This window comes from Streptomyces sp. NPDC006326 (genome assembly GCF_040612915.1).
Lineage (GTDB): Bacteria > Actinomycetota > Actinomycetes > Streptomycetales > Streptomycetaceae > Streptomyces.
The window spans coordinates 114474-169878 of sequence record NZ_JBEXRC010000001.1; the positions used below are offsets into that span (position 1 = coordinate 114474).

The following is a 55405-nucleotide window of genomic DNA, read 5'->3' on the forward strand; positions in this document are numbered from 1 at the left end:
GGTGCGGTCCCTGGCCCTGGAGCACGGGGCCACCCGGTACTTCGCGCACCGCAGGGAATCCCCGGAGAAGCTGCGCGCGCTGAGCGAGGCGACCGGGCTGGAGATCGTCCGCCCGGACCTCCCGCTGGAGCTGGTCGCCCGGCGCGGACCCGTCGGCCGGACCATCGTCAGCTTCCCGTCCACGGTCGTCCACACGCTGCCGTACGCCCTGACCGGAACCGGTGTGACCGTCGCCGTATACGACGTGGACCCGGCCTGGCTCACCGGCTCCGCCTCGCCGCGCGCCCGCACGTTCCTCGCCGGGGTCACGGCGACCGCCCGTGATGTGCGCAGACTCCCTGCCCGGACGGCCCCCGCGGCCGGATGAGCGCGCGAGTTTACCCCCCGGCGCATCCGGTCATGCGTCCAGAGGTCTGGTTTTTTTCCCCTAACGGCATGAACTTTTGGTGATCTCCAGCCAGTTGGCCCATCTGTGCGCCTACCCTTCAACGGGTGAACCAGTTGATGTCCCGCGAGTCCCAGACCGTCCTGCCCGGCACGCCCGACCGGCCCGAGCTGCCCGGCAAGCTTCCGGATCATCTGCGTGCCGAACTGATCGCCTTCCGCCGGGACTTGCACATGCACCCCGAACTAGGACACCAGGAGTTCCGCACCACAGCGGCGATCAAGGCCCGGCTGGAGCAAGCCGGCCTGCGGCCGCAGGTGCTGAAGTCCGGGACCGGGCTGATCTGTGACGTGGGCACCTGGGACGGGGACCGGCCGATGCTGGCCCTGCGCGCGGACATCGACGCCCTGCCGATCCCGGACGCCAAGACCCACGTGGCGTACCGCTCCACCTTCCCGGACCGCGCCCACGCCTGCGGCCACGACGTGCACACCGCCGTCGTCCTCGGCGCCGGCCTGGTGCTCGCCGAGCTCGACCGCCAGGGCCTGCTGCCCCGGCCCGTACGGCTGCTCTTCCAGCCCGCCGAGGAGGTCCTGCCCGGCGGGGCCACCGACGCCATCGAGTCCGGGGTGCTCGACGGCGTCGGCAAGATCCTGGCGGTGCACTGCGACCCGCGGGTCGACGCGGGGCGGATCGGTCTGCGGCCCGGCCCCATCACCTCGGCCTGCGACCGCCTGGAGGTCACCCTGGAGGGCCCCGGCGGCCACACCGCCCGGCCGCACCTGACCACCGACCTGGTCACGGCCGCCGCCCGGGTCGCCGTCGACCTGCCGGCCGTCCTGTCGCGCCGGATGGACGCCCGCTCCGGCATGTCGGTCACCTGGGGCCGCATCGAGTCGGGGCACGCCTGCAACGTGATCCCGATGCACGCCGAGCTGTCCGGAACCATCCGGTGCCTGGACCTGAACGCCTGGCACGAGGCCCCCGACCAGATCCACGCGGCGATCGACGAGATCGCCTCCGTGTACCGGGCCAAGTCGGAGATCACCTACGTGCGCGGGGTGCCCCCGGTGGTGAACGACCCCCTCGTCACCGAGCTGCTGCGGGAGGCCATGGTCTCCCGCCTCGGTCCGGAGTCCGTCGAGGACACCGAGCAGAGCCTGGGCGGCGAGGACTTCTCCTGGTACCTGGAGCACGTCCCGGGGGCCATGGCCCGGCTGGGGGTCCGCACCCCCGGCGACGGTGCCAAGCGCGACCTGCACCGGGGCGACTTCGACGTCGACGAGTCCGCCATCGCCGTCGGCGTGGAGTTCTTCACGGCCGCCGCCCTGCTCGACGGGCGGCGCACGAGGCCGATCGGGTAGGAATCCGGTACAACATCTGAGCGGCGCGCGTCGCACCTGTCCAGCCCTTGGTACACAAGGGCTGGACGCATGAGCAGTTACTGATCGGTCACTGTCCGGTTCGCGACGATCCGATAACGACTCATGAACGGGCCTTTAACTGACATCTACGCGCGTTACGATCGCCGCGAAACCAGCGCCGGTCGTGGCGCTTCGGTCAGGTTTTGAAGGAGCCTCCCCTTGCGCCGGATCACCAGGATCGCCACCGTGGGCATCGCGTCCGCGGCGCTGGCCCTCTCGGCCACCGCCTGTGGCGGTAAGAAGTCGTCCGACTCCTCCGCGTCGTCGTCGGAATCGTCGGGCCAGAAGTCCGCAGCCATCGCCTACGACATCGGCGGCCGTGGCGACCAGTCCTTCAACGACGCCGCGTTCGCGGGTCTGGAGAAGGCCGAGAAGGACCTGAAGATCAAGGGCGCCGAGGCCGAGCCCACCGAGGGCGAGAGCGAGGCCGACAAGGTCCAGCGCCTCACCGAGCTCGCGCGCAAGGGCAACAACCCGGTCATCGGTGTCGGCTTCGCCTACGCGCCGGCCATCAAGAAGGTCGCCGAGAAGTTCCCGAAGACCACCTTCGGTCTCATCGACGACACCTCGGTGACGGGTCCGAACATCGCGAACCTGGTCTTCAACGAGGAGCAGGGCTCCTACCTGGCCGGCGTCGCCGCCGCCAAGACCTCCAAGACCGGCACGGTCGGCTTCATCGGCGGTGTCGAGGTTCCGCTGATCAAGAAGTTCGAGGCGGGCTTCACCCAGGGCGTCAAGGACACCAACCCGAACGCCAAGGTGCTGTCGGCCTACCTGACCCAGCCGCCGGACTTCTCCGGTTTCGCCAAGCCCGACCTCGGCAAGGCCGCCGCCAAGGGCCAGCTCGACAGCGGCGCCGACGTGGTCTACGCCGCCGCCGGTCTCGCCGGCTCGGGTGCGATCGAGGCCACCGCCGCCGCCGGCAAGTGGGCCATCGGCGTCGACTCCGACCAGTACAACCAGGCCGGTCTGTCGAAGTACAAGGACCACATCCTGACCTCGGTCACCAAGGACGTCCCGGACGCGGTCTACAACCTGATCAAGTCGGTCGAGGACGGCAAGCCGCAGACCGGTGAGATCCGCTACGGCCTCGACAAGGACGGCGTCGGCCTGGCCGACTCCAACCCCGAGTACAAGAAGATGGCCGAGGTCATCGCCGCGGTCGACAAGGCGAAGGCCGACATCATCGCCAAGAAGATCACGGTCAAGACCGCGCCGTAAGGCCGTCACTGACATGCAGTAGTGGTCTCCGGGGTCCGGGAAGCGGTCTCTACCGCTCCCGGGCCCCGAGCCGCGTTCTACGGTGTGGCTTGTGGCCAGTTGGCCGCAAGTTTTCACTACTGACAGTGCTACGCGCGTAGAGGCATCGTGGACGCGATACCTTCTCCAACCGCCCTGTCTCCCCTGCCTTCCGGCTTTTCCAGCTCCTTCCGCGCCAAGGAGAGTGCGTCATCAACGCGTCCAGCCCGCCCCCCGCAGTAGAACTGCACGGCATCACCAAGCGCTTCCCCGGCGTCGTCGCCAACAAGGACATCGCCATCACCGTCCGCAAGGGCACGGTCCACGCCCTGATCGGTGAGAACGGTGCCGGCAAGTCGACCCTGATGAAGATCCTCTACGGCATGCAGAAGCCGGACGAGGGCACCATCGCCATCGACGGGGAGCAGGTCACCTTCGCCAACCCCGGCGAGGCCATCGCCCGCGGCATCGGCATGGTGCACCAGCACTTCATGCTCGCCGACAACCTCACCGTCCTGGAGAACGTCGTCCTCGGCGGCGAGAAGCTCTACGGCATCGGTGCCAAGGCGCGCAAGAAGATCCAGGAGATCTCCGACGCGTACGGCCTGGGCGTGCGCCCGGACGCCCTCGTCGAGGACCTCGGCGTCGCCGACCGCCAGCGCGTGGAGATCCTCAAGGTCCTCTACCGCGGCGCCCGCACCCTCATCCTCGACGAGCCCACCGCGGTGCTCGTGCCGCAGGAGGTGGACGCGCTCTTCGACAACCTGCGCGAGCTCAAGGCGGAGGGCCTGACGGTCATCTTCATCTCGCACAAGCTGGGCGAGGTGCTGAAGGTCGCCGACGACATCACCGTCATCCGCCGCGGCACCACCGTCGGCACCGCCGACCCGCAGACCGCGACGACCAAGCAGCTCGCCGAGCTGATGGTCGGCAGCGAGCTGCCCACCCCGGAGACCCGCGAGTCGACGGTCACGGACGTCCCGATGCTGAAGGTCCAGGACCTGCGCCTGACCGCCACCGACCCGGACGGCGTCGTCCGCGAGGTGCTCGCCGGCATCGACTTCACCATCCACAAGGGCGAGGTCCTCGGCATCGCCGGTGTCGAGGGCAACGGCCAGACGGAGCTCATCGAGGCCCTCATGGGCATGAGCCTCCCGGACGGCGGCGTCATCAGCCTGGACGGCCGGGACATCTCCACCGCGCCGACGCGCAAGCGCCGCGAGGGCGGCATCGGCTACATCCCCGAGGACCGCCACCGCCACGCCCTGCTGCTGGAGTCCCCGCTCTGGGAGAACCGCATCCTCGGCCACGTCACCGAGGCACCCAACTCCAAGCGCGGCATCCTCGACCCGAAGGCCGCCCGCAAGGACACCGAGCGGATCGTGCGCGAGTACGACGTCCGCACCCCCGGCATCGAGGTCACGGCGGCCTCCCTCTCCGGCGGCAACCAGCAGAAGCTGATCGTCGGCCGCGAGATGAGCCACAACCCGAAGTTCCTCATCGCCGCCCACCCCACCCGCGGTGTGGACGTCGGTGCGCAGGCGCAGATCTGGGACGCCATCCGCGAGGCCCGCCGCGAGGGCCTGGCCGTACTCCTCATCTCCGCCGACCTGGACGAGCTGATCGGCCTGTCCGACACCCTGCGCGTGATCTACCGCGGCCGCCTGGTCGCGGACGCCGACCCGGCGACCATCACGCCCGAGGAACTCGGCACCGCCATGACGGGTGCCGCCCGCGGACACCTGGAAGCCACCGACAACCCTTCCGCCGCTGCCGACGGTGACACGACGGAGGACGAGGCCCGATGAAGAAATTCGACAAGGACCGGCTGCTCCTCGCGGTAGCCGGCCCCGCGCTCGCACTGCTCAGCGCCTTCGTGCTGACCATGATCGTGCTGGCCGCTTCGGGCGTGGACCCGATCGAGCCGCTGCGCATCATGATCGACCAGGCCGGTTACGAGGACATCCAGGTCCTGATCGTCAACCAGGCCGGCATCTACTTCCTGGCAGCCCTGGCCGTCGCCATCGGCTTCCGGATGAACCTCTTCAACATCGGCGTCGACGGCCAGTACCGCCTCGCGGCGATGGTGTCCGCCGTGGTCGGTGCGTCGGTCTCGCTGCCCGGTCCGCTGCACATCCTGCTGATCGTGGTCGTGGCCATGGCGACCGGTGCCTTCTGGTCCGGTATCGCGGGCATCCTCAAGGCGCGCCGCGGCGTGAGCGAGGTCGTCTCCACGATCATGCTCAACGCCATCGCGACCTCGCTGATCGCCTGGCTGATCCTGCCGAAGAACCTCGGCGTCCAGCCGGCCGGCTCGAACGACCTCACCACCGGTGACATCCCGGAGTCCGGCTGGTTCCCGGCCCTGTCCCTGCCTGGTGGCGACATCTACGGCTTCACCTTCGTGGCCTTCGCGCTCGGCATCGTCTACTGGTTCGTGCTGAACCGGACCCGCTTCGGCTTCGACCTGCGCGCCTCCGGCGCCAGCGAGTCCGCCGCCCAGGCCTCCGGTGTCGAGCCCAAGAAGATGATCATGACCGCGATGCTCATCTCCGGCGCGGTCGCCGGTCTGACCGGCATGCCGCTGCTGCTCGGCGAGTCCCACACGTACAACCTGTCCTTCCCCCTGGGCATCGGCTTCACCGGTATCACCGTCGCCCTGCTCGGCCGCAACAACCCGCTCGGCATCCTCTTCTCGGCCTTCCTGCTCGCCTTCATCAAGCAGACCTCCGCCGGTCTCGACCAGAACGGCTACGCCCAGGAGATCGGCACGATCATGCAGGGCCTGATCGTGATCGCCGTCGTCGTCAGCTACGAGCTCGTCCGCCGCTACGGCATCCGCCGCCAGCAGCAGAAGGTCGGCCAAGAGCTGGCCGCCGGGCACGCCCTCAAGACCGACAACAAGGAGGTCGCGGCGTGAGCACCAGCACCGTTTCCGCGACGAGCGCCGCGCCCAAGAAGGACGGCGGCCGACGCAAGCTCACCCTGCCCTGGATCCTGCTGATCATCGCGGGCGGCCTCGCCCTGATCTCGCTGGTCCGGGTCGTCTCCGGCGCCGACGACCTGACGTCCGTCGGCCAGGTCTCCGGCGCCCTCCAGCTCGCCGTGCCGATCGGGCTCGCCGGCCTCGGCGGCCTGTGGGCCGAGCGCGCGGGCGTGGTCAACATCGGCCTCGAAGGCATGATGATCCTGGGCACCTGGTTCGGTGCCTGGGCCGGCTACCAGTGGGGTCCGTGGACCGGTGTCGTCATGGGCATCGTCGGCGGCGCCCTCGGCGGCCTGCTGCACGCGATCATCACCGTGACGTTCAACGTCAACCACATCGTCTCCGGTGTGGCCGTCAACATCCTGGCCGTGGGCTTCACCCAGTACCTGTCGAACTACACCTTCGACAAGGCGCCGGGCGGCTCCTCCAAGCAGTCCCCGCGCATCGAGCCGATCACGGAGATCACCGTGCCGGGGCTGTCGGACTCGCTCGCCACGCTCCAGGGCAAGCACTGGTTCCTGGTCTCGGACGTCGCCGGCGTGCTCGGCGGCCTGGTCACCAACCTGTCGCTGTTGACCGTCCTGGCCGTGCTGCTGGTCCCGTTCACCTGGTGGGCCCTGTGGCGGACCGCCTTCGGTCTGCGCCTGCGCTCCTGCGGTGAGAACCCGACCGCCGCCGAGTCCCTCGGCGTCAACGTCTACAAGTACAAGTACATCGCCGTGATCGTCTCCGGCGCGATGGCCGGCCTCGGCGGCGCGTTCCTCGCGATCGTCTCCACCGGCATCTACCAGGAGGGCCAGACCGGCGGCCGCGGTTACATCGGTCTCGCCGCGATGATCTTCGGCAACTGGATGCCGGGCGGCATGGCCCTCGGCTCGGGCCTCTTCGGCTTCACCTACAGCCTCCGCCTGCGCGGTGGCGCCGAGAACGTCCACGCGATGCTGCTGCTCCTCGCGATCCTGCTCGTGCTCGTCCTCGTCTGGCAGCTGTACAAGAAGAAGTACCTCCAGGCCGGCATCGCCGCGGCCTGCTCGGTGGGCCTCTTCCTCTGGTACGCGCTGACCGACGCCGTCCCGAGCCAGTTCGTCGACGCCGCCCCGTACGTCACGACGCTGCTGGTGCTCGCCCTGTCGGCGCAGCGGCTGCGGATGCCCAAGGCCGACGGTCTGCCCTACCGCAAGGGCCAGGGCAAGTGACCAGCGTGGACTGGGAGGCCCTGCGGGCCGCCGCCCGGGACGCCATGTCCCGGGCGTACGCCCCGTACTCCGGCTTCCCGGTCGGTGTCGCCGCCCTCGTGGACGACGGCCGCACCGTGGTCGGCTGCAACGTCGAGAACGCGAGTTACGGCCTCGGCCTGTGCGCCGAGTGCGGGCTGGTCTCCTCCCTCCAGGCCACGGGCGGCGGCCGCCTGACGCACTTCACGTGCGTGGACGGCAAGGGCGAGATCCTCGTCCCGTGCGGACGCTGCCGCCAGCTGCTCTTCGAGTTCGGCGGCCCCGAGCTCCAGGTGGAGACACCCGAGGGCGTCATGCCGCTCTCGGCGATGCTGCCGCAGGCCTTCGGGCCCGACCACCTGAGATAGCCGTACCGACGGCCCTTCGCCCCCTCCCGGGGCGGAGGGCCGTCGCCCTTCCGTCTTTCCCCTTACCTCTATGCGCGTAGAAGGAAGCACCACATGGACGTCATCTCCGTCATCCGTACCAAGCGGGACCGCGGCGAGCTGAGCCCCGAGCAGATCGACTGGGTCATCGACGCCTACACCCGCGGGATCGTCGCCGACGAGCAGATGTCGGCCCTGGCGATGGCCATCCTGCTCAACGGCATGAACCGGGCCGAGATCGCGCGGTGGACCGCCGCGATGATCGCCTCGGGCGAGCGGATGAACTTCGACTCCCTGTCCCGCCCGACCGCCGACAAGCACTCCACCGGCGGCGTGGGCGACAAGATCACCCTGCCGCTGGCCCCGCTCGTAGCCGCCTGCGGCGCGGCCGTGCCGCAGCTGTCCGGCCGGGGCCTCGGCCACACCGGCGGCACCCTCGACAAGCTGGAGTCCATCCCGGGCTGGCGCGCGCTGCTGTCCAACGAGGAGATGCTGCACGTCCTGGACACCACGGGCGCGGTCATCTGCGCGGCCGGCGACGGCCTCGCGCCCGCCGACAAGAAGCTGTACGCCCTGCGCGACGTGACGGGCACGGTCGAGGCCATTCCGCTGATCGCCTCCTCGATCATGTCGAAGAAGATCGCCGAGGGCACGGGCTCGCTCGTCCTGGACGTCAAGGTCGGCAGCGGCGCATTCATGAAGAACATCGAGGACGCGCGCGAGCTCGCCCGGACCATGGTGGGCCTGGGCACCGACTCGGGCGTCAAGACGGTGGCCCTGCTCACCGACATGTCCACGCCGCTCGGCCTGACCGCGGGCAACGCGCTCGAAGTCCGCGAGTCGGTGGAGGTCCTGGCGGGCGGCGGCCCCGCGGACGTGGTCGAGCTGACGATCGCGCTGGCCAAGGAGATGCTGGACGCGGCGGGCATCAAGGACGCCGACCCCGCGAAGGCCCTGGCGGACGGCTCCGCGATGGACGTGTGGCGCCGGATGATCTCCGCCCAGGGCGGCGACCCCGACGCGGCCCTGCCGGTGGCCCGCGAGCAGCACGTGATCACCGCCCCGGCTTCGGGCGTCCTGACCCGGCTCGACGCGTACGCGGTGGGAGTGGGCGCCTGGCGCCTCGGCGCGGGCCGCGCCCGCAAGGAAGACCCGGTCCAGGCGGGCGCGGGCATCGAGCTCCACGCGAAGCCGGGCGACACGGTGACCGCGGGCCAGCCGCTGATGACCCTCCACACGGACACCCCGGAGAAGTTCGAGTACGCCCTGGCCGCGCTGGAGGGCTCGTACGACACCGCCCCGGCGGGCACGGCCTTCTCCGCCACGCCGATCGTGCTGGACCGCATCGCCTGACCTGCGGCTTCCCTTCCGGGTGAACGGGACCGGTGGACCCCTGCCGGTCCCGTTCGGCATGCTGGGATCGGTGCCAACAGCTTGAGGAGCACACCATGAGCGCACTCACGGTCCAGCACGAGCCGGTCAGCGGCGACAGCTGGGAGGGTCTCGTCCGTCTCTGGGAAGGGACGGACGCGCCGGAGGGCTGCAAGGTGGAGATCATCGAGGGGATCGTCACCGTGGCACCACCGCCCGTCAACCACCACAACGCCATCGCCGTCAAGGTCCAACGGGCCGTCATGACGGTGCTTCCGGAAACCTTGGAGGTCTACCAGACCCTCAACGTGGCGATCCCGTCACGCGACGGCCTGTACATCCCGGACCTGGTGGTCGTACCTGAAGAGGCTGTCCTCGAAGGGGGTGCCTTCGTCCCGGCCGCCATCGCGGAACTGGCGGTCGAAGTGACATCGAAGTCGAACGCCTCCAACGACCGCGTCGCCAAGCTCGCGGGATACGCCCAAGCCGCCGTCCCGCTTTACCTGCTGATCGACGCCTTTGCCACTGGTGGCCCCACCATCACCCTGTACGGCGAGCCGAAGGGCGGGCTGTACCGGGTGCTCCAGGCAGGCAAGTTCGGCGAGACCTTCCATCTCCCCGCGCCCTTCGACCTCAAGCTGGACACCTCCGCCTTCCCGACGCCCTGACCGATGAGTTCCGGGGCCCGGTGGGGTCCACCGTCATGTGGACACCGCAGACCCCGACCTCCTGACCGTCCCCGGGCCCGTTCTGCTGCCCGGGGAAGCAGCCGCGCTCCGGGAGCGCATCGGCGTGCTCGCCCGGGACGGACCCCGCGAGGTGCTGTGCGACGTGAGCGCGCTGACGCGGCCCGGACTCGGGACCGTCGACGCGCTCGCCCGGCTGGCCCTCGCCGCCCGGCGGCACGGCATCCGCCTCCGGCTCACCGGCGCCACGCCCGGGCTGCGGGGCCTACTGGACCTCGTAGGACTCGTCGAGCTCCTCGGGGAGGCCGAAGAGGGGGAACCAGCGGGCGGTGTCCAGGAAGGCGTTGAGCCCGACGATCCGCCCCTCTGAGACCTCCAGCACCTGGAGCGCCCACGGGACGTGCCCCGGCTTGCCGTCCTCCCGCGGCCGGTACTGGCCGAAGGCCGGCAGGCCGTTCGCCGTGGTCGGGACCAGGCGCGAGCCCTTGCAGCCGATGCCCTGGTTCAGGTGCCAGGCCGCGATGTCCGCGGGGCCCTGCAGCCACAGGTCGAACGGCGGCATCGACAGCACCGCGTCCTCGTGCAGCAGCGTGGTCAGGCGCGCGATGTCGTACGCCTCGAAGGCGGACAGGTACTGCTCCAGCAGCTTCGCCTGGTCCGCGTCCAGCGGGTCCGCCGGCTCGCTCTCCCGGATGTGCCGGCCGGCCAGCGTGGCCCGGGCCCGCTGGAGGGCGCTGTTCACCGAGGCCACCGTCGTCTCCAGCAGCGACGCGACCTCGTCCGCCTTCCAGGCCAGCACCTCCCGCAGGATCAGCACCGCCCGCTGCTTCGCCGGCAGGTGCTGCAGGGCCGCGACGAACGCCAGCCGTACGGATTCCTTCGCCAGCGCCATCTCCGCCGGGTCCGCAGTCTGCGGGACCACCCGCGCGTCCGGCACCGGCTCCAGCCAGGTCACCTCGGGCCGCTCGTTCAGCACGGCCGAGGCCTGGTGCTGCGGGGCGCTCAGGTCCATCGGGCGGGCCCGCTTGTTCCCGGCACTCAGCTGGTCCAGGCAGACGTTCGTGGCGATCCGGTACAGCCACGACCGCAGCGAGGAGCGGCCCTCGAACTTCTCGTGGGCGCGCCAGGCGCGGACGTACGTGTCCTGCACCGCGTCCTCGGCGTCGAAGGACGAGCCGAGCATGCGGTAGCAGTAGCCGGTGAGCTCGACCCGGTAGCGGTCCATCGCCGCATCGAGGTCCGGCTCCGGTGGCGTCGTCGCGAGCTCGCTCATGGCTGTCGTTCCCCCAGGTCGGTCCGATACCTCGGAAACTACCCGAGGGGTCCGACAACGGCAGCCGGAAGCCCTTACGTGCCGGGCTTGCGGCCGTAGACGTAGACGTCGTCGCCGTTGCCGAGCAGGTTCCAGTACGCCTTGGCGTCGGCCGGCCTCATGTTCACGCAGCCGCCCGAGCCCGGCGGGTTCCACATGCTCTTCGTGGTGGAGTGGAAGGCGATGCCCCCGTCGAAGAACTGCGCGTAGGGCATTGCCACGTCGTAGAGCGTCGACCAGTGGTCGATGCTGCGGTAATAGATCTTCTGCAGGCCCGTCCGGGTCTCGGTGCCGTCCTTGCCGGTGCGCACCGGGACCGGGCCGTAGCGCAGGGCGGCGCCGTCCTGGACCCAGCTGAGCTGGCGGGTCAGGTCCACGCAGGCGATCCGCCCGAGGTTCACCGGGCAGCTGCCGTCCCGGTTGGGGGCGGAGCCCGCTGCCCGCTGGGCCAGCATCGTGCTCATCGTCTGCCAGGTCAGCGGCCCGGCGTAGCCGGCGGTCGGGGTGATGCCGTGCGCGGCCTGGAACGACCGGATGGCACTGCAGTCGGCCGCCGACTGCCTCCCGTCGGCCGGCCGCCCCAGGAACTGCTCGACCTGCCGCTGGTACGGCCCGGTGGTCAGGTTGCAGGAGGCGGCCCGTGCCGTCCCGCCCCCGACGGCCACCAGCGGCGCCGCCAACGCCAGTGCCGCGCAGGCCAGTGCCGCCCCGTGTCGCTTCGTACGCACCCGCATGGATGTCATGTCGGCCTCCCGCCCCACTTCTTCCCGGCGGGGAGGCGCAACGCGCCGGAGCCCGGCGCGGGTTGGCCTCCGGGCTCCGTAATTCACCTCGTACCGATGCCGTACGGGCGGTACGCGCGCGGCCGTATCAGCGTGCGGCGGCCAGCGCGGTGTGGCGCCGCTCGGCGCGGGCCGCGCGGGAGCCGTACAGGGTGATCGACACGACGCCGAGGACCGCCAGCAGGGCGATGCCCACGGTGGCCGCCCAGCCCGCCCCGTGGTAGGCCAGGGCCCCGAGCGTGCCGCCCGCGCTGGAGCCGAGGTAGTACGCCGACTGGTACAGCGCCGAGGCCTGCGCGCGGGCCGTCTTCGCCGTGCGGCTGACCGCCGCGGACGCCACCGCGTGCCCCGCGAAGAAGCCCGCGGTGATCAGCACCAGCCCGAGCAGGATCGCGGGCAGCCGGTCCGACAGTGAGAGCAGCAGCCCCAGGGCCGTCGTGGTCACCGCCAGGTACAGTGCGCCGCGCCGCCCGGCCCGGGCCACCAGCTGCCCGGCCGCCGCCGAGGAGACCGTACCCACCAGGTAGATCAGGAAGATCGACCCGACCACGCCCTGCCCGAGCGAGAACGGCTCCTCCACCAGCCGGTAGCCGATCACGGTGTAGACGGCGCCGAACACCGTCATGAACAGCGCGCCGATCCCGTACAGCCGCAGCAGCAGCGGATCGCGCAGGTGGCCGGCGACCGCGGAGGCGACCGCGCGCGGCGCCGCCCCGGCCGGGCGGAAGAACCGGGCCCGGGGCAGCAGGACCAGGAAGGCCACCGCGCAGAGCAGCGCCATGGCGCCGACGGCCGCGAGCCCGCCCCGCCAGCCCCACGCCTGCGCGGCCCAGCCGGTGACCAGGCGGCCGCTCATGCCGCCGATGGAATTGCCGGCCACGAACAGGCCGATCGCGCCCACCAGCGCCTTCGCCTCGACCTCCTCCGCCAGGTACGCCATCGCGGAGGCCGGGATGCCGGCGATCGCCGCGCCCTGCACGGCGCGCAGCGCCACCAGCCACTCCAGGCCCGGGGCGAACGGCACGAGCAGTCCCACGCCGACGGCCACGACCATGGACACCGTCATCATCCGGGTCCGGCCGAACCGCTCGGACAGCGCGCTCAGCGGCAGTACGAACAGGGCGAGCGCGCCCGTGGCCGCGGACACCGTCCAGCTGGCCTGACCCGCCGTCACGCCGAAGCCGTCCGAGATCGCGGGCAGCAGCGCCTGGGTGGAGTAGAGGAGGGCGAAGGTGGCCAGTCCGGCGGCGAAGAGCGCCAGGCTCATCCGGCGGTAGCCGGGGCGGCCGGGGGCGCGGGGCGCCGGGGCTGCGGCGGGGTGCGGGGACGACGCGATGGAGGCACCCGGGATGACAGGTGCCCCGGTATGAACGGGAGGCATGCAACGACCGTAGACCCGGCCCGTTTCATGCGTCCAATGCACAGATTCGCGATAATCGATCCACTGCCGCATCAGCACAGCTCAGAGGGGCGCATGTCAACGAACCGTTACGAAGAAGACATGGCGGTGACAACTCTGCTGGCCCCGCGCCTGGCCTACTTCGCGGCCGTCGCCCGTCACGAGCACGTCACCCGCGCCGCCCACGAGCTGGGCGTCCCGCAGTCCACCCTCTCGCGCGCCATGGTCCGCCTCGAAGAGGACCTCGGCGTCACGCTGTTCGCCCGCAAGGGCCGTACGGTCGCGCTCACCACGGCCGGCCGGACCTTCCTGGCCTCGGCCGAACAGGCCCTCGCCGAGATCGCCCGGGCCGCCGGATCCGTTCAGCAGGACGCCGACCCCGCCTACGGCAAAGTGGCGTTCGGCTTCCTGCACACCCTCGGCCCCGAGACCGTACCCGGCCTGATCCGCGCCTTCCGCGCCGACCACCCGCGCGTGCGCTTCTCCCTGGTCCAGAACTACGGCGAGGCCATGCTGGAGCGGCTGCGCGCCGGCGAACTCGACCTCTGCCTGACCTCGCCCCTGCCCGACGCGCCCGACCTCGTCGCCCGCCGCCTCGACGAGCAGCGGCTGCGCCTGGTCGTCCCCGACGACCACCGCCTCGCGACCCGCAAGCGCATCCGCCTCGCCGAGGCCGCCGAGGAAACCTTCGTCACCCTGGAGCCCGGCTACGGCCTGCGCCGCATCACCGACGACCTGTGCGCGGAAGCCGGGTTCACCCCCCGCGTGGCCTTCGAGGGCGAGGAGGCCGAGACCCTGCGCGGGCTGGTCGCGGCCGGACTCGGCGTGGCCCTGCTGCCCCCGCCCGCCGTGCCCCGCCCCGGGGTGGTCGAGCTGACGGTGACCGCGCCGCGCGCGGTCCGCGAGATCGGCGTGGCCTGGCTCGACGGACACCCCGACACCCCGCCCGTCGCCGCGTTCAAGCGCTTCCTGCTGTCCCGGCGCGGCCGGCTGATCCCCGAACTGGCCGGCGGGCCCGGTCAGGACCCGGCCTTGTCCTCCGGAACCGGTACCGGAGCGGCGGCGGAGAGCAAGTAGCCCGCCTGGAACCGCGACTTGGCGCCCACCGCCCGCATGATCTCCGCGATGTGGCGCTGGCAGGTCCGCTCCGACATGCCCAGCCGGCGGGCGATCACCTTGTCCTCCAGCCCCTCCGACAGCAGCCGTACGATCGTCTGGCGCAGCTCGTCGGAGAGCGAGCGCGCCGCGTCCGGGCTCACCGTCGTCGGGAAGGGCTCCGCTCCCAGCCAGGACCGCTCGAAGGCGGACGTCATGAAGTGCACGACGCTCGGCTCGCGCACCACCAGCGCCGCTCCGGTGCGGTCCGGCACCTCCATCAGGCCCGTGTGCGCATCGAAGATCAGCATCCGCATCAGCCCGTCGCCCAGCGTGCGCACCTGCGCCCCGAGGGCCGTCACCCGTTCCACGTAGGCCGCCGTCGGCCGCGAATACCGCGCCGTGTGCTGGTAGATGGTGCGCATCCGCACCCCGCGGGCCAGCAGTGACTCGTCCCGCCCGATCGCCTCCTGGAGCGATTCCAGCGGCCGGCCCCCGCCCGGCTGCGAGGTCAGCAGCTCCCGCTCGCACGCCGCCGCGAGCTCCGCGATCAGCCCCCGCACCGCCCCCAGGTCGGTGACCAGCTCCAACTGCTCCGCGCTGCCGCGCCGCCGGTGCGCCGCCCCCGCCTCGTACGCCGGGACCAGCGCCTCCAGCCGCCCGCGCAGCCGGTCCATCTCGTCGTGGGTCTCCCGGACGAGCAGCGCCAGCGGTGCCAGCGCGCGGGCCGCCGCCGCCCTCGGCGCCACCGCGCACCACCGCTCCGGCCCGCTGCCGGGGGCCCGCTGGAGCAGGTGGGCGGCGGCCAGCTCGGTGATCGCCGCACCCGCCCCGGCTCCGAGGGCCGCGGTGGCCTCCGCCGCGGCGAACGAGTGCCGCTCGACGGCGTACGCGTACAGCCGCCGGGCGGCGGGGCTCAGATCGCCTCCGTACGTGGGCTCGACTGCGTCGGCTGGCATGGGCATATTCGTCCCGGCTTGCGGATGTTTGTAAACCCCTCGTGTTCCCGCAAGGCGGCAAGACGACGCCCGAACCGGCGGTTACGGCACATGCCGGACCGGCACAGTGGAGGCACCGGTGCAGGGGAACGCCGGTACGGGGGAGCGCCCAGCCGGGCAGGCGCGCACCGTGGTGGTCACGCCGGTCCATCGGCGCCGTCCGACCGTGAGGGGGCGGAGCGGCAGGCACGGACGGACCGGCGCGACCACCGCAGCGCCCCGCCGGTGCCGGACCAGGCGCCGCGGGCCCGGCCGGATCCGGAAGACAGGCCCTAGCCGCCCGAGGCCTTCGCGTAGTTCCCGAAGCCGGTCCAGTCGACGGCGACGCACGGCTCGTCCCCCAGCACCCACGCGTCGTGCCCGGGCGAGACCTGCATGAAGTCGCCGGGGCCGTACTCCTCGCTCTCCCCGTCGTCCATGACCACCTTCATCCGGCCGCTCACCACGTAGCTGGTGTGGGCGGACTGGCAGCTGTCCGTCCCGGCCAGCGGCTTGATGTGCTCCGACCAGCGCCACCCCGGCTCGAACACGGCGCGGCCCACGGGCCCGCCTTCCGCCTGGATCAGGTCCAGCCTGCCCTTGCCGTCCGTGAACGGACGGGTCTCGTCGGCGCTGTCGAAGCTCCTGCGCACCATCGGCGCCATGGCGGTACCTCCCGGAAAGAGGGCTCCCCGAGTCCACTCCTCACCTTACGCTCGGGGCCCCCGCCCCTCACCCCCTCAGCGAACGCCCGAAACCGGAGGCCAGCGGCATCCGCAGACCCAGCGGCGGAGGGGCCGCCAGCGCATCGGTGACCGGTCGCGAATACCGGCCCGTGACCATCGCGCCGAGCACGAAGTCCACGGCCAGCGCCACGACTTCCGCCTGGTGCTCCCGTAACCGGTGCCCGTCGGAGTGCACCTCGAACCGGCACGTCGCCCGGTTCGCCTTCTTCGCCTGCGCCGCCAGCCGAAACGATGCCTCGGGGTCGCTGTGGGCGTCGTTCGTGCCGTGCACGATCAGCACCTGCCGCCCCGAGAGCTGCTTGACCGGTTCGGGCGAGCCGTCCGCCGCCGCCCCGCCCAGCGAAGGGGCGAGCGCCAGGACCGAGTTGACGGCGTCGTGACCCGCCGCCCGCAGCGCCGCCCGGCCGCCCGCGTCGTAGCCGGCCAGGCACACCGGTACGTCCCCGTACCTGCGCACCACCTCGTCCGCCGCCCACCGGGCGTCCTCCTCGCGGTCGGCCCCGCGGCCGTGGAGAACGGCGTGTGCGACCAGGCCCTGCGGCCGGCCCGCCCGGGCGAGGGCCCGGGTGAGCGCACGCAGCGGGCCGGGGGGCCATCTGGAGGCGCCGGGGAGCAGCAGGACCGCCCCGTTGACCGTCGTGTCCGTCGAGACCGGGCCGTTCACGCCGGCCGCCCGCCCCAGGCGGGCCCCGCGCGCCGGCGGCGCATGCTGTGCCATGGCGGAACAGTCTCAGACCGACAGGTGTACGCCACCCGTCCGTACGGTCTCTGTTACATATCGACCCCCGCCGCCGACGCGGTGCTCTACGCGCGTAGGAGTTAGAGTGCGCAGATGACGAGCGAGACCCCCAACCTGCCCACCCCGGATCAGATCCGCCGCTCCCCGAAGGTGCTGCTCCACGACCACCTCGACGGTGGACTGCGCCCCGGGACCATCATCGAGCTGGCCCGCGAGGCCGGCTACGAGAACCTGCCCGAGACCGATGCCGACAAGCTCGGCATCTGGTTCCGCGAGGCCGCCGACTCCGGCTCCCTCCCGCGCTACCTGGAGACGTTCGCGCACACCTGCGCCGTCATGCAGACGAAGGCCGCACTGTTCCGCGTCGCCGCCGAGTGCGCCGAGGACCTGGCCGAGGACGGCGTGGTGTACGCGGAGATCCGCTACGCCCCCGAGCAGCACCTCGAAGCCGGGCTGACCCTCGAAGAGGTCGTCGAGGCCGTCAACGAGGGCTTCCGCGAGGGCGAGCGCCGCGCGAAGGCCAACGGCCACCGCATCCGCATCGGCGCCCTCCTCACCGCGATGCGCCACGCCGCCCGCGCCCTGGAGATCGCGGAGCTCGCCAACCGCTACCGCGACAACGGCGTGGTCGGCTTCGACATCGCCGGCGCCGAGGCCGGGTTCCCTCCCACCCGCCACCTCGACGCGTTCGAGTACCTCAAGCGCGAGAACAACCACTTCACCATCCACGCGGGCGAGGCCTTCGGTCTGCCGTCGATCTGGCAGGCGCTCCAGTGGTGCGGCGCCGACCGCCTGGGCCACGGCGTGAAGATCATCGACGACATCGAGGTCGCCGCGGACGGCTCCGTGACGCTGGGCCGCCTGGCCTCGTACGTCCGGGACAAGCGCATCCCCCTGGAGATGTGCCCCACCTCGAACCTGCAGACCGGAGCGGCCGCCTCCTACGCCGAGCACCCCATCGGCCTGCTGCGCAAGCTGCACTTCCGGCTGACGGTCAACACCGACAACCGCCTGATGAGCGGCACCAGCATGAGCCGCGAGTTCGAGCACCTGGTCGGCACCTTCGGCTACACGCTCGACGACATGCAGTGGTTCACCGTCAATGCGATGAAGTCGGCGTTCATTCCTTTCGATGAACGACTGGCCATGATCAACGACGTGATCAAGCCGGGTTATGCCGAGCTGAAGTCGGAATGGCTGTTCCGGCAGACCGCTTCGACCAGCGGCTCCGTATCGGCCTAGGCCACGGCCTGACAGACGGAAAGCGTCCGGGAAGAACAATTCCCGGACGCTTTCTCATATTTACGGATGTTTGCGGGCCGGGGTTTGAAGTGACTAGTTTGCGGAGCCGCTCAGTTCCCCTTCGCAAGGACTAATCTTCATGAAGAAGTCAGCTGCCAAGACTCTCGGTGTCGCCGCCCTCGGTGCCGCCTTCGCCGCCGTCGCCGCCGGCACCGCATCCGCCGCCGTCCCCGCCGTCGGTCTCTCCGACGCGCTGGGCACGGTCACCGGTGCCGCGCAGGGGCTCACGAGCCAGCAGCAGGTGAGCTCCGGGGAAGGCCAGCAGTCCAGCGACCCGGCCGCCCCGATCGGCGAGCTCGCCAACGCGATCGGCCCCACCCTCGGCGGCCTGCCCATCGGTGGCGCCCTCGGCGGCTGATCCGCGCCGGATTCGTACGCGCGCACGCGTGGCGCACGCCGGTTCGACCGGGTGTGTGCCACGTCGTGCCGTGTGCCACGATCACCGTCAACCGCCCGCCGACGGCGGGGGAGAGAGGTCATCGGTCATGCGCCTGAAGGCACGCGCCACGGTCACGGCGGCCGCCGCCGCACTGCTGCCCGCCCTCCTCCTGGGGGCCGTGGGCTGCAGCAAGGGCGCCCCGTCCGACAAGGCGCCGGACCCCAAGGACTCCGCCCCCCTGAGCTCCCCGCCGGCCTCTTCCACGGGTCCGGCCGCGCCCAAGGCCGCCGCGAGCAGGCTGGAGCGGTCCGCGCTGGAGCAGGGCGACGTACCCGGGTACCAGATCTCGGCGCAGGGCAAGAACCCCAACGCCCCCGACGGACAGCCGCAGGCCGACCGCAAGGCCTGCCAGCCGCTGGCCGACATCATGGGCGACAAACCCGACCCGGCCGCGCAGGAGACCGTCAACCGGGGCGTCGGCTCACAGAAGCAGGTCGGACTCGCCGTCTCCGCCTCCGTCAGCTCCTACGCCGAGCGCGACGCCAGGAGCCTGATCACCCGCCTCAAGGACGCGGTCGCCGCGTGCGGGACGGGCTTCACCGCCACCGTCGGGAAACAGAGCGGCAGCTACCGCGAGGTGCGGCCCGCCGAATACCGGACGTCCGGCGACGAGAGCGTCAGCTGGACCACGACCGCCGCCGCCCAGGGCGTCTCCGCGGAAGTCCACCTCGTCGTGGTGCGCCAGGGCTCCACCGTCGTGCGGCTGATGGCCCTCAACGTGGCCGCCGGCCGGCAGAAGGCGCAGGTACCGCACGAGGTGGCGGACAAGCAGCTGGAAAAGGTGCGCGCCGCGCGCTGATCACCACGCGGTGGAAGCCGACTTCTCGTTCGGCAACAGCACCCACAGCGCCAGATAGATCAGGAACTGCGGGCCGGGCAGCAGACACGAAACGACGAAGATGAGCCTCATCGTGTTCGCGGAAATACCGAACCGCCGCGCCAGTCCGGCACAGACGCCGCCGATCCAGCGGCCGTCACGGGGGCGAACAAGGGCGCTCATGGATTCTCCTCTGGGGCCGTCGCGGGACCTTTTCCCGCGATGCCTCAATACTCCCGTGGAACCGCGGACAACACCTCGGTCCACGGTCCGAGCCCGACCCTGGTAATTCTCGGGGTGGACCCCTGAGACCGCCGCGCGTGCAGGGACCGCCGCAGCCGCGCCCGCAGCACCGGTACGACGGCCACGTGCGCCAGCACCACCCCGGCCGTGTTCAGCAGGACCGAGTCCACGTCGACGACCTGCCCGGGAACGCCGCTCTGCATCATCTCGATGCCGATCGAGACCAGCACGCCCGCGGCGGCGGTCCGCACCAGCGAGGACCACGCGGCCAGCGGCGACGGCGCCAGCGTTCCGCTGACCAGCGGCAGGAGCACCCCCAGCGGGGCGAGCAGCGCGAGCGCCTCCCCGATCCGCCGGGCGGCCCCCAGCGGCCCGTACGCCAGATCGGCCCTGATCCCCTCCAGCGGGGTCAGATTGGCGGCCGCCGCCCAGGGCACGTCCAGCGGACGCAGAGTGAGCCAGCCGACGAGGAGCAGATGAGCGACCAGCAGGCCCCCGCCCAGGAGCCGGAGCCGGAGGTGTATGGCGGTGGCGGCGCAGTGGCCGACCTCTTGACGCTGCACACCTGCGAGGACGCAGCTCCCGGTGGCCGTGGTTCCGGCCGGTTCGGGTGACCGACCGAAAAGACGGCGGCGCCCCGGCCCCTCGGAGCCCGTGCCCGCGCTCTCACGCACGGTGACGGCGCCGCGGGCTCAGCGGGTCGCCCAGAGCACGATCAGCAGCACCGCACCCGCCACGGCCGGCGCGATGATCTCGTACGACCAGTGCACGCTCGCACTGCCCTGGGCGCCCGTACGGGAGGCGCCGCGCTCGGCCAGCTCGCGCAGCTCGTCCACCACCCGGTCCGCATGGGCCCGCCGCGGCTCCGCGGCCGCGCCCGGCTGCTCCGGGGCGGCCAGCCCCTTGCCGGTGAGCCCGCCGCGGCGGCTGTACTGCTGCCGACTGGCCTTCTTGCGCTCGCGCAGCGAGACGGGGACCGACCAGAGCTGGTACTTCGACCCCTCGGCCAGCACCTCCGCGGAGTACCCGGCGCGCACGGCGTCCACCGCGGCCCAGGGCAGTTCGATCACCCGGAACGGGTTCCGTACGCGCATCCGGTCGTCGTTGGCGAAGACCGCCGGGCGGATGGTGAACGCCACCGTCAGCGGAACCAGGAAGAGGGCGATCGCCAGCGCGAACCACGGGGTGTTGCCCGTGCCCCGCACCACCGCGTCCCCGCACAGCCATGCGATGAGCGCGAGCAGCAGCACTCCGGTGACGATGGCCATGGGGGAGCGGTAGACCCGGTCGTCGTACACCGGCTCGTCGGTGGGCTGCTGGCTGCTCATGCGCCCGATTGTGCCTCACGCCGTCTCAGCCCACGAGATCGGCGTACACGATGATGTTGTCGGGGCGGTGGCCGTCGGTGAGCTCCCCGCCGCAGGTGATCAGCCGCAGCTCCGGGCGCGCGGTGTTCCCGTACACCTTGGCCGTCGGGAAGCTCTTCTTGTCGACCTGCTCCAGCTCGCGCACGCCGAAGACGGCGGTGGTGCCGTCCGCCCGGGTGACGGTGATCCGGTCACCGGTGCGGATGCGGGAGACGTTGCGCAGGACGGCCGGCCCGCGCGCCGTGTCGAAGTGCCCGATCAGCACGGCGGGTCCGGTCTCGCCGGGCGTGACGGCCTTGGTGTACCAGCCGATCTTGTCGCCGTCGGCTACGGAGGGCACCTCGACCGTGCCGTCGGCGGCCAGGCCCAGCTTCAGCAGCGGGCCCGCGTCCACGCCCGCCGCGGGGATCCGCACCCGTACCGGCTCGGAGGCGGGCAGCGCGGTGACGGCGCCCGTCGACGCCGTCGCGGCGGCGGACGCCGGGTCGGGCGCGGGCGCCGCGGCGGGCGCGGCGATGTGCGGCGGGGGCGTGGGCGCGGCAGGGGCGCCGCCGCAGCCGGTCAGGGCGGCGAGGGCGAGCGGACCGAGCAGGGCGGTGGCGAGCAGGGGGCGGACGGGACGGGCCATGGGGCGCTCCGGGAAACGGGCCCGGCGGGCCACCGTGGAGGCGGCCCGCCGGAAGGAGGAAACGGGGAGGAACAGGGGAGGGGTGGGGCGGGTGGTGCTCAGGCGCCGTTGCGGGCGCGGCGGAGCGGACCACCAGGGCCGCACCGAGCGCGCCGAGGATCGCGACGAGACCGGCGCCGGCGGCCACGGTGGTGCTGTTGTCGGTGTCCTCGGCGGCGAGCTCCGCGCCGGCCGCGACTCCGCCCTTGGGGACGACCACCGTCTGCGCGCCCGTCTGCGGCTTCACGTCGGCGGCCTGCTTGACCGGGGCCGGGGCCGGGGCCTTGGCGGTCGGCTGGGCGGAGGGCTTGGCCGAGGGCCCGGCCGAAGGACCGGTGGACGGCTTGGTGGAGGGGGTGGTGGCGGGGACGGCCTCCGGCAGCAGGTAGAAGTCCGAAGCCCCCTCGCCCTGCCGGTGGACGTTGAGCCCGTAGCGGCCCGCGTCGGTGAGCTTGTACTCGGTGCCGTCGATCACCGCGACGCGGTGGGAGAGGTCCAGCTTCGCGAGGACGTGGCCCGCCCAGCCGTCGGCCGGCTTCCAGTTCTCGGAGACGGCGCGGATCCAGACCTCCGGGCCCTCGGCGTCGTTGCGCAGCACCGCGATCCGGTCCTTGCCGACCAGCACGACCTCGCCGTCGTAGCGGTCCTTGCCCGACGCGGCCGCGGAGACCGTCGTCACCGCCGAGACCGGGCCGGCGGCCTGCGGGGCCGGCGCGGCGAGCGCCGTAGCGGCCGGCGCGAGCAGGGCCCCGGCGAGGGCGGCGGTGACGATCGAGGTGCGGAGGGCGGAACGCATAACGACTCCTGAAGCTGTGTCGCGGATCGGTGGGAGAGTCGCATGCCCCTTTTTCTCTACGGGTTCTCTGCCGAGGCTTTCATCCGGTGAGGTCTGGCGGGCTGCTGAAGAGAAATTTACGGATCTTGTTCGACTGGATCATGGGGTTCCCGTCTTCGCCGTGTAACAGCAAAAGCGGAGGTCAGCGGTCCGCAGCGGCCGTGCCCCGCCGGCGCCCGCCGCGCCCGGATGTGGACCGTCCCGCACAGATGTGCACCGGCGGGGGGTGACAGGTCGCTACGCGCGTAGATATGCTCATCTGGTGACCATGCCCACCACCCTCACCGCATTCGCTGACGTGACGACGTCCGACAGTGCGCTGCGCCGCTTCCTGCACGGGCTGCCCGGCGTAGACGCCGTCGGCCTGGAGGCCCGCGCGGCCGCGCTCGGTACCCGTTCGATCAAGACCACGGCCAAGGCGTACGCCATCGACCTGGCCATCTCGATGATCGACCTGACCACGCTTGAGGGTGCGGACACCCCGGGCAAGGTACGGGCCCTCGCCGCCAAGGCCGTCATCCCCGACCCGACCGACCGTACGACCCCCATGACCGCCGCGGTCTGCGTCTACCCGGACATGGTGGCCACCGCCAAGGCCGCCCTGAACGGCGCCGACGTCAAGGTGGCGTCCGTCGCGACCGCCTTCCCGGCCGGCCGCGCCGCGCTGCCCGTCAAGCTCGCGGACACCCGTGACGCCGTCGCCGCCGGCGCCGACGAGATCGACATGGTCATCGACCGTGGCGCCTTCCTCGCCGGCCGCTACCTGGAGACGTACGAGCTGATCAAGGCCGTCAAGGAGGCGTGCGTCCGCGAGGACGGCAGCGCCGCCCGGCTGAAGGTCATCTTCGAGACCGGCGAGCTGTCCACGTACGACAACATCCGCCGCGCGTCCTGGATCGGCATGCTCGCGGGAGCCGACTTCATCAAGACCTCCACCGGCAAGGTCGGGGTCAACGCCACCCCCGCCAACACCCTGCTGATGCTCGAAGCCGTCCGCGACTTCAAGGAGCAGACTGGAATCCAGATCGGCGTGAAGCCGGCCGGCGGAATCCGGACGACCAAGGACGCCATCAAGTTCCTGGTCCTGGTCAACGAGACCGTGGGCGAGGACTGGCTGACCAACGAGTGGTTCCGCTTCGGCGCCTCCAGCCTGCTGAACGACCTGCTCATGCAGCGCCAGAAGCTGAGCACCGGGCGTTACTCCGGTCCCGACTACGTGACGGTGGACTGAGACCATCATGAACAAGCCTTCCCTCTTCGAGTACGCGCCGGCTCCCGAGTCCCGCGCGGTCGTCGACATCGCCCCCTCCTACGGCCTCTTCATCGACGGTGAGTTCACCGACGCCGCCGACGGCAGGGTCTTCAAGACCGTCTCGCCGGCGTCCGAGGAAGTCCTCTCCGAGGTCGCCCAGGCCGGCGCCGCCGACGTGGACCGCGCCGTCCGGGCCGCCCGCAAGGCCTTCGAGAAGTGGTCCGCGCTGCCCGGCTCCGAGCGCGCCAAGTACCTCTTCCGCATCGCCCGGATCATCCAGGAGCGCAGCCGCGAGCTGGCCGTCCTGGAGACCCTGGACAACGGCAAGCCGATCAAGGAGACCCGCGACGCGGACCTCCCGCTCGTCGCCGCGCACTTCTTCTACTACGCGGGCTGGGCCGACAAGCTCGACCACGCCGGCTACGGCGCGAACCCGCGCCCCCTCGGCGTCGCCGGCCAGGTCATCCCGTGGAACTTCCCGCTGCTGATGCTGGCGTGGAAGATCGCCCCGGCGCTGGCCACCGGCAACACGGTCGTCCTCAAGCCCGCCGAGACCACCCCCCTGTCGGCGCTGTTCTTCGCGGACATCTGCCGCCAGGCCGGTCTGCCCAAGGGCGTCGTCAACATCATTCCCGGCTACGGGGACGCGGGCGCCGAGCTCGTCGCGCACCCCGACGTCAACAAGGTCGCCTTCACCGGCTCGACCGCGGTCGGCAAGGCCATCGCCCGCCAGATCGCCGGCACCGACAAGAAGGTCACCCTGGAGCTGGGCGGCAAGGGCGCCAACATCGTCTTCGACGACGCGCCGATCGACCAGGCCGTCGAGGGCATCGTCAACGGCATCTTCTTCAACCAGGGCCAGGTCTGCTGCGCGGGCTCGCGCCTGCTGGTCCAGGAGTCGATCCACGACGAGCTGCTCGACTCCCTCAAGCGGCGCCTGTCCACGCTGCGCCTCGGCGACCCGCTGGACAAGAACACCGACATCGGCGCGATCAACTCCGCCGAGCAGCTGGCCCGGATCACCGCCCTCGCGGAGACCGGCGAGGCCGAGGGCGCCGAGCGCTGGTCCCCGGCGTGCGAGCTGCCGTCCGCCGGTTACTGGTTCGCCCCGACGCTCTTCACCAACGTCACCCAGGCGCACACCGTCGCCCGCGACGAGATCTTCGGCCCGGTGCTGTCCGTGCTGACCTTCCGTACGCCCGACGAGGCCGTCGCCAAGGCCAACAACAGCCAGTACGGCCTGTCCGCCGGCATCTGGACGGAGAAGGGCTCGCGCATCCTCGCGGTCGCGAACAAGCTCCGCGCCGGCGTGGTGTGGGCCAACACGTTCAACAAGTTCGACCCGACCTCGCCCTTCGGCGGCTACAAGGAGTCCGGCTTCGGCCGCGAGGGCGGTCGCCACGGCCTGGAGGCTTACCTCGATGTCTGAGTCGACGACCACGCGTCTTTCCGTCTTCAAGACCTACAAGCTGTACGTGGGCGGGAAGTTCCCGCGTTCCGAGAGCGGCCGGGTGTACGAGGTGAGCGACTCCAAGGGCAGGTGGCTGGCCAACGCCCCCCTCGCCTCCCGCAAGGACGCCCGTGACGCGGTCGTCGCGGCCCGCAAGGCCTTCGGCGGCTGGGCGGGCGCGACCGCCTACAACCGCGGGCAGATCCTCTACCGCATCGCCGAGATGCTGGAAGGCCGCCGGGACCAGTTCGTCCGCGAGGTGGGCGAGGCCGAGGGCCTGTCCAAGTCCAAGGCGGCTGCGGTCGTCGACGCGGCGATCGACCGCTGGGTCTGGTACGCGGGCTGGACCGACAAGATCGCCCAGATCGCGGGCGGGGCCAACCCGGTGGCGGGCCCGTTCTTCAACCTGTCCACCCCGGAGCCGACCGGTGTCGTCACCGTCGTCGCCCCGCAGGACTCGTCCTTCCTGGGCCTGGTCTCCGTGGTCGCCCCGGTGATCGCCACCGGCAACACCGCGGTCGTCATCGCCAGCGAGAAGGCGCCCCTGCCGGCGCTCTCCCTCGGTGAGGTGCTGGCCACGTCCGACCTGCCGGGCGGTGTGGTCAACATCCTGTCCGGCAAGGCCGCCGAAATGGGCCCCCACCTGGCGGCCCACCAGGACGTCAACGCCATCGACCTGGCGGGTGCCGACGCGGCGCTCGCGAAGGAGCTGGAGATCGCCGCGGCGGACAACCTCAAGCGCGTCCTGCGTCCACAGCCTGTGGACGACTGGAGCGCCGACCCGGGCACGGCGCGGATGACGGCCTTCCTGGAGACCAAGACCGTCTGGCACCCCACGGGTTCGCTGGGCGCGTCGGGCTCGTCCTACTAGGAGGACGGCCCGCGCGAGAACCGGCCCCGGCAGCGTCCAGCGCTGCCGGGGCCGTCCGTTCTTCCGGGTTCCGGCCCTCCGCCGGCTACTTCGTACCCGGGAGCAGCGGCCCGAGCAGCGAGGACGCCGCGGCCTGGGGCAGCTCGCCGACCGAGGGGCCCTGGGTCAGGGTGCCGGTGACCATGCCGGTGCCGAGCGCGGGGAAGTCCGCGACCTTGGCGCCGATGCCGTTGTCCAGCGGATCCACGCCGGTGTGGGCCAGCGGGTTCACCTTGAGGTTCGCGATCGGGTCGGTGACCCCGGCCAGGGCCGCCGGCACCGAGAGCTCCCCCGCCTGTGCGCCGCCCGCGGCCACCGCGAGGGCCGCGCCGGCCATCGAGAGGGTGAGGCCTGCGGTGCGCAGCGTGGAGCCGGTGGAGCGCTGGGGGGCTGCGTGACGTGCCATGGTTTCCCGCCTGTGGTCGTAGTCGCGTGCGCACGCAGCGTAATGACGTGGAGTGCTGGACACCAACTCGCCGTAGGACAACGCTGACGAGCTCACTCGTTCGTGGGCACCGATGCCTTTCCGGTACGCAGAGCCGAGGCCCGCCGCTACGTTCGCTTCATGACGGAACCGGCTGCGATCGAGGGGCCCGGCTACGCCCGGTACACCTTCCGGCTCCGCGTGTCGTCCGCCGCGCTCGATGCCCTCCTGGGCGAGTGGGGCAGGTGCCGCTGGATCTGGAACGAATGTGCCGCCCACTCCAAAAAGGCGAGTCAGGCTGGGGAAGAATGCGGTCCGGCACGGCTGGACAAGATGCTCACCGAGGCGCGTGGCCGCGAGGAATGGTTGCGCAAGGGCTCCAGCGTGCCGCAGCAGCAGGTGGTCCGGGACTTCGCCAAGTCTCGCGCCAAGGCCGTGAAGGACGTCAAAGCCGGACTCCCCGTCCGGCAACGGGCCGGGTTGCCGCGTTTCAAGAGAAAAGGCCTGGCGGCCCCTACGCTCCATTACACCCGTCGTGGATTCCGGCTGGCGGACGGCCGTCTGCATCTGGCGGGTGGCATCGTCGTGACGGTCGTGTGGTCGCGTGAGCTGCCCGCCTGCCCCTCCAGCGTCCGCGTGTACCGGGACTGTCTCGGTCATTGGCACGCCTCCTTCGTCGTCAGGGTGCATACCGAGCCACTGGCCCTGACCGGCGCGGTGATCGGTGTCGAGGCGGCCGAAGTTCCTCTTCCGGTCCGCCATGGCCCGCAAGGCGGCCGATGCCGCCGTCTCGGCGACCAAGCACGAACTGATCAGCATGGCGCGCAAACACGGCCGGGAACTCCACCTCGTGCACCCGGCGCACACGACCATGGACTGCGGGCGGTGCGGAGCGAGAGCCAAGCACGCACTGCCGCTGTCGGAACGTACCTACACCTGCACCGCATGCGGAGCGGTCTCTCCCCGGGACAAGAATTCCGCATACGTGATGCTCGTCCGGGCAGGTCTCGACCCGGCTGGCGTTGATCGCGGAAGACCTGACAGGCCGCTGGACTGTCAGGCTGCGTGAGTCAGAAATCCCCCTTTTGTTTTTTCGCGGGGGAGGATTCAAACTGGTGTCCCGTGAGTTCCTCTCCTCTGCCGACGCGTGTCGTCCTGCTGACCGGTCCCTCGGGGTCCGGCAAGTCCTCGCTCGCCGCCCGCTCCGGGCTTCCGGTGCTGCGCCTGGACGACTTCTACAAGGAGGGCGACGACCCGACCCTGCCGGTGGTCGAGGGAAGCTCCGACATCGACTGGGACTCCCCGCTGTCCTGGGACGCGGACGTCGCCGTGGCGGCGGTCGCGGAGCTGTGCCGCGCGGGCCGTACCGAGGTGCCGGTGTACGACATCGCCACCTCCGCGCGCACCGGCACCGAGACGCTGGACATCGCCCGCACCCCGCTCTTCATCGCGGAGGGCATCTTCGCGGCCGACATCGCGGCCCGCTGCCAGGAGCTCGGGCTGCTGGCCGACGCGATCTGCCTGCGGGGCCGCCCGTCGACCACCTTCCGCCGCCGCCTCGCCCGCGATCTGCGCGAGGGCCGCAAGTCGGTGCTCTTCCTGCTGCGCCGGGGCTACCGGCTGATGCGGGCCGAGCGGAGCATCGTGGCCCGCCACATCGCCCTCGGCGCGTACGCCTGCGGCCGGGACGAGGCGCTGGGCCGTCTGGCGGCCGCCGCAGCCGGCCGCCACCGGGCCGCCGCGGCGCCCGCGTAACCGCGCACGCCGGCGACCTCGCCGCCGGGCATGACGAAAAGGCGGGACCGTGCGGACCCCCGGCCGCTCGATCCCGCCTTCTCCCCCCGTGGCCCCCGCCCCACCCCCGAAGGGCGGCCCCCCTGGCCAGTGGTCCGTGTGGGCCTCGCGGCCCCGTCCTGTGGCTCCGTCAGGCGACGAGCTCCTCGAAGGACTCCGCCTCGTCGCGGCCGAAGCTCAGCACCTCGTCGTCCCGCAGGCGCCGCAGCGAACGCCAGATGCTGGACTTCACCGTGCCGACGCTGATGCCCAGGATCTCCGCGATCTCCGGGTCCGTACGGCCCTCGTAGTAGCGCAGCACGAGCATCGTGCGCTGCGGCTCCGGGATGCGGGCCAGTGCCTGCCACAGCACCGCGCGCAGTTCCGTACCCCGCATCGCGTCCGTGTCGGTGGCCGTCTCCGGGAGCTCCTCCGTCGGGTACTCGTTCAGCTTGCGCCGGCGCCACGCGCTGATGTGCAGGTTCGTCATCGTCCGCCGCAGGTACCCCCCGACGGCCGCCTTGTCGCTGATCCGGTCCCACGCCCGGTACGTCGAGAACAGCGCGCTCTGCAGCAGGTCCTCGGCCTCGTAGCGGTCGCCGGTCAGGTGGAAGGCCGTCGCGTAGAGGGCCGCCCGGCGCTCCTGGACGTAGGCCGTGAACTCCGCCTCCGAGGTGGAGGAGGGCGACGGGGCCGGCGCCGAGGAGGGCGTGCGGTACGTGTTCGCGTCGATGGCCACCGTGTGCGCCGGCCGCGGACGGGCGACCGTCGCCGTACGGACACCCGCCCGGCGGTTCACATCGTGCAGCCGCGTGACAACCGCGCTGGTGCTGGTGCTGTGCAGCGTGTTCATCTCGCGCCCCCCGTCGTGGAGTCTGCTTCGGATCCTGCTGGGTCCCTGTTTCGTTGACAGAAGCCTGCCCGGCCGACTTAACCGGGGTGTCCGCCGACTGTCACAGGCCTGTCACAGCGACCGTGGCGACATCCACCGCGCCCGACGGTCGAACTCCCAACGGCCGATGGGACAGAATGAGCCCGTGCCTTTCCTGTTGCTGATCGAGGACGACGACGCCATCCGCACGGCCCTCGAACTCTCCCTGTCCCGCCAGGGCCACCGTGTGGCCACCGCGGCGACGGGCGAGGACGGCCTGAAACTGCTGCGCGAGCAGCGGCCGGACCTGATCGTGCTCGACGTCATGCTGCCCGGGATCGACGGCTTCGAGGTGTGCCGGCGGATCCGCCGCACCGACCAGTTGCCGATCATCCTGCTCACCGCCCGCAGCGACGACATCGATGTCGTCGTCGGACTGGAGTCCGGCGCCGACGACTACGTCGTCAAGCCCGTCCAGGGCCGGGTGCTCGACGCCCGCATCCGTGCCGTGCTGCGCCGCGGCGAGCGGGAGGCCAGCGACTCCGCGGTCTTCGGGTCCCTGGTCATCGACCGGGCGGCGATGACCGTGACGAAGAACGGCGAGGACCTCCAGCTCACCCCGACGGAGCTGCGGCTGCTGCTGGAGCTCAGCCGCCGGCCCGGACAGGCGCTCTCCCGCCAGCAGCTGCTGCGGCTCGTCTGGGAGCACGACTACCTCGGCGACTCCCGGCTGGTGGACGCCTGCGTCCAGCGGCTGCGGGCCAAGGTGGAGGAAGTGCCCTCCTCGCCCACCCTGATCCGGACCGTCCGCGGAGTCGGCTACCGCCTGGACTCACCGCAGTGACCGCACCCCCGTTCGCGGGCCGGCGCTGGACCAGCCTGCGGCTGCGCCTCCTCGTCGTGTTCGCGCTCGTCGCCCTGACGGCCGCGGTCTCCGCCTCCGGCATCGCGTACTGGCTCAACCGCGAGGCCGTGCTGACCCGTACCCAGGACGCGGCCCTCGGCGACTTCCGCCAGGAGATGCAGAACCGGGCCGCGGCGCTGCCCGCCGACCCGACGGCCGAGGAACTGCAGCGCACCGCCGAACTGATGGCGGGCAGCAGCCCCGGCTACAGCGTGCTGCTGGTGCACGAGCGCAAGGACCACCGCCAGGTGTTCGGTGCGGCCGGGCCCGACTCCTTCGGGCTGGACGACGTGCCGAAGTCCCTCCAGCACGCGGTGAACGACCGGCAGAAGACCACGGCGGCGAACGACGCCGAGTACCACATGTACTGGCAGCGCACGAAGCCGCGCGGGAACCCGTACCTGGTGGGCGGCACGCGCATCGTGGGCGGCGGGCCGACCGGCTACATGTACAAGTCCCTCGCCCAGGAGCGGGACGACCTCAACGCGCTGGGCTGGTCGCTGACCATCGCCACCGGGCTCGCCCTGCTCGGCTCGGCGCTGCTGGCGCAGGCCGCCGCGCGGACCGTGCTCAAGCCCGTTCAGCGGCTGGGGGACGCGGCGCGCCGGCTCGGCGAGGGCGAGCTGGACCACCGGCTGGACGTGTCGGGGACGGACGAACTCGCGGACCTGTCCCGTACGTTCAACAAGACGGCCGAGGCGCTGGAGAAGAAGGTCGCCGACATGAGTGCGCGCGAGGAGGCGAGCCGGCGCTTCGTCGCCGACATGTCGCACGAGCTGCGCACGCCGCTGACGGCGCTGACGGCGGTCGCCGAGGTGCTGGAGGAGGAGGTCGAGGACCTCGATCCGATGATCGCACCGGCGGTCGGGCTGGTGGTCAGCGAGACCCGGCGGCTCAACGACCTGGTGGAGAACCTGATGGAGGTCACCCGCTTCGACGCGGGGACGGCCCGGCTGGTGCTGGACGACGTGGACGTCGCCGACCAGGTGACCGCGTGCATCGACGCGCGGGCCTGGCTCGACGCGGTCGAACTGGACGCCGACCGGGGCATCGTGGCGCGGCTCGACCCGCGGCGGCTCGACGTCATCCTCGCCAACCTGATCGGGAACGCCCTCAAGCACGGCGGCTCGCCGGTGCGGGTGTCGGTGCGGGTGGAGGACGAGTGGCTGGTGATCGCGGTCAAGGACAACGGGCCGGGTATCCCGCAGGAGGTGCTGCCGCACGTCTTCGACCGGTTCTACAAGGCCAGCGCCTCCCGGCCGAAGTCGGACGGCAGCGGGCTCGGCCTGTCGATCGCCATGGAGAACGCGCACATCCACGGCGGGGACATCACCGCCGCCAATGCTGCGGAGGGCGGCGCGCTGTTCACGCTGCGGCTGCCGGTGGACGTGGGGAAGGTGATCGCCGGTGATGCGGGCACGGACGCGTAAGGCCCTGCCTGGCGCGGTGCTGGTGGTGTTGCTGACGTCCGCTGTGACGTCGGGCTGCGGGATCCGGGCGACGACGGTGCCGGTGGACGTCGGCGCGGCGCCGTCACGGGTGTCGTGCGACGTCCCGGTCGAGCAGAACGGCGTCCAGGGCTTCCGGGCGACGGTTGAACTGGTGTGCGGCTCGCAGCTGGTGGGCGTCGAGCGCGTGGTGCCGATACCGGAGAAGAAGCCCACCAAGGATCCGGCGTCGCTGGCGGCCCAGGCGCTGCTGGAGGCGCTGGAGCGGGAGCCGTCGGCGGAGGAGCGGGACGCCGGCTTCTCGACCGGGGTGCCGGACGGCCTGGCGGTCGCCCCGGCGCGGACCGGTGACCCGGCGGGCACCATCCGGCTCAGCCGCAAACCGGAGGACCTGCCGCCGGTGGCGTTGTCGCAGATCGTGTGCACGCTGGCGGAGAGCGAGGCCGTCTCGGCGGGGCCGGGGCCGGTCGTGCTGGGCGGCCCGGACGCGGATCCGCCGCGGGCGTGGGAGTGCACCGAAGCGGTCCGCTCCCGCCCGGAATCGGTCGCCACGCTGGGCGACGTGGTGCTCCCCTCGGCGTCCCCTTCCTGACGCGCCGCCCACACGTCGGTAGGCGCCGCCTACACGGGTCCGTACGCGCCGCCCACACGGGTCCGTACGCGCCGCCCACACGGTCCGTCCCTGAGGCCCTCCTGCCGGCGTCCCCGTCGGCTTTCCCCTCCCGGGGGCGGGGGTGTGCGGGCGTAGGCGGGGCCAGGGGCACCAGCCGGTGACCCGGACCGGCCCCGGATGCGGGGTGGGGGTGGGCCGGGGGTGGGAACCTGCGAGGAGAGGGGGCCCGTGCGCCGGTGCGGGTGCGTGGGGGGTGCTGTCTTTCAACGCCGCCGGTGGTGCCCCTCTTGTCGCAGGTTCCGACCACTGGTCGGTCGGCTCCCGTTTCCGGGGCCGGTCCGGGCCGGGGGGGCATGGGGGTGCCGCCTGGCTGCTGGCCGCCCTCGGGTGGTGGCTGGCCCCCTCTTTTCGCAGGTTCCGACCACTGACCGGTCGGCTCCCGTTTCCGGGGCCGGTCCGGGCCGGGGGCCCGTTTGTGCTGCCCTGCTGTCGGCGCGGCCGGGCCCTGGGGGCGGTACGTCCCGACTCGGCCGTCTGTGCGGATTGGCCCCCGGGGGCGGGGGTGGTGGGCGCGTAGGCGGGGGCCAGGGGCACCAGCCGGTGACCGGGACCGGCCCCGGATGCGGGGTCGGGGTGGGTCGGGGGTGGGAACCTGCGAGGAGAGGGGGCCCGTGCGTCGGTGCGGGTGCGTGGGGGTTGCTGTCTGTCAACGCCGCCGGTGGTGCCCCTCTTGTCGCAGGTTCCGACCACTGATGGGTCGGCTCCCGTTTCCGGGGCCGGTCCGGGCCGGGGGCATGGGGGTGCCGCCTGCCTGCTGGCCGCCCTCGGGTGGTGGTTGGTCCCCTCTTTTCGCAGGTTCCGACCACTGACCGGCCGGTTCCCGCTTCCGGGGCCGGTCCGGGTCGGGGGGCGTGGGGGTGCTGTCCTGCCTGTTGCGCCGCCCTGGGGTGGTGGTTGGCCCCCTCTTTTCGCAGGTTCCGTCCACTGGTCGGTCGGCTCCCGTTTCCGGGGCCGGTCCGGGCCGGGTCAGGGGCGTGGGGGGTGCCGTCCCGCCTTCTCCGCCCCCCGGGGTAGTGGCTTGGCCCCCTCTGCTCGCCGGAGATGGCAGCGGCCCCCCGAGACGGGTCTCGGGGGGCCGTGGGGCCGGAGCCCGGGCTCCGGCCTTGCGCACCCGGCGGACGGAGCCCGGTGCGCAGGAGGGGAAGCGGCGGCGTCGGGGCCGTGCCGGACGGAGGGTCAGATGCCGGCTGCCGCCGCGAGGTCCTTCTTGATCGCGTCCAGGACCTCCTGGCCGCGGGTGCGGGCCGCCGCCAGGTCAGGGGCGTCCGCGACCGGCACCACGACCTCCAGGTAGCACTTCAGCTTCGGCTCCGTACCCGACGGCCGCACGATCACGCGGGCCGCGTAGTCGCCCTCCAGGTAGTACCGCAGGCCGTCCGTCGGCGGCAGGGACGGCGTCCCCCGCGTCAGGTCCTCCGCCGAGGACACCCGCAGGCCCGCCAGCGCCACCGGCGGCTGCGCCCGCAGCTGCGCCATCGCCGAGGCGATGACCGACAGGTCCGAGACGCGCACCGACAGCTGGTCCGTGGCGTGCAGGCCGTGCTCGATCGCCAGGTCGTCCAGCAGGTCGGTCAGGGTCCGGCCCTGCTCCTTGAGCTCCGACGCCAGCTCCGCCACCAGCAGGGCCGCGGTGATGCCGTCCTTGTCCCGGACGCCCTCCGGGTCCACGCAGTAGCCGAGCGCCTCCTCGTAGCCGTAGCGCAGGCCCTCCACCCGGGCGATCCACTTGAAGCCGGTGAGGGTCTCCTCGTACCCGAGGCCCGCGGCCTGCGCGATCCGGCCCAGGAGGGAGGACGAGACGATGGACTCGGCGAAGACGCCCCGCGCGCCCTTGTGCACCAGGTGGGCCGCCAGCAGCGCGCCGACCTCGTCGCCCCGCAGCATCCGCCAGCCGCCCGCCGCCGCGTCGGGTACGGCCACCGCGCAGCGGTCCGCGTCCGGGTCGTTCGCGATCACGACGTCCGGGCCAACCTCGGCGGCCTTGGCGAAGGCCAGGTCCATCGCACCCGGCTCCTCCGGGTTCGGGAAGGCCACCGTCGGGAAGGCCGGGTCCGGCTCGGCCTGCTCGGCGACCAGCACCGGCTCCGGGAAGCCGTGCCGGGCGAAGGCCGCCAGGACGACGTCCTTGCCGACGCCGTGCATGGCCGTGTAGACGGTCCGCACGCCCCGGGCGGAGCCGGGGGTCAGCACGGCGTCCGTACGGGCCAGGTAGGCCTCCAGGACCTCGTCGCCGAGCTGCTCCCAGCCGGACTCCGGCCGCGGCACCGACGCGAGGGTGCTCACGCGGGCGATCTCGGCCGCGATCTCCACGTCCGCGGGGGACACGATCTGCGAGCCGTCGCCGAGGTAGACCTTGTAGCCGTTGTCCCGCGGGGGGTTGTGGCTCGCGGTCACCTCGACGCCGGCGACGGCTCCCAGGTGCCGTATGGCGTACGCGAGGACGGGCGTCGGCAGGGGCCGGGGCAGGACGGCCGCACGGAGCCCGGCGCCGGTCATCACGGCGGCGGTGTCGCGGGCGAAGTCCGCCGACTTGTACCGCGCGTCGTAGCCGACGACGACCAGGCCGCCGGCGTGGCCCTGGGCCTTCAGGTAGGCCGCGAGGCCCGCCGCGGCACGGATGACCACCGAGCGGTTCATCCGCATCGGACCCGCGCCGATCTCGCCCCGCAGTCCGGCGGTGCCGAACTGGAGGGTGCCGGAGAAGCGGTCCGCGAGGGCGGCCGTGTCACCGGCCTCGATCAGCGCGGCCAGCTCCTGCGCCGTCTCCGGGTCGGGGTCCTCGGCCAGCCAGGCCTGGGCCCGTGCGATCAGGTCGTCCTGCACTTCCTGCACTACTTCCGCCTTACCTCTCGTACGGTCGCTCAGATACGGGCGAGAACCTGGGTCAGCAGCGTGCCCATGCGGGCGGCCGAGTCGCGGCCGGCCTGCAGCACCTCTTCGTGGTTCAGCGGCTCGCCGGACAGACCCGCCGCGAGGTTGGTGACCAGGGAGATGCCGAGCACCTCGGCGCCGGCCTCGCGGGCGGCGATGGCCTCCAGCACGGTGGACATGCCGACCAGGTCGGCGCCCATGACGCGGATCATGTTGATCTCGGCCGGGGTCTCGTAGTGCGGGCCGGGGAACTGCACGTACACGCCCTCTTCGAGGGTGGGGTCGATCTCCTTGCACATGGCGCGGAGCTTCGGCGAGTACAGGTCCGTCAGGTCCACGAAGTTCGCGCCGATGATCGGCGAGGCGGCCGTCAGGTTCAGGTGGTCGCTGATCAGGACCGGCTGGCCGGGCTTCATGCCCTCGCGCAGACCGCCGCAGCCGTTGGTCAGCACGACGGTCTTGCAGCCGGCGGCGACGGCGGTCCGCACACCGTGGGCGACGGCGGCGACGCCGCGGCCCTCGTAGTAGTGGGTCCGGCCGAGGAAGAGCAGCGCGCGCTTGTCGCCGATCTTGTACGAGCGGATCTTGCCGCCGTGGCCCTCGACGGCGGGGGGCGGGAAGCCGGGCAGCTCGGTCACGGGGAACTCGGCCTCGGGGGCGCCGAGCGCCTCTGCGGCAGGGGCCCAGCCGGAGCCCATGACGAGGGCGACATCGTGGGTCTCGGCGCCGGTCAGCTCACGCAGGCGGGCGGCCGCGGCGGCGGCGTCGGCGAAGGGGTCGGTAACAGATGCGTTCACGCTGACGAGCGTAACCGCTCTGAGCCTACGCGCGTAGATGGCGCAGCTCACGGTGTTCGGATCGTTGCCTTGTCGTTTCCGCCGAAACGTCCCCGATGGGCGGTGGGGCGCCTCGCGCGAGCGCGGCGAAGCCTCCGACGGGCCTCCGGTGTGCCTTCGGTGAAGCCCTCGGCGAGGACCTCAGCAGGGGCGCTTGCGGAGCTCCATCACGTAGTCGTGCGGGGCGCCCGCCGACTCGGCCGCGTCCGCGATCTCGCCGAGGTAGCGCGCCGAGGGCAGGCCGCCCTCGTAGCCGTTCAGCACGTAGCACCACGCGGCCTCTTCGCCGTCGAGGGTGTGCACGCGGATCCGCATCCGGCGGTAGATGTCGAGGCCGACGCCCTCCCACCGGTCCATGGAGTCCTCGTCCAGCGGCGCGATGTCGTACAGGGCGACGAAGACCTGGTGGCGCGGGGCCTCGACGACCGTCGCGAGGGCGCCCTCCCAGCCCATCTGCTCGCCGCCGAAGGTCAGCCGCCAGTCGTTGATCCAGCCCGTTCCGCGCAGCGGCGAATGCGGGGCGCGGCGCGTCATCAGCCGCGGGTCGAGGTTGCCGGCGTACGCGGCGTAGAGCGACATGAGGTCGAGGGTACGGGAGGGGCGGCGATGGCGGCGTGCCCCGGGGGTCCCCCCGGATGAAGTACGGCGGGCCGGACCGGGGGAGAAGCACCTTGAAGCGTGCGGGACAATGGAGCACGGAATGCATCCCCCGGGGAGACCCCCCGGAAGCCCCGGCCGGGGCGGCAGCCGGCCGGGTAGACGTGAGGCGGAGTTTTCGTGACCCGGATCGTGATCATCGGCGGCGGACCCGGCGGGTATGAGGCGGCCCTGGTAGGGGCCCAGCTCGGCGCGGAGGTGACTCTCGTCGACTGCGACGGCCTCGGTGGCGCCTCGGTCCTCACCGACTGCGTACCCTCCAAGACACTCATCGCGACCGCCGAGGTCATGACGACCTTCGACTCGTCGTACGAGGAGCTCGGCATCGTCGTCGCCGACGACACCCCGCCCCTGGAGCAGGCCGCGCGGGTCGTGGGCGTCGACCTCGGCAAGGTCAACCGGCGCGTCAAGCGCCTCGCGCTCGCCCAGTCGCACGACATCACCGCCTCCGTCACGCGGGCCGGTGCGCGCGTCGTGCGCGGCCGCGGCAAGCTCGGCGGCCCGCAGGGCATCGACGGCACGCGCGACGTCATCGTCACCGCCGCCGACGGCACCGAGACCATCCTCACCGCCGACGCCGTGCTGATCGCGACCGGCGGCCACCCGCGCGAGATCCCGGACGCGATGCCCGACGGGGAGCGCATCCTGAACTGGACGCAGGTCTACGACCTGGAGGAGCTCCCCGAGGAGCTGATCGTGGTCGGCTCCGGTGTCACCGGTGCCGAGTTCGCGGGCGCCTACCAGGCGCTCGGGTCCCGGGTCACGCTGGTGTCCTCCCGCGACCGCGTGCTGCCCGGTGAGGACCCGGACGCCGCCGCCGTCCTGGAGGACGTCTTCCGCCGCCGCGGCATGAACGTGATCGGGCGCTCCCGCGCCGAGTCCGCCAAGCGGGTGGGCGACCGGGTCGAGGTCACCCTCTCCGACGGCCGGGTCATCGGCGGCACGCACTGCCTGATGGCGGTCGGCGCGGTGCCCAACACCCAGGGCATGAACCTGGAGGAGTCCGGGGTCCGCCTGAAGGACTCCGGCCACATCTGGACCGACAAGGTCTCCCGTACGTCGGCGCCGGGCGTGTACGCGGCCGGCGACGTCACCGGGGTCTTCGCGCTCGCGTCCGTCGCCGCCATGCAGGGCCGCATCGCGATGTACCACTTCCTCGGCGACGCGGTGGCCCCGCTGAACCTGAAGACGGTCTCGTCGAACGTCTTCACCGACCCCGAGATCGCCACCGTCGGCTACACGCAGGCCGACGTGGACGCGGGCAAGATCGACGCCCGGGTGGTGAAGCTCCCGCTGCTGCGCAACCCGCGGGCCAAGATGCAGGGCATCCGGGACGGCTTCGTGAAGCTGTTCTGCCGTCCGGGCACGGGCATCGTGGTGGGCGGCGTGGTCGTGTCGCCGCGCGCCAGCGAGCTCATCCACCCCATCTCGATCGCCGTTGACAACAACCTGACGGTCGAGCAGATCGCAAACGCGTTCACCGTGTACCCCTCGCTGTCCGGTTCGATCGCCGAGGTGGCACGGCAGTTGCACACGCGGAAGGCGGGCGTCGAGGCGTAAGGGCGGCAACGCCCGCCTCCCACATGGGAGTTGGGGCGGGGTGCGGGGTGCGGGGGCCGGTGTTCACCTGACCGACGGGCCGCGTATACCACTACTCACCCCGCCTTATGGACAACTTCGGTATTCCGGTGCAAGGAGCTGAAAGCAGACGGTCGCCCGGGTTACTGTCAGTTTCGTGTTCGCTGCAGAACGTCGCCAATTGATTCTCGAAATGGTGCGGGCCAACGGAGCGGTGTCGCTCCGGGAGCTCGCCCGCGTCGTCCAGACCTCCGAAGTGACCGTACGGCGGGACGTGCGGGCACTGGAGGCAGAAGGACTCCTCGACCGCCGGCACGGCGGTGCGGTCTTGCCGGGCGGTTTCACGCGGGAGTCCGGGTTTCCGCAAAAGTCCCATCTCGCGACGGCGGAGAAGACCGCCATCGCCGATGTCGCGGCCGGCCTCGTCGAAGAAGGCGAGGCCGTCGTCGTCGGCGCGGGCACCACGACCCAGGAGCTGGCCCGTCGGCTCGCCCGGGTGCCCGGACTGACCGTCGTCACCAACTCCCTCCTGGTCGCGCAGGCACTGGCCCACGCCAACCGGGTGGAGGTCGTCATGACCGGCGGGACCCTGCGGGGCTCCAACTACGCGCTGGTCGGCAGCGGAGCCGAGCAGTCCCTCCAGGGGCTGCGGGTCTCGCGGGCCTTCCTCTCGGGGAGCGGTCTGACCGCCGAGCGCGGGCTGTCCACGTCCAACATGCTGTCCGCGAGCGTGGACCGCGCGCTGGTCCAGGCGGCGGCCGAGGTGGTGGTCCTGGCCGACCACACGAAGCTCGGCACCGACACCATGTTCCAGACCGTGCCGACGGACGTGATGACGCGGCTGGTCACGGACGAGCCGCCGGCGCACGACGACCGGGCCGCGACGGAGCTCCAGGCGCTGGCGGACCAGGGCGTGCAGATCACGGTGGCGGGGGCGGTGGCCTCCGGCGGCGGTGACGGCATGGTCGGACGCCGCCCACGCCGCGAGTCACCGCTGCCGGTGCAACGCCGCGGCGGCCCGACGGCGCAACTCCGCAGCGCCCCCGCCACCATGCTGGACCAGCCCCCCACGGACCGCCCCCGAGTGGCCGACCTCCGACGCCGCTGAGGCGGGGCGGGGGCGGGGGCGGCTTGACCTGACCTCCGGCCTGGGGGGTGGCCGGGCCGGTTGCCGGGTGGTGCCTGGCTGCCTGGTGGCCTGGCGTGCGCGGCTTGGTGGCCCGGCGTGTTGTCCGGCCGGTCTGTTGTGCCCGGCTCGACCGGTACGCCCGGCTGTCCGGCAGCCGGCGTGTGTCCTGGTTCGCCTGTTCGGCGGCTGCCCGTTGTGCCCGGCATGCCGAGGGCCCGACGGCCCGTTGTGCGGGGCCGGGTGCGTGCCCCGTCCGGAACGGGCGAGGCCCGGAACCCCCCTCGGGGGGCCCGGGCCTCGGAGGTGGGGCGGGGGTCAGTCCTTGATCTCGCAGATCGTCGCGCCCGACGTGAGGCTCGCGCCGACCTCCGCCGTCAGGCCCACGATCGTGCCCGTGCGGTGGGCGTTCAGGGGCTGTTCCATCTTCATGGCCTCCAGGACGACGACCAGGTCGCCCTCGTTGACCTGCTGGCCCTCCTCGACCGCGACCTTGACGATCGTGCCCTGCATCGGGGACGCCAGGGTGTCGCCGGAGGCGGCCGGGCCGGACTTCTTCGCCGCGCGGCGCTTCGGCTTCGCGCCGCCCGCCGCCGCCGTGCGGGCCAGGGTCATGCCCAGCGAGGACGGGAGGGAGACCTCCAGGCGCTTGCCGCCGACCTCGACGACCACCGTCTCGCGGCCCGGCTCCTCGTCGACGTCCTCGGCCGCGGGGGCCGAGAAGGCGGGGATCTCGTTGACGAACTCCGTCTCGATCCAGCGGGTGTGGACCGTGAACGGGGTGCCGTCCGTGGGGGCGAACGCCGGGTCGGTCACCACCGCGCGGTGGAACGGGATGGCCGTGGCCATGCCCTCGACCTCGAACTCGGCGAGCGCGCGCGCCGCGCGCTGCAGCGCCTGCTCGCGGGTGGCGCCGGTGACGATCAGCTTGGCCAGGAGCGAGTCCCAGGCCGGGCCGATGACCGAGCCGGACTCGACGCCCGCGTCCAGGCGGACGCCCGGGCCGCTCGGCGGGGCGAACTTCGTCACCGTGCCGGGGGCCGGGAGGAAGTTGCGGCCCGGGTCCTCGCCGTTGATGCGGAACTCGAACGAGTGACCCCGCATCGCCGGGTCGCCGTAGCCGAGCTCCTCGCCGTCGGCGATGCGGAACATCTCGCGCACCAGGTCGATGCCGGTGACCTCTTCGGTGACCGGGTGCTCGACCTGGAGACGGGTGTTGACCTCCAGGAAGGAGATCGTCCCGTCGGTGCCGACCAGGAACTCGACCGTGCCGGCGCCGACGTAGCCGGCCTCCTTCAGGATCGCCTTCGAGGCGGCGTACAGCTCCGCGTTCTGCGCCTCGGAGAGGAACGGCGCGGGCGCCTCCTCCACCAGCTTCTGGTGGCGGCGCTGGAGCGAGCAGTCACGGGTGGACACGACGACCACGTTGCCGTGGGTGTCGGCCAGGCACTGGGTCTCGACGTGGCGCGGCTTGTCGAGGTAGCGCTCGACGAAGCACTCGCCGCGCCCGAAGGCGGCGACGGCCTCGCGCACGGCGGAGTCGTAGAGCTCCGGCACCTCCTCCAGGGTGCGGGCGACCTTCAGGCCGCGGCCGCCACCGCCGAAGGCGGCCTTGATCGCGATCGGCAGGCCGTGCTCCTTGGCGAAGGCGACGACCTCCTCGGCCCCCGAGACCGGGTCCGGCGTACCGGCGACCAGCGGGGCGCCGGCGCGCTGCGCGATGTGCCGGGCGGCGACCTTGTCGCCGAGGTCCCGGATGGCCTGCGGCGGCGGGCCGATCCAGGTCAGGCCCGCGTCGATGACGGCCTGCGCGAAGTCGGCGTTCTCGGAGAGGAAGCCGTATCCGGGGTGGATGGCGTCCGCGCCGGAGTCGGCGGCGGCCTGCAGGACCTTGGAGATGTCCAGGTAGCTGGCGGCCGGGGTGTCACCGCCCAACGCGAAAGCTTCGTCGGCCGCGCGGACATGCAGAGCGTCCCGGTCCGGATCGGCGTAGACGGCTACGCTTGCGATTCCGGCATCCCGGCAGGCCCGAGCAACGCGGACAGCGATTTCGCCACGGTTGGCGATGAGCACCTTGCGCACGATGGCTCCCTCCTTGAAACAAGCTGAGTTTAGGGACAGCCCACACGGCCTTTCGACCCTTATCCAGAGGTGACCTTGCCCACACGGAGTGTGATTCGAGTCCACCTTGAGCCGGAAAGGCCTTGTGGTGCCCCAGGTCAGGGGGATCCCCGACTGCACAGTAACCCCGTGAGACATACGAGGTCTCTGTCCGCCGGGTCAGCCGCCCCGGGTGATTCTTTGTCGAGTCCCTACGAACGGCCCATGTTTTCTTTGCTTGATCGCCTTCCGCTCGGCGTGTCCCCGTAACGATGCGGCCCGACCCCTTGTCCGCACGTTTACCCGTTAGTAGCCTCCAGGCGTCGAACAGGCTTGTGCTTGTGAGGGGTGGTGTGCGGGGTGGGGAGTGTCGTGCTGCGCAGACTCGTGGCCGCCGCGGCGGCGCTCGTGATCGCGGCGGAGGCCGTGCTGCTCGTCTTCGTCCACATCGTCCTCGGCCGGACCACGCAGAACCAGTCGATGTCCGTCGCCGGCATGGACCCCGATGTCATGTCCGCAACAACGTACGCCATGGGGGCCGGCATCGGCGCCTTCCTCCTGCTGTGCTCCGCGCTCCTGGCCCACGCCGCCCTGCGCGACCGGGCCCCGGGCCGCTTCGCCCGCATCGTCCTCATCACCGCCGCCGTCACGCACGGGCTGCTCGGCGCCCTCGCCGTCGGCCTGGTCGGCTGGGGCGCCTTCGCGGCGATGATGCTGATCCTGTGCCTGCTCGTGCTGACCCTGACGCTCTACGCGGCCCAGAGCGGCCCTGAGGCGGATCTCCAGGAGCTCAGGCCCACAAGTCCGTGATGGACACGCCCAGTTCCCCCAGCAGGGAGCGCAGCAGCGGCATCGACAGCCCGATGACGTTGCCGTGATCGCCGTCGATGCCCTCGATGAAGGGTGCCGACAGCCCGTCCAGGGTGAACGCCCCCGCCACGTGCAGCGGCTCGCCGCTCGCCACGTACGCGGCCACCTCCGCGTCCGTCGGCTCGCCGAAGCGGACCGTCGTGGAGGCCGTGGCCGAGACCTGGCGCCCGGTCGCCGTGTCGATCACGCAGTGCCCGGTGCGCAGCACCCCGGCCCGCCCGCGCATGGCCTTCCAGCGGGCGGTCGCCTCCTCGGCGTCCGCCGGCTTGCCCAGCGCCTCGCCGTCCAGCTCCAGCACCGAGTCGCAGCCGATCACGAGGGCCCCCGCCGCCTCGTCCTGGGCCGCCACCACGTCGGCCTTGGCCTCGGCGAGGGCCAGGGCCAGTTCGGCAGGCGTCTCCGCGCTGAGCGCGTCCTCGTCGAAGTGGCTGACGATCACGTGCGGAGCGAGCCCGGCCTGCCGGAGCAGGTTCAGCCGGGCGGGGGAGGCAGAGGCGAGCACCAGGGCGCGGGCGCGGGGTTCGGCAGTCATGTCCGCCATCGTAGGCGCGGCCCCGCACCCCGCGGCACGGCCGGACGCCCGGCCCGCGGCCCGGCCCGCGCCGCCGCACGCCCCGGACGTCCGCTAGAAGCCCACGCCCAGGACGTACACGACCACCAGCATCGCGAGGGCGACCACCACGGTCATCCGCCGGAGCATCGCCTGCGCGTCGCGCATGTCCTCGGGCGGCTCGTTCTTCGGGTCTGACCAGAGCATGCCCCGATCCTGGCCCCGGGCACCGCAGTGGCGCCTGAGTACGGGTACTCAGGCGCCACCCCCGGTTCACGCCATCTTTGCGCCCGGGCCGTCTAGCCGGGCCAGTACGTACGGGCCCACGCCCGCGGCCCCGGCTGCGGCAGCGTGCGCCGCGCGACCCGGGACGGCGCCGCCCACGCGTCCGCCACCCGCTGCGCGTCCGGCGGCGCCGAGGCCAGCGCCGCCGCGCGCGCTTGGACCACCGCCAGTGCGGCGGCCAGCTCCTCGGGGGTCGGGTTCCCCTTGACGACCTTGATCACCACAGGACTGACCTCCTAGAGGGGGATGTTGCCGTGCTTCTTCGGGGGCAGGGACTCCCGCTTGGTGCGCAGCTGACGCAGCCCCTTGACCACGTGCGCCCGTGTCTCGGACGGCATGGCCACCGCGTCGATGTAGCCGCGCTCGGCGGCCGTGTACGGGTTGAGGAGGGTGTCCTCGTACTCGGCGATGAGCCGCGCCCGGGTCTCCTCGGCGTTGCCCGCCTCCTCCGCCTCCGCGATGGCGCGGCGGTGCAGGATGTTCACCGCGCCCTGGGCGCCCATGACGGCGATCTGCGCGGTCGGCCAGGCCAGGTTCAGGTCCGCGCCGAGGTGCTTGGAGCCCATGACGTCGTACGCGCCGCCGAAGGCCTTGCGGGTGATGACGGTGATCAGGGGGACGGTGGCCTCGGCGTAGGCGTAGATCAGCTTGGCGCCGCGCCGGATGATTCCGTTGTACTCCTGGTCGGTGCCCGGCAGGAAGCCCGGTACGTCCACGAACGTGAGCACCGGGACGTTGAAGGCGTCGCAGGTCCGCACGAAGCGCGCCGCCTTCTCCGAGGCGTTGATGTCCAGGCAGCCGGCGAACTGCATCGGCTGGTTGGCGACGATGCCCACGGGGTGGCCCTCGACCCGGCCGAAGCCGGTGAGGATGTTCGGTGCGAACAGCGACTGCGTCTCCAGGAACTCCCCGTCGTCGAGCACGTGCTCGATCACGGTGTGCATGTCGTACGGCTGGTTCGCGCTGTCCGGGATCAGTACGTCGAGCTCGCGGTCGGCGTCGGAGACCTCGGTGTCCGCCTCCTCCGGGAAGGCGGGCGGCTCGGAGAGGTTGTTCGACGGCAGGTACGCCAGCAGGGACTTGACGTACTCGATGGCGTCCTTCTCGTCCCCGGCCATGTGGTGGGCCACGCCCGAGGTGGAGTTGTGGGTGCGGGCGCCGCCCAGCTCCTCGAAGCCCACGTCCTCGCCGGTGACCGTCTTGATGACGTCCGGACCGGTGATGAACATGTGCGAGGTCTGGTCGACCATCACGGTGAAGTCGGTGATGGCGGGGGAGTACACGGCGCCGCCGGCGCAGGGGCCGACGATCAGGCTGATCTGCGGGATCACCCCGGAGGCGTGCACGTTCCGGCGGAAGATCTCGCCGTACATGCCCAGCGCGCTGACGCCCTCCTGGATGCGGGCGCCGCCGGAGTCGTTGATGCCGACGAGCGGGCAGCCGGTCTTCAGCGCGAAGTCCATGACCTTCATGATCTTCTGGCCGTAGACCTCGCCCAGGGCGCCGCCGAAGACGGTGAAGTCCTGCGAGAACACGGCCACCGGACGGCCGTCCACCGTGCCGTAGCCGGTGACGACGCCGTCGCCGTAGGGGCGGGTCTTCTCCAGCCCGAAGTTGGTCGACCGGTGCCGGGCGAACTCGTCGAGCTCGACGAACGAGCCCTCGTCCAACAGCAGGGCGACCCGCTCACGCGCCGTCAGCTTCCCCTTGGCGTGCTGCTTCTCCACCGCCCGCGCGGACCCGGCGTGGGTGGCTTCGTCGATGCGGCGCTGCAGGTCCGCGATCTTGCCCGCGGTCGTGTGCATGTCGATCGGCTCTGAGGGTTGTGACATCGGGGTCGCGGCTCCCTGTGTGGTGTCAACTGCCAGGTCAATTGATTGACTACTGCTGGCTACTGGTGCGTAGCGTATCGGCGGGCATGGCGCTCGGCAGTGCGGCGTTTGACACACCTAATCTGGGTTGCATGACGCCATCAGATGCATCAGGAGCAGCTGCCCCCGGACCCTCCGCGGACCGCTGGTCGAGCCTGGAACGGCCGCCGCTGAACGCCGCCGCCCTGCAGCGGTCCCTGGTCACCGGGGAAGGGCTGTGGTCCTCCGTGGAGGTGGTCACCGCCACCGGGTCCACCAACACCGATCTCGCCGCCCGGGCCGGGGAGCTCCCCGAGGGGGCCGTGCTCGTCGCCGAGGAGCAGACCGCCGGGCGCGGGCGCCTCGACCGCAGCTGGGTCGCCCCGCCGCGGTCCGGGCTGTTCTTCTCCGTGCTGCTGAAGCCGGGCGGCACCGTCCCGCAGGAGCGGTGGGGCTGGCTGACCCTGCTGGCCGGCGTGGCCGTCACCACCGGGCTGTCCCGGGGCGCCGGGGTGGACACCGCCCTCAAATGGCCCAACGACCTGCTGGTCAGCGTCGGGGGCGCCGAGCGCAAGACGGGCGGCATCCTCGCGGAGCGGGTGGCCGACGGCGTGGTCCTCGGCATCGGGCTGAACGTGTCCCTGACCGCGGAGGAGCTGCCGGTGCCGGAGGCCGGGTCCCTGCTGCTGGCCAAGGCGGCGGTGACGGACCGGGAGCCGCTGCTGAAGGCCGTGCTGCGCTCCCTGGAGCAGTGGTACGGGGACTGGCGGGCCGCGGGCGGCGACCCGGCCGCCAGCGGCCTGCAGGAGGCGTACGCGACGCACTGCGCCACCCTCGGCCGCCACGTCCGGGCCGAGCTGCCCGGGGGCCGCACCCTCACCGGGACGGCCGAAGCGGTCGACACGGACGGCCGCCTGGTCATCCGCACCGCCGAGGACGCCCACGAGGCGGTGGGCGCGGGCGACGTGGTCCACCTGCGCTCGGTGCACTAGCCGCCTCCCGTTCCACTGCCGCGCGGCGGGCTTCCCCGTGGTGAAGCCCGCACGGGCAGTGAGCCGAGGGGGCGCGCCCGTGCACGCGGGCCCGAGCGCCCCGGAGGCGAGCGAGCCCCGGACAGAAGGAGTGAGCTACGGCACACCTGCCGTATGGTTTAGGCGATCCCGGTGCTCGCGGTGATCACCCGGTTCGGCAGGGCAGTGCGCACGGAATGGACAGGAGGCGGCCCTTGACCGTCGACGACCCTACGTCCGGCGCGTCCCCCTCCGGGTCTCCCGGCCCGGGCACTCCCATCGGGCGCGACCAGCACACCCCTCTCCACGAGGTCGACCACACCGTCCAGCCGACGGCGGACCCGCTCGCCATCCGGCTGGAGCAGCTGATCCTGGGTGCCGAGCGCCGGTACACCCCGTTCCAGGCGGCCCGCAGCGCCGGGGTGTCGATGGAGCTCGCCTCGCGCTTCTGGCGGGCCATGGGCTTCGCGGACATCGGCCAGGCCAAGGCCCTCACCGAGGCGGACGTACTGGCGCTGCGCCGGCTCGCCGGCCTGGTGGAGGCGGGGCTGCTGAGCGAGCCGATGGCGGTACAGGTGGCGCGTTCCACGGGGCAGACCACCGCCCGGCTGGCCGAATGGCAGATCGACTCCTTCCTGGAGGGGCTGACGGAGCCGCCGGAGCCGGGGATGACCCGTACGGAGGTCACGTACCCGCTGGTCGAGCTGCTGCTGCCGGAGCTGGAGGAGTTCCTCGTCTACGTGTGGCGCCGGCAGCTGGCGGCGGCCACCGGCCGGGTGGTGCAGGTCGCCGACGACGAGGAGATGGTCGACCGGCGGCTCGCGGTGGGTTTCGCGGACCTGGTGGGCTTCACCCGGCTGACGCGGCGGCTGGAGGAGGAGGAGCTCGGTGAGCTCGTCGAGTCCTTCGAGACCACCTCGGCCGACCTGGTGGCCGCGCACGGCGGGCGGCTGATCAAGACGCTCGGCGACGAGGTCCTGTACGCCGCCGACGACGCGGCCACGGCGGCGGAGATCGCGCTGCGGCTGATCGAGACGATGGAGGCCGATCCGCAGATGCCGGAGCTGCGGGTCGGGATAGCGTTCGGGACCGTGACGACCCGGATGGGCGATGTCTTCGGGACCACGGTGAACCTGGCGAGCCGGCTGACCTCGATAGCGCCGAAGGACGCGGTGCTGGTGGACGGGGCGATGGCGGAGGAACTCGGCCGTACGGGCGCCGCGCCGGTCTCGGAGAAGGAGGCCGAGGCCGAGGAGGGCGGCGGTGCGTACCGCTTCGCGCTCCAGCCGATGTGGCAGCGGCCGGTGCGTGGCCTGGGGGTCGTGGAGCCCTGGTCGCTGACGCGGCGGAAGCCTAAGATCCCGGGATAACGTTCGTTAACCGGGAGGGTCCAGTGTCGGTGGAGTCGGAGTTCGTCAGCGTACGTCGGCATGGCGACGACGGGGTCGTGGAGCTGGTCCTGGACCGGCCGAAGGCCATGAACGCGGTGTCGACGGACATGGCGCGGGCCATCGGCGCCGCCTGCGCGGAGCTGTCGGCGGACCCGTCGGTACGGGTGGTGGTGCTGTCCTCCACCGCCGAGCGGGCCTTCTGCGTCGGGGCCGACCTCAAGGAGCGCAACTCCCTCTCGGACGCCGAGCTGGTCCGCCAGCGGCCGACGACGCGGGGGGCGTACGGCGGCGTCCTGGAGCTGCCCGTGCCGACGATCGCGGCGGTGCACGGCTTCGCGCTGGGCGGCGGCTTCGAGCTGGCCCTGGCCTGCGACGTGATCGTGGCCGACGAGACGGCGGTGGTGGGCCTGCCCGAGGTGTCGGTGGGCGTGATCCCGGGCGGCGGCGGCACGCAGCTGCTGCCGCGGCGGGTGGGCGCGGCCCGCGCGGCCGAGCTGATCTTCACGGCCCGGCGGGTGGAGGCGGCGGAGGCCCTGTCCCTCGGCCTGGTCGACTCGGTGGTGCCGGCCGGGCAGGACCGCGACGAGGCGCTGGCGCTGGCCGCGCGGATGGCGGCCAACTCGCCGGTCGGGCTGCGGGCCGCCAAGCGGGCGCTGCGGCTGGGGCACGGGATGGACCTGGCGGCCGGCCTGGAGATCGAGGACGCGGCGTGGCGGACGGTGGCCTTCTCGGGGGACCGGGCGGAGGGCGTGGCCGCCTTCAACGAGAAGCGCAAGCCGAACTGGCCCGGGGTGTAGCCCGGACCACCGCCGGGCGGCTCCCGTGGGCGGCGGGAGCCGGACACCCCTGATGCCGCAGTCGGGCGTCACCGAACCGGACATATGTCCCTAGGCTGGGGTGATGGGAGTCGACGGGCGGCTGCGAGCCGTCGTGGGCCTTGCGCAGGCCATGGCCGCCGCGTGCGCGCCGCGGGACAGCGTGCGGGCGGCCGCCCGGGGTGCGCGCCTGGCGATGGACGGGTCCTTCGCCGCGATCTCCGCCTGGGAGCGGGAGCGGGGCCGGCTGCGGGTCCTCGTCAACGAGGGCGGGCGGCGGCCGGGGGAGGAGGAGTTCCCCGAGGACGAGTCGTACCCCGTCCACGACTTCCCGGAGATCACCGAGTTCCTGCACGAGCGGTGGGCCGGCGGCGGCGGTCCCCACGCCTGGGTCGAGAACGCCGGCGCCGGCCGCCCGGGCCGGCGCGGTGAGGCCCTGTGCCGGCGGGGCCGCGGCAGCTGCGTGGTCGCGCCGATCGTGCTCAGCGGGCGGGCCTGGGGCGAGCTGTACGTGGCCCGGGACGAGGGGCTGCCCGACTTCGACGAGGACGACGCCGAGTTCGCGACCGTCCTCGCCGCGGTCGTGGCCGCCGGGTTGGCCCAGAGCGACCGGCTGGAGGAGGCCCGGCGGCTCGCCTTCACCGATCCGCTGACCGGGCTCGCCAACCGCCGGGCGGTGGACATGCGGCTCGACGAGGCCCTGGAGGAGCACCGGCGCACCGGGATCGCGGTGAGCCTCGTGGTGTGCGACCTGAACGGGCTGAAGAAGGTCAACGACACCCTCGGGCACGCCATGGGCGACCGGCTGCTGGAGCGGTTCGGGTCGGTGCTCAGCCTCTGCGGGGCCATGCTGCCCGGCGCGCTCGTGGCCCGCCTCGGCGGTGACGAGTTCTGCCTGGTGAGCGCGGGGCCCGAGGCCGACGAGGTGGTCCGGGTGGCCGATGAGCTCTGCCTGCGGGCCGCCGGGCTGGAGCTCGGGGAGGGCGTCGCCTGCGGGGTGGCCTCGACGGGGGACCCGATCGGGCCGGTGACCTCCTCGCGGCGGCTGTTCCGGCTGGCCGACGCCGCCCAGTACAAGGCGAAGGCCGCCCGTTCGCCGGGGCCCGTCGTCGCCGGGCGGGACACCGCCGTGGTCCGGCTGGCCGATGCCGCCCAGCAGGAGGCGCCCGGGGAGCGGCGGCGCTTCCGGGGGCGGGCGTAGCGGATGCCCGGGTCGGAGCGCGAAGGCGTAAGGGTCCCTCGTGAAAGTCGCTAGTGACATGAAGCGATTCAGTCCGTAGGGTGCTGAATATGGATATGCACACTGTCGTGGTGGGGACGTCCGGGACCACTGCCGAGGACGTCATCGCCGTAGCCCGCGGCAACGCGCGCGTCGAGCTGTCCGGGGAGGCGCTCGACGCCCTCGCCCGTGCCCGCGAGATCGTCGATGCCCTCGCCGCCAAGCCCGAACCCGTCTACGGGGTGTCCACCGGGTTCGGCGCCCTCGCCTCCCGGCACATCAGCCCCGAGCTGCGCGCGCAGCTCCAGCGCAACATCGTCCGCTCGCACGCCGCCGGCATGGGCCCGCGCGTGGAGCGCGAGGTCGTGCGCGCCCTGATGTTCCTGCGGCTGAAGACCGTCGCCTCCGGCCACACCGGTGTCCGGCCGTCCGTCGCCCAGGCGATGGCCGACATGCTCAATGCGGGCATCACGCCCGTCGTGCACGAGTACGGCTCCCTCGGCTGCTCCGGCGACCTGGCGCCGCTCTCCCACTGCGCCCTCGCCCTCATGGGCGAAGGGGACGCCGAGGGCCCCGACGGGGTCGTCCGGCCCGCCGGCGAGCTGCTCGCCGAGGCCGGGATCGAGCCGGTCGAACTTCGCGAGAAGGAGGGCCTGGCCCTCCTCAACGGCACCGACGGCATGCTCGGCATGCTGATCATGGCCCTCGCCGACCTCGGCAGGCTCTACACCTCCGCCGACATCACCGCCGCGCTGACGCTGGAGGCCCTGCTCGGCACCGAGAAGGTCCTCGCGCCCGAGCTGCACGCCATCCGCCCGCACCCCGGCCAGGGCGCCTCCGCCGCTAACATGGCCGCCGTCCTGGAGGGCTCCGGGCTGGTCCGCCACTACCAGGAGGAGACCGCCCCGCGCGTGCAGGACGCCTACTCGGTGCGGTGCGCCCCGCAGGTCGCCGGCGCGGGCCGCGACACCATGGCGCACGCCGCCCTGGTGGCCTCGCGGGAGCTGGCCTCGGCCGTCGACAACCCGGTGGTGCTGCCCGACGGGCGCGTGGAGTCCAACGGGAACTTCCACGGCGCGCCGGTCGCGTACGTCCTGGACTTCCTGGCCATCGCCGCCGCCGACCTGGGCTCGATCGCCGAGCGCCGCACGGACCGCCTCCTCGACAAGAACCGCTCGCACGGGCTGCCGCCCTTCCTCGCCGAGGACGCGGGCGTCGACTCCGGGCTGATGATCGCCCAGTACACGCAGGCCGCCCTGGTCAGCGAGATGAAGCGGCTGGCCGTTCCGGCCTCCGCCGACTCGATCCCCTCCTCCGCCATGCAGGAGGACCACGTCTCGATGGGCTGGTCGGCCGCGCGCAAGCTCCGTACGGCCATCGACAACCTCACCCGGATCATCGCCATCGAGCTGTACGCGGCCACCCGGGCCATAGAGCTGCGCCACGGCCTCACCCCGGCCCCGGCCAGCCGGGCCGCCATCGCGGCGGCGCGCGCGGCCGGTGTGGCGGGCCCCGGGCCGGATCGTTTCCTCGCCCCCGACCTGGCCGCCGCCGACGCGTTCGTCCGTACGGGCGGGCTGGTCGCCGCGGTGGAGCCGGTGACGGGCCCGCTCGCCTGAGGCCGTCGGCCGCCGGCGGGACACGCGCAAGGGGCCGCCCCCGGAAATCGATCCCGGGGGCGGCCCCTTGCGCGTGCGCGGACGCCGTCAGGCGGTGCGGGAGCGGCGTACGGAGTAGGTGACGAAGCCGGCCCCGAGGCCCAGGCAGAGCGTGCCGCCCAGCAGGTACGGGGTGGTGTCGATGCCGCCGGTGTCCGCGAGGGCCAGGGAGGCCTGCCCGGCGGTCTGCGGGTCGGCGCCCCGGCCCGCGCCGGGGCCGGCCTGGGGGTCCGCCTGCGCGTCCGCGTGGGAGAGCGCGGTCACCGTCCCGGCGGCGGCCGCGTTCGCCGGCTCGGGAGCGCCGGAACCGGACCCCGCGGCCCAGGGCGCGGTGGCGTTCGCCGACGGGACGAACCAGAGGGCGGCGAGGAGGGTGGTCGCTCCGAGAGCGGTGAGCAGCGGTCGGCGTGCGGACACGGGGCGATCCCCCTTGCGGAAGCAGCGAATTGGCCGTGTGCGGTGATGCTACGGACAAGGGCGGGTCGTGGGAAAGTCGGGGCCTGCGCGGGCTTACGCTCCGTCGTATGAACCCTTCTGACACATCACGGTACGTACGGCTTCGGGTGGATTTGGTGCTGGAAGTACCGGATTCCGAGGCGCTCACCGCAGCCGCGCTCGCGCACATCGACGCCGACGAATTCATGCCGGACGAGGAGCGCGGCCACGCCGAGACCGCCGTCCGCGAGGACGAGTCGGAGGCCCTCGCCTACCTCGTCGACCCCACTGACCTGGTCGTCGAGATCCCCGGCGTGGAGCTGGCCCAGGCCTCCTGGAGCAGCGAGCCCGTCGAATACGACCCCGAGTCCATGGAGTGGGACATGGACGAGGAAGATGGGGACTTCGACGAAGAGACAGCCGACAACGCCTGACCGTGGGGTTGCCCACATCCGAACGGATGTGGAACCGATCCGGGCCTTCAACGCGTTGACTGGTGTGCGAGGCAGGGGGCCTGTCCCCCTGCCCCGAGGCTCGGGGGTTCAGGCAACGATGGAGTGGCGTGTGAGGACGGACAGCAAGCGGCGGAGAAGGTCACTGGTGGCCATATCCGCCGTTCTCGGTGGCGTACTGGTGCTCTCGGCCTGCAACGGCGGAGGGGACGACAAGCCCAAGGGCGACGGGGACGCGACGAGCAAGTCCCAGTCGGACGTGGACGCGGCGGCGGCCAAGGACGCCTCCAAGGCCAAGATCACGATCACGCCCAAGGACGGCGCCACCAACGTCGGGCTGAACGACGCCACGAACGTCGCCGTCAGTGACGGCACGCTCACCTCGGTGGAGCTGAAGACCTCCGAGGGCACCGCGGTGCCCGGCAAGATAGCCGCCGACGGCAAGAGCTGGAAGCCCGAGGGCGCCCTCAAGCGCTCCACGAAGTACGCCCTGGCGGCGACGGCGAAGGACGCGGACGGCAAGGAGGCGCACGAGAACGCCTCGTTCACCACCGTCTCCCCGGAGAACAGCTTCGTCGGCTCGTTCATACCCGACGACGGCCAGACCGTCGGCGTGGGCATGCCGGTCTCGATCACCTTCAACAAGCCGATCAAGGACCAGAAGGCCGTCCAGTCGGCGATCAGCGTGAGCTCCAGCAGCGGCCAGGAGGTCGTCGGCCACTGGTTCAACGCGCAGCGGCTGGACTTCCGCCCCGAGCAGTACTGGAAGGCGGGCTCCACCGTCACCCTGAAGCTCGCGCTGGACGGGGTGCAGGGCGCCCCCGGCGTGCAGGGCGTGCAGAACAAGACCGTCACCTTCAAGATCGGCCGGAGCCAGGTCTCCACGGTCGACACGAAGACGAAGAAGATGACGGTCACCCGCGACGGCGCGGTCCTCAAGACCATCCCGATCTCGGCGGGCTCCCCGGACAACCCGACCTACAACGGCCAGATGGTGATCTCCGAGAAGTTCAAGGAGACCCGGATGGACGGCTCCACCGTGGGCTTCAAGAACGACGAGGGCAAGGGCGAGTACGACATCAAGGACGTCCCGCACGCGATGCGGCTGTCCACCTCCGGCACCTTCATCCACGGCAACTACTGGGGATCCGACTCGATCTTCGGCAGCGTGAACACCAGCCACGGCTGCGTCGGCCTGAACGACGCCAAGGGCGCCGGCGACCCGAACCAGCCCGCTGCCTGGTTCTTCGACAACTCGCTCATCGGCGATGTCGTGACGGTGATCAACTCCCCGGACAAGACCATCAAGCCCGACAACGGCCTCAACGGCTGGAACATGAGCTGGGCGGAGTGGAAGGCCGGCTCGGCCGTCTGACCCCTCCTGGCCCGGGGTGACGAAGAGCCGACCCGAACCCGGCCGGACGGCGGGGAGCCCCCTGGGCTCCCCGCCGTCCGTGTCTCCCGCCGCGTGCGCACGCGGCGACGAGCACCCGGGACCACCGGAAAACACCGGGCGGCGGGGCAGGCCCGCGGCTAGGGTCCCGATCATGACTTCCCCCGCGATCCACGCCCTGACCCCGCCCCTCTCCGCGGCCGAGGCGCAGGCCTGGTCCGCCGTCGTGGCCGAAGCCCACACCGCCGACCTGCCGGACGTGCCCGCGCCGACCGCGGCGGAGATCGCCGGGCGGCTGCGCGTCCCGTCCGTGAACAGCCGCTTCGCCCTGTGGGCCGCGGAGGGCGGCGTCGCCTCGCTCCAGCTGTTCACGGACCCGGGCAACGCGCACACCGCCCACCTCGACGCGCTGGTGGTACGGCCCGACGCCCGCCGCAGGGGCCTGGGCCAGGCCCTGTGGGAGCAGGTCCGGGCCGAGCTGGCCGCGCAGGGCCGCAGCTCGGTCAGCACCGTCCTGGACCTGGGCGGCGCGGGCGAGGCCTTCGCGCGGTCGCGGGGATTCCACAACGTCCTGCCCCTGGCCTGGTACGTCCAGCAGGTGCCCGGTCACCGCGTGGAGGCCGCCCGGACGCCCGGCTACGAGCTGGTGCTCTGGGACGGGCTCGTACCCGACACCTGGGCGGCGGCCGCGGCGAGCGCCCACGGGGTGATGGAGGACGCGCCGAGCGGGGACATGGACGCCAGGCCGCCGGTCTGGACCCCCGAGCGCCTGCACAGCGTCCAGCAGGTGGTGCTCGACCGGGGCGGCCGGATGCTGATGGCGGCGGCCGTCACCCCCGGCGGCGAAGTGGCCGCGTACAGCTCCCTGGTCCTCCTTGACCCGGCCGGCCCGCGCGCCCTGCAGTACGACACCGCCGTCGTCCCCGCCCACCGGGGCCGGGGCCTGGGCCGCGCCGTCAAACTGCACATGCTGGCGCACGCACCCGCCCGCTGGCCCTCCCTGCGCGAGATCGCCACCTCGGTGGCCGACGAGAACATGCCCATGCGCGCGGTCAACGAGGCCCTGGGCTACCGCCGCGAACGCGCCGCGGCCGTCTTCCAGCTCAGCCTCTAGCGGGGTCCTCCGCCGGCACCGGGCCGGCCGCCCACGAGGACAGCAGCCGCAGGGCGTCCGCCGAGGGGGAACCGGGGGCGGCGTGGAAGGCGACCAGGGACTGCTCCGGGTCGTCCGGCAGCGTCAGCGTCTCGAAGGACAGCTCCAGCTCGCCGACCAGCGGATGCCGCAGCCGCTTCACGCCGTGCGACTTGTCCGCCACCGTGTGCGCCGCCCACAGCCTGCGGAACTCCTCGTTCTTCACCGACAGCTCCCCGACAAGCGCGGGCAGCTGCTCGTCCTCGGGGTGCCGGCCGGCGTACATGCGCAGGTTGCTCACCACCTCGCAGGCCCGGCACTCCCACTCCGCGTACAGGGCCGAGCTCGCCGGATCCAGGAACACCAGCCGGACGAGATTGCGCTCCTGCGGCGGCAGCGCCCCGAAGTCGCCGAACACCGCCACCGCCAGCCGGTTCCAGCCGATCACGTCCTGCCGCCGCCCCACCAGGTAGGCCGGCACACCGTCCATCGCCTCCAGCAGCGTCCGCAGCTGCGGACGCACCTGCTGCGGGCGGGGAGGCCTGCTGCGCTGGCGGCGCGGCCGCGGCCGCGCCAGGTGCGTCATGTGGTCGGTCTCCGTGCCGTCCAGGCGCAGCGCCCGGGCGATCGCGTCCAGCACCTCCGCCGAGACGTTCTGCCCGTGGCCCTGCTCCAGCCGCGTGTAGTACGCCACCGACACGCCCGCCAGCTGCGCCAGCTCCTCGCGCCGCAGGCCCGGCACCCGCCGGTGGCGGCCGAGGTCGGGCAGCCCGACGTCCTCGGGGCGCAGCCGGGCGCGCCGGGTACGCAGGAACTCGCCCAGTTCGGTGCGCTGATCAAGCTGGTCCATACGGCCAGTATCCCGGGACGGCCCGCGGCGGCGGGGGGTGCGTTCCTGACCCCGCCATGGGTAGGACTGCCAGTCCTGGGCAGGGCAGGGGGCTGGGTGGCCGGTCGGCGGTCCGGCATCGTGGGGGCCGGCCCCAGGACCTTTCGCCGTATGAGGAGCACAACCATGTCCGACACCCAGGACACCCGGACCACGACCACGACCACGCAGA

55 protein-coding genes and 1 pseudogene (2 of these 56 only partly in view) are annotated in these 55405 nt (G+C 72.2%); 34 read left to right on the forward strand and 22 right to left on the reverse strand.

What is annotated here, in order from left to right; all coding sequences use genetic code 11:
* From ABZ128_RS00500 to ABZ128_RS00545, 10 genes are all read left to right on the forward strand, one after another.
* A protein-coding gene (locus ABZ128_RS00500) for a hypothetical protein (RefSeq protein ID WP_356845159.1) crosses the window boundary here: on the forward strand, nucleotides 1–367 show its 3' end. It extends 791 nt beyond the left edge of the window; 367 of the gene's 1158 nt are visible here — the last part of the coding sequence; the start codon falls outside the window, past its left edge; it ends in the stop codon at nucleotides 365–367.
* A gap of 137 nt (nucleotides 368–504) precedes the next feature.
* Nucleotides 505–1749, forward strand: coding sequence for a M20 family metallopeptidase (locus tag ABZ128_RS00505; protein ID WP_356845451.1), 1245 nt, complete (start codon nucleotides 505–507; stop codon nucleotides 1747–1749).
* A gap of 219 nt (nucleotides 1750–1968) precedes the next feature.
* The gene (locus tag ABZ128_RS00510) at nucleotides 1969–3030 is read left to right on the forward strand and encodes a BMP family ABC transporter substrate-binding protein (protein ID WP_356845161.1); all 1062 of its coding nucleotides are present in this window, start codon (nucleotides 1969–1971) and stop codon (nucleotides 3028–3030) included.
* A 263-nt stretch (nucleotides 3031–3293) separates the two neighbouring features.
* Nucleotides 3294–4856 carry an ABC transporter ATP-binding protein gene (locus ABZ128_RS00515; protein WP_356845452.1) on the forward strand — a complete coding sequence of 521 codons (1563 nt, stop codon included), beginning with the start codon at nucleotides 3294–3296 and terminating at the stop codon, nucleotides 4854–4856.
* On the forward strand, nucleotides 4853–5968 hold the full coding sequence (locus tag ABZ128_RS00520) for an ABC transporter permease (protein ID WP_356845163.1): 1116 nt from the start codon (nucleotides 4853–4855) through the stop codon (nucleotides 5966–5968). Before ABZ128_RS00515 ends, ABZ128_RS00520 begins: the two co-directional genes overlap by 4 nt.
* Entirely contained in the window at nucleotides 5965–7230 is a 1266-nt protein-coding gene (locus ABZ128_RS00525; RefSeq protein WP_356845165.1) for an ABC transporter permease, read from the forward strand. The genes ABZ128_RS00520 and ABZ128_RS00525 overlap by 4 nt, the downstream gene beginning before the upstream one ends.
* Nucleotides 7227–7616, forward strand: coding sequence for a cytidine deaminase (locus ABZ128_RS00530; RefSeq protein WP_356845166.1), 390 nt, complete (start codon nucleotides 7227–7229; stop codon nucleotides 7614–7616). The genes ABZ128_RS00525 and ABZ128_RS00530 overlap by 4 nt, the downstream gene beginning before the upstream one ends.
* A gap of 93 nt (nucleotides 7617–7709) precedes the next feature.
* On the forward strand, nucleotides 7710–8987 hold the full coding sequence (locus ABZ128_RS00535) for a thymidine phosphorylase (RefSeq protein WP_356845168.1): 1278 nt from the start codon (nucleotides 7710–7712) through the stop codon (nucleotides 8985–8987).
* Between the two features lie 95 nt (nucleotides 8988–9082).
* On the forward strand, nucleotides 9083–9673 hold the full coding sequence (locus ABZ128_RS00540; RefSeq protein ID WP_356845170.1) for a Uma2 family endonuclease: 591 nt from the start codon (nucleotides 9083–9085) through the stop codon (nucleotides 9671–9673).
* A gap of 37 nt (nucleotides 9674–9710) precedes the next feature.
* Nucleotides 9711–10061: an STAS domain-containing protein gene (locus ABZ128_RS00545; protein ID WP_356845172.1), complete on the forward strand. Its 351-nt coding sequence runs from the start codon at nucleotides 9711–9713 to the stop codon at nucleotides 10059–10061.
* Here ABZ128_RS00545 and ABZ128_RS00550 read toward each other — a convergent pair.
* The 3 genes from ABZ128_RS00550 to ABZ128_RS00560 form a co-directional block, all read right to left on the reverse strand.
* A complete protein-coding gene (locus ABZ128_RS00550; RefSeq protein WP_356845173.1) occupies nucleotides 9957–10964 on the reverse strand; it encodes a sigma-70 family RNA polymerase sigma factor in 1008 nt (335 codons plus the stop codon). The genes ABZ128_RS00545 and ABZ128_RS00550 overlap by 105 nt on opposite strands.
* 74 nt (nucleotides 10965–11038) lie before the next feature.
* Entirely contained in the window at nucleotides 11039–11737 is a 699-nt protein-coding gene (locus tag ABZ128_RS00555) for a L,D-transpeptidase family protein (protein ID WP_356845453.1), read from the reverse strand.
* Nucleotides 11738–11873: 136 nt separating this feature from the next.
* Nucleotides 11874–13166 (reverse strand): MFS transporter, encoded by a 1293-nt coding sequence (locus tag ABZ128_RS00560; protein ID WP_356845175.1) that lies wholly within the window; start codon nucleotides 13164–13166, stop codon nucleotides 11874–11876.
* A gap of 63 nt (nucleotides 13167–13229) precedes the next feature.
* Between ABZ128_RS00560 and ABZ128_RS00565 the strand changes: the two genes are divergently transcribed.
* The gene (locus tag ABZ128_RS00565; protein ID WP_356845454.1) at nucleotides 13230–14261 is read left to right on the forward strand and encodes a LysR family transcriptional regulator; all 1032 of its coding nucleotides are present in this window, start codon (nucleotides 13230–13232) and stop codon (nucleotides 14259–14261) included.
* Here the strand turns inward: ABZ128_RS00565 and ABZ128_RS00570 are convergent.
* From ABZ128_RS00570 to ABZ128_RS00580, 3 genes are all read right to left on the reverse strand, one after another.
* Nucleotides 14204–15238 carry a helix-turn-helix transcriptional regulator gene (locus ABZ128_RS00570; protein ID WP_356845177.1) on the reverse strand — a complete coding sequence of 345 codons (1035 nt, stop codon included), beginning with the start codon at nucleotides 15236–15238 and terminating at the stop codon, nucleotides 14204–14206. The genes ABZ128_RS00565 and ABZ128_RS00570 overlap by 58 nt on opposite strands.
* 311 nt (nucleotides 15239–15549) lie before the next feature.
* Nucleotides 15550–15921, reverse strand: coding sequence for a cupin domain-containing protein (locus tag ABZ128_RS00575; protein ID WP_356845179.1), 372 nt, complete (start codon nucleotides 15919–15921; stop codon nucleotides 15550–15552).
* Nucleotides 15922–15988: 67 nt separating this feature from the next.
* Nucleotides 15989–16720 carry an alpha/beta hydrolase gene (locus ABZ128_RS00580; protein WP_356845181.1) on the reverse strand — a complete coding sequence of 244 codons (732 nt, stop codon included), beginning with the start codon at nucleotides 16718–16720 and terminating at the stop codon, nucleotides 15989–15991.
* Between the two features lie 114 nt (nucleotides 16721–16834).
* Between ABZ128_RS00580 and ABZ128_RS00585 the strand changes: the two genes are divergently transcribed.
* The 3 genes from ABZ128_RS00585 (at nucleotide 16835) to ABZ128_RS00595 (ending at nucleotide 19281) form a co-directional block, all read left to right on the forward strand.
* Complete coding sequence (locus ABZ128_RS00585) at nucleotides 16835–17983, forward strand: adenosine deaminase (RefSeq protein ID WP_356845183.1); 1149 nt, start codon at nucleotides 16835–16837, stop codon at nucleotides 17981–17983.
* 139 nt (nucleotides 17984–18122) lie between these two features.
* On the forward strand, nucleotides 18123–18401 hold the full coding sequence (locus tag ABZ128_RS00590; protein ID WP_356845184.1) for a hypothetical protein: 279 nt from the start codon (nucleotides 18123–18125) through the stop codon (nucleotides 18399–18401).
* 127 nt (nucleotides 18402–18528) lie between these two features.
* Nucleotides 18529–19281, forward strand: coding sequence for a hypothetical protein (locus tag ABZ128_RS00595; protein ID WP_356845186.1), 753 nt, complete (start codon nucleotides 18529–18531; stop codon nucleotides 19279–19281).
* Here the strand turns inward: ABZ128_RS00595 and ABZ128_RS00600 are convergent, their stop codons facing one another.
* The 4 genes from ABZ128_RS00600 to ABZ128_RS00615 form a co-directional block, all read right to left on the reverse strand.
* Nucleotides 19282–19482 (reverse strand): PspC domain-containing protein, encoded by a 201-nt coding sequence (locus ABZ128_RS00600; protein WP_356845188.1) that lies wholly within the window; start codon nucleotides 19480–19482, stop codon nucleotides 19282–19284.
* 44 nt (nucleotides 19483–19526) lie between these two features.
* A complete protein-coding gene (locus ABZ128_RS00605) occupies nucleotides 19527–20066 on the reverse strand; it encodes a VanZ family protein (RefSeq protein WP_356845455.1) in 540 nt (179 codons plus the stop codon).
* A 168-nt stretch (nucleotides 20067–20234) separates the two neighbouring features.
* Entirely contained in the window at nucleotides 20235–20870 is a 636-nt protein-coding gene (locus ABZ128_RS00610; RefSeq protein WP_356845190.1) for a PH domain-containing protein, read from the reverse strand.
* Between the two features lie 25 nt (nucleotides 20871–20895).
* A complete protein-coding gene (locus ABZ128_RS00615) occupies nucleotides 20896–21537 on the reverse strand; it encodes a class F sortase (protein ID WP_356845192.1) in 642 nt (213 codons plus the stop codon).
* 1142 nt (nucleotides 21538–22679) lie between these two features.
* Here ABZ128_RS00615 and deoC point away from each other — a divergent pair.
* The 3 genes from deoC to ABZ128_RS00630 are packed head-to-tail and all read left to right on the forward strand — an operon-like array spanning nucleotide 22680 to nucleotide 25984.
* Nucleotides 22680–23642, forward strand: a complete 963-nt coding sequence (deoC, locus tag ABZ128_RS00620) for a deoxyribose-phosphate aldolase (RefSeq protein ID WP_356845456.1) — start codon at nucleotides 22680–22682, stop codon at nucleotides 23640–23642.
* 7 nt (nucleotides 23643–23649) lie between these two features.
* Nucleotides 23650–25092, forward strand: coding sequence for an aldehyde dehydrogenase family protein (locus ABZ128_RS00625; RefSeq protein ID WP_356845194.1), 1443 nt, complete (start codon nucleotides 23650–23652; stop codon nucleotides 25090–25092).
* On the forward strand, nucleotides 25085–25984 hold the full coding sequence (locus tag ABZ128_RS00630) for an aldehyde dehydrogenase family protein (protein WP_356845196.1): 900 nt from the start codon (nucleotides 25085–25087) through the stop codon (nucleotides 25982–25984). Before ABZ128_RS00625 ends, ABZ128_RS00630 begins: the two co-directional genes overlap by 8 nt.
* A gap of 85 nt (nucleotides 25985–26069) precedes the next feature.
* Here the strand turns inward: ABZ128_RS00630 and ABZ128_RS00635 are convergent, their stop codons facing one another.
* Nucleotides 26070–26429, reverse strand: coding sequence for a hypothetical protein (locus ABZ128_RS00635; protein WP_356845198.1), 360 nt, complete (start codon nucleotides 26427–26429; stop codon nucleotides 26070–26072).
* Between the two features lie 159 nt (nucleotides 26430–26588).
* Between ABZ128_RS00635 and ABZ128_RS00640 the strand changes: the two are divergent.
* Nucleotides 26589–27516 (forward strand): annotated as a pseudogene (locus ABZ128_RS00640) (transposase).
* 53 nt (nucleotides 27517–27569) lie between these two features.
* Nucleotides 27570–28202 (forward strand): ATP-binding protein, encoded by a 633-nt coding sequence (locus tag ABZ128_RS00645; protein WP_356845200.1) that lies wholly within the window; start codon nucleotides 27570–27572, stop codon nucleotides 28200–28202.
* A 169-nt stretch (nucleotides 28203–28371) separates the two neighbouring features.
* On the opposite strand, the gene ABZ128_RS00650 is transcribed toward ABZ128_RS00645, so the two are convergent.
* The gene (locus tag ABZ128_RS00650) at nucleotides 28372–29073 is read right to left on the reverse strand and encodes a SigE family RNA polymerase sigma factor (RefSeq protein WP_356845202.1); all 702 of its coding nucleotides are present in this window, start codon (nucleotides 29071–29073) and stop codon (nucleotides 28372–28374) included.
* Between the two features lie 184 nt (nucleotides 29074–29257).
* Between ABZ128_RS00650 and afsQ1 the strand changes: the two genes are divergently transcribed.
* The 3 genes from afsQ1 to ABZ128_RS00665 are packed head-to-tail and all read left to right on the forward strand — an operon-like array spanning nucleotide 29258 to nucleotide 32035.
* A complete protein-coding gene (afsQ1, locus tag ABZ128_RS00655) occupies nucleotides 29258–29935 on the forward strand; it encodes a two-component system response regulator AfsQ1 (RefSeq protein WP_180291024.1) in 678 nt (225 codons plus the stop codon).
* Nucleotides 29932–31425: a HAMP domain-containing sensor histidine kinase gene (locus ABZ128_RS00660; RefSeq protein WP_356845204.1), complete on the forward strand. Its 1494-nt coding sequence runs from the start codon at nucleotides 29932–29934 to the stop codon at nucleotides 31423–31425. Before afsQ1 ends, ABZ128_RS00660 begins: the two co-directional genes overlap by 4 nt.
* Complete coding sequence (locus tag ABZ128_RS00665; RefSeq protein WP_356845205.1) at nucleotides 31406–32035, forward strand: hypothetical protein; 630 nt, start codon at nucleotides 31406–31408, stop codon at nucleotides 32033–32035. The genes ABZ128_RS00660 and ABZ128_RS00665 overlap by 20 nt, the downstream gene beginning before the upstream one ends.
* Nucleotides 32036–33292: 1257 nt before the next feature.
* Here ABZ128_RS00665 and ABZ128_RS00670 read toward each other — a convergent pair.
* The 3 genes from ABZ128_RS00670 to ABZ128_RS00680 all read right to left on the reverse strand — a co-directional run bounded on the left by ABZ128_RS00670 (nucleotide 33293) and on the right by ABZ128_RS00680 (nucleotide 36402).
* Entirely contained in the window at nucleotides 33293–34939 is a 1647-nt protein-coding gene (locus ABZ128_RS00670; RefSeq protein WP_356845457.1) for a phospho-sugar mutase, read from the reverse strand.
* A gap of 38 nt (nucleotides 34940–34977) precedes the next feature.
* Nucleotides 34978–35784, reverse strand: a complete 807-nt coding sequence (locus ABZ128_RS00675) for a purine-nucleoside phosphorylase (protein WP_356845206.1) — start codon at nucleotides 35782–35784, stop codon at nucleotides 34978–34980.
* Nucleotides 35785–35964: 180 nt separating this feature from the next.
* Nucleotides 35965–36402, reverse strand: a complete 438-nt coding sequence (locus tag ABZ128_RS00680) for a gamma-glutamylcyclotransferase (protein WP_356845208.1) — start codon at nucleotides 36400–36402, stop codon at nucleotides 35965–35967.
* 198 nt (nucleotides 36403–36600) lie between these two features.
* On the opposite strand from ABZ128_RS00680, the gene ABZ128_RS00685 reads away from it, so the two are divergent.
* Nucleotides 36601–38040, forward strand: a complete 1440-nt coding sequence (locus ABZ128_RS00685) for an NAD(P)H-quinone dehydrogenase (protein ID WP_356845210.1) — start codon at nucleotides 36601–36603, stop codon at nucleotides 38038–38040.
* A 175-nt stretch (nucleotides 38041–38215) separates the two neighbouring features.
* On the forward strand, nucleotides 38216–39166 hold the full coding sequence (locus ABZ128_RS00690) for a DeoR/GlpR family DNA-binding transcription regulator (RefSeq protein WP_356845212.1): 951 nt from the start codon (nucleotides 38216–38218) through the stop codon (nucleotides 39164–39166).
* A gap of 336 nt (nucleotides 39167–39502) precedes the next feature.
* Here the strand turns inward: ABZ128_RS00690 and ABZ128_RS00695 are convergent, their stop codons facing one another.
* Nucleotides 39503–41266: a biotin carboxylase N-terminal domain-containing protein gene (locus tag ABZ128_RS00695; RefSeq protein WP_356845213.1), complete on the reverse strand. Its 1764-nt coding sequence runs from the start codon at nucleotides 41264–41266 to the stop codon at nucleotides 39503–39505.
* A 390-nt stretch (nucleotides 41267–41656) separates the two neighbouring features.
* Here ABZ128_RS00695 and ABZ128_RS00700 point away from each other — a divergent pair, with 390 nt between their 5' ends.
* On the forward strand, nucleotides 41657–42094 hold the full coding sequence (locus ABZ128_RS00700) for a hypothetical protein (protein WP_356845215.1): 438 nt from the start codon (nucleotides 41657–41659) through the stop codon (nucleotides 42092–42094).
* On the opposite strand, the gene ABZ128_RS00705 is transcribed toward ABZ128_RS00700, so the two are convergent.
* The 4 genes from ABZ128_RS00705 to ABZ128_RS00720 all read right to left on the reverse strand — a co-directional run bounded on the left by ABZ128_RS00705 (nucleotide 42075) and on the right by ABZ128_RS00720 (nucleotide 44821).
* Nucleotides 42075–42686: a nucleoside triphosphate pyrophosphatase gene (locus ABZ128_RS00705; RefSeq protein WP_356845217.1), complete on the reverse strand. Its 612-nt coding sequence runs from the start codon at nucleotides 42684–42686 to the stop codon at nucleotides 42075–42077. The genes ABZ128_RS00700 and ABZ128_RS00705 overlap by 20 nt on opposite strands.
* Before the next feature lie 93 nt (nucleotides 42687–42779).
* Nucleotides 42780–42911: a hypothetical protein gene (locus ABZ128_RS00710; protein WP_356845219.1), complete on the reverse strand. Its 132-nt coding sequence runs from the start codon at nucleotides 42909–42911 to the stop codon at nucleotides 42780–42782.
* Between the two features lie 92 nt (nucleotides 42912–43003).
* Nucleotides 43004–43213, reverse strand: a complete 210-nt coding sequence (locus ABZ128_RS00715; RefSeq protein WP_356845221.1) for an acyl-CoA carboxylase epsilon subunit — start codon at nucleotides 43211–43213, stop codon at nucleotides 43004–43006.
* 12 nt (nucleotides 43214–43225) lie between these two features.
* Nucleotides 43226–44821, reverse strand: a complete 1596-nt coding sequence (locus ABZ128_RS00720; RefSeq protein ID WP_356845222.1) for an acyl-CoA carboxylase subunit beta — start codon at nucleotides 44819–44821, stop codon at nucleotides 43226–43228.
* Between the two features lie 131 nt (nucleotides 44822–44952).
* Here ABZ128_RS00720 and ABZ128_RS00725 point away from each other — a divergent pair, with 131 nt between their 5' ends.
* From ABZ128_RS00725 to hutH, 5 genes are all read left to right on the forward strand, one after another.
* Nucleotides 44953–45831, forward strand: coding sequence for a biotin--[acetyl-CoA-carboxylase] ligase (locus ABZ128_RS00725; RefSeq protein WP_356845224.1), 879 nt, complete (start codon nucleotides 44953–44955; stop codon nucleotides 45829–45831).
* 233 nt (nucleotides 45832–46064) lie between these two features.
* Nucleotides 46065–47219 (forward strand): adenylate/guanylate cyclase domain-containing protein, encoded by a 1155-nt coding sequence (locus tag ABZ128_RS00730; protein ID WP_356845226.1) that lies wholly within the window; start codon nucleotides 46065–46067, stop codon nucleotides 47217–47219.
* Between the two features lie 23 nt (nucleotides 47220–47242).
* On the forward strand, nucleotides 47243–48037 hold the full coding sequence (locus ABZ128_RS00735; protein WP_356845227.1) for an enoyl-CoA hydratase-related protein: 795 nt from the start codon (nucleotides 47243–47245) through the stop codon (nucleotides 48035–48037).
* A 103-nt stretch (nucleotides 48038–48140) separates the two neighbouring features.
* Nucleotides 48141–49256 carry a GGDEF domain-containing protein gene (locus ABZ128_RS00740; protein WP_356845229.1) on the forward strand — a complete coding sequence of 372 codons (1116 nt, stop codon included), beginning with the start codon at nucleotides 48141–48143 and terminating at the stop codon, nucleotides 49254–49256.
* 95 nt (nucleotides 49257–49351) lie between these two features.
* Nucleotides 49352–50893, forward strand: coding sequence for a histidine ammonia-lyase (hutH, locus tag ABZ128_RS00745; RefSeq protein ID WP_356845458.1), 1542 nt, complete (start codon nucleotides 49352–49354; stop codon nucleotides 50891–50893).
* A gap of 87 nt (nucleotides 50894–50980) precedes the next feature.
* On the opposite strand, the gene ABZ128_RS00750 is transcribed toward hutH, so the two are convergent.
* A complete protein-coding gene (locus ABZ128_RS00750) occupies nucleotides 50981–51349 on the reverse strand; it encodes a hypothetical protein (RefSeq protein WP_356845231.1) in 369 nt (122 codons plus the stop codon).
* 107 nt (nucleotides 51350–51456) lie between these two features.
* Between ABZ128_RS00750 and ABZ128_RS00755 the strand changes: the two genes are divergently transcribed.
* From ABZ128_RS00755 to ABZ128_RS00765, 3 genes are all read left to right on the forward strand, one after another.
* A complete protein-coding gene (locus tag ABZ128_RS00755) occupies nucleotides 51457–51801 on the forward strand; it encodes a hypothetical protein (RefSeq protein ID WP_356845232.1) in 345 nt (114 codons plus the stop codon).
* A 118-nt stretch (nucleotides 51802–51919) separates the two neighbouring features.
* Nucleotides 51920–53194 (forward strand): Ig-like domain-containing protein, encoded by a 1275-nt coding sequence (locus tag ABZ128_RS00760; protein WP_356845234.1) that lies wholly within the window; start codon nucleotides 51920–51922, stop codon nucleotides 53192–53194.
* 172 nt (nucleotides 53195–53366) lie between these two features.
* Nucleotides 53367–54326 (forward strand): GNAT family N-acetyltransferase, encoded by a 960-nt coding sequence (locus ABZ128_RS00765; protein WP_356845235.1) that lies wholly within the window; start codon nucleotides 53367–53369, stop codon nucleotides 54324–54326.
* On the opposite strand, the gene ABZ128_RS00770 is transcribed toward ABZ128_RS00765, so the two are convergent.
* Entirely contained in the window at nucleotides 54316–55194 is an 879-nt protein-coding gene (locus tag ABZ128_RS00770; RefSeq protein WP_356845236.1) for a helix-turn-helix transcriptional regulator, read from the reverse strand. The two genes, ABZ128_RS00765 and ABZ128_RS00770, sit on opposite strands and share 11 nt — an antisense overlap.
* Before the next feature lie 165 nt (nucleotides 55195–55359).
* Here ABZ128_RS00770 and ABZ128_RS00775 point away from each other — a divergent pair, with 165 nt between their 5' ends.
* Nucleotides 55360–55405, forward strand: the 5' portion of a protein-coding gene (locus ABZ128_RS00775; RefSeq protein ID WP_356845238.1) for an NAD(P)-dependent alcohol dehydrogenase. The gene runs 1040 nt beyond the window's last position; 46 of the gene's 1086 nt are visible here — the first part of the coding sequence; it begins with the start codon at nucleotides 55360–55362; its stop codon lies beyond the right edge, outside the window.

What these genes read in the sequence shown, in the direction of transcription:
- ABZ128_RS00680 (WP_356845208.1), bottom strand. Translation starts at nt 36,402, where the DNA reads ATGTCGCTCTACGCCGCGTACGCCGGCAACCTCGACCCGCGGCTGATG.
- ABZ128_RS00625 (WP_356845194.1), top strand. Translation starts at nt 23,650, where the DNA reads ATGAACAAGCCTTCCCTCTTCGAGTACGCGCCGGCTCCCGAGTCCCGC.
- ABZ128_RS00650 (WP_356845202.1), bottom strand. Translation starts at nt 29,073, where the DNA reads ATGAACACGCTGCACAGCACCAGCACCAGCGCGGTTGTCACGCGGCTG.
- ABZ128_RS00560 (WP_356845175.1), bottom strand. Translation starts at nt 13,166, where the DNA reads ATGCCTCCCGTTCATACCGGGGCACCTGTCATCCCGGGTGCCTCCATC.
- ABZ128_RS00765 (WP_356845235.1), top strand. Translation starts at nt 53,367, where the DNA reads ATGACTTCCCCCGCGATCCACGCCCTGACCCCGCCCCTCTCCGCGGCC.
- ABZ128_RS00630 (WP_356845196.1), top strand. Translation starts at nt 25,085, where the DNA reads ATGTCTGAGTCGACGACCACGCGTCTTTCCGTCTTCAAGACCTACAAG.
- hutH (WP_356845458.1), top strand. Translation starts at nt 49,352, where the DNA reads ATGCACACTGTCGTGGTGGGGACGTCCGGGACCACTGCCGAGGACGTC.
- ABZ128_RS00705 (WP_356845217.1), bottom strand. Translation starts at nt 42,686, where the DNA reads ATGACTGCCGAACCCCGCGCCCGCGCCCTGGTGCTCGCCTCTGCCTCC.
- ABZ128_RS00535 (WP_356845168.1), top strand. Translation starts at nt 7,710, where the DNA reads ATGGACGTCATCTCCGTCATCCGTACCAAGCGGGACCGCGGCGAGCTG.
- ABZ128_RS00600 (WP_356845188.1), bottom strand. Translation starts at nt 19,482, where the DNA reads ATGAGCGCCCTTGTTCGCCCCCGTGACGGCCGCTGGATCGGCGGCGTC.
- deoC (WP_356845456.1), top strand. Translation starts at nt 22,680, where the DNA reads ATGCCCACCACCCTCACCGCATTCGCTGACGTGACGACGTCCGACAGT.
- ABZ128_RS00725 (WP_356845224.1), top strand. Translation starts at nt 44,953, where the DNA reads ATGACGCCATCAGATGCATCAGGAGCAGCTGCCCCCGGACCCTCCGCG.
- ABZ128_RS00555 (WP_356845453.1), bottom strand. Translation starts at nt 11,737, where the DNA reads ATGCGGGTGCGTACGAAGCGACACGGGGCGGCACTGGCCTGCGCGGCA.
- ABZ128_RS00570 (WP_356845177.1), bottom strand. Translation starts at nt 15,238, where the DNA reads ATGCCAGCCGACGCAGTCGAGCCCACGTACGGAGGCGATCTGAGCCCC.
- ABZ128_RS00760 (WP_356845234.1), top strand. Translation starts at nt 51,920, where the DNA reads ATGGAGTGGCGTGTGAGGACGGACAGCAAGCGGCGGAGAAGGTCACTG.
- ABZ128_RS00665 (WP_356845205.1), top strand. Translation starts at nt 31,406, where the DNA reads ATGCGGGCACGGACGCGTAAGGCCCTGCCTGGCGCGGTGCTGGTGGTG.
- ABZ128_RS00585 (WP_356845183.1), top strand. Translation starts at nt 16,835, where the DNA reads ATGACGAGCGAGACCCCCAACCTGCCCACCCCGGATCAGATCCGCCGC.
- ABZ128_RS00710 (WP_356845219.1), bottom strand. Translation starts at nt 42,911, where the DNA reads ATGCTCTGGTCAGACCCGAAGAACGAGCCGCCCGAGGACATGCGCGAC.
- ABZ128_RS00720 (WP_356845222.1), bottom strand. Translation starts at nt 44,821, where the DNA reads ATGTCACAACCCTCAGAGCCGATCGACATGCACACGACCGCGGGCAAG.
- ABZ128_RS00755 (WP_356845232.1), top strand. Translation starts at nt 51,457, where the DNA reads ATGAACCCTTCTGACACATCACGGTACGTACGGCTTCGGGTGGATTTG.
- ABZ128_RS00575 (WP_356845179.1), bottom strand. Translation starts at nt 15,921, where the DNA reads ATGGCGCCGATGGTGCGCAGGAGCTTCGACAGCGCCGACGAGACCCGT.
- ABZ128_RS00595 (WP_356845186.1), top strand. Translation starts at nt 18,529, where the DNA reads ATGCGCCTGAAGGCACGCGCCACGGTCACGGCGGCCGCCGCCGCACTG.
- ABZ128_RS00540 (WP_356845170.1), top strand. Translation starts at nt 9,083, where the DNA reads ATGAGCGCACTCACGGTCCAGCACGAGCCGGTCAGCGGCGACAGCTGG.
- ABZ128_RS00580 (WP_356845181.1), bottom strand. Translation starts at nt 16,720, where the DNA reads ATGGCACAGCATGCGCCGCCGGCGCGCGGGGCCCGCCTGGGGCGGGCG.
- ABZ128_RS00615 (WP_356845192.1), bottom strand. Translation starts at nt 21,537, where the DNA reads ATGGCCCGTCCCGTCCGCCCCCTGCTCGCCACCGCCCTGCTCGGTCCG.
- ABZ128_RS00520 (WP_356845163.1), top strand. Translation starts at nt 4,853, where the DNA reads ATGAAGAAATTCGACAAGGACCGGCTGCTCCTCGCGGTAGCCGGCCCC.
- ABZ128_RS00550 (WP_356845173.1), bottom strand. Translation starts at nt 10,964, where the DNA reads ATGAGCGAGCTCGCGACGACGCCACCGGAGCCGGACCTCGATGCGGCG.
- ABZ128_RS00610 (WP_356845190.1), bottom strand. Translation starts at nt 20,870, where the DNA reads ATGAGCAGCCAGCAGCCCACCGACGAGCCGGTGTACGACGACCGGGTC.
- ABZ128_RS00590 (WP_356845184.1), top strand. Translation starts at nt 18,123, where the DNA reads ATGAAGAAGTCAGCTGCCAAGACTCTCGGTGTCGCCGCCCTCGGTGCC.
- ABZ128_RS00740 (WP_356845229.1), top strand. Translation starts at nt 48,141, where the DNA reads ATGGGAGTCGACGGGCGGCTGCGAGCCGTCGTGGGCCTTGCGCAGGCC.
- ABZ128_RS00770 (WP_356845236.1), bottom strand. Translation starts at nt 55,194, where the DNA reads ATGGACCAGCTTGATCAGCGCACCGAACTGGGCGAGTTCCTGCGTACC.
- ABZ128_RS00635 (WP_356845198.1), bottom strand. Translation starts at nt 26,429, where the DNA reads ATGGCACGTCACGCAGCCCCCCAGCGCTCCACCGGCTCCACGCTGCGC.
- ABZ128_RS00505 (WP_356845451.1), top strand. Translation starts at nt 505, where the DNA reads ATGTCCCGCGAGTCCCAGACCGTCCTGCCCGGCACGCCCGACCGGCCC.